A 57,671-nucleotide genomic window follows, 5' to 3' on the forward strand; every position below is an offset into this window, starting at 1 on the left:
TGCCTATATGGTGATGCTTTGCCTTGGCGAACTCGCTGTACATATGCCTGTTTCAGGCTCTTTTGGTGCCTATGCCAATAAGTTTATTGGTCCGGGAACAGGATATACCATTACCTGGTTATATTGGCTAACCTGGTCAGTAACCCTTGGTACCGAATTTACTGCTGCTGCACTTCTTATGCAGGAATGGTTTCCAGATAGCTCCATGTGGATGTGGACACTGGTTTTTGGTTCCTTCGTATTTACCTTAAATATGATTTCCACACGCTGGTTTGCCGAATCTGAATTTTGGCTTGCACTGGTGAAAGTAATCACTGTTGTCGCGTTTATTCTGTTTGGTTTACTGGCAATTTTCGGTGTAATTGGCTACCAAGGTTATGAGTCTGCACCACTCTTTAGTAATCTGACCGCGCAAGGCTGGTTCCCTGAAGGCCTGTTTCCTATTTTCACTACCATGTTGATTGTGAACTTCGCTTTTTCTGGGACCGAATTGATTGGGGTAGCAGCAGGTGAAACCCAAGACCCCGCCAAAAATGTACCCAAAGCCATCAATGCAGCGATTTTCCGTTTATTGATTTTCTTTGTAGGAACAATCTTGGTGGTAACTGCACTTCTACCTCATCAGGAAGCAGGTTTAGCAGCCGAGGGTGTAAGCAGTAGCCCATTCGTTACGGTATTTCAGCACATTGGTATCCCTTATGCTGAAGATATTATCCGTTTTGTTATTATCACAGCATTGCTGTCAGCGGCCAACTCCGGTTTATTTGCTGCCTCACGTATGATGTGGTCATTGTCTTATAACAAGCAATTACCAGCAGTATTTTCAAAAGTAAATACACGCGGCATTCCTTATATTGCAGTAATCGTTACTATGATCGGCGGTATGCCGGGTCTGTTGTCTGAGCAGTTTGCCCCAGAAACTATTTTTACTAATCTGCTCGGAATCGCAGCCTTTACCATGGTAGTAGTCTGGATGAGTATCTGTCTCAGCATGTTTAACTTCCGCCGAGACTGGTATAAGCAGGGAAAAACTGCTAAAGATCTTGCGTTTGCTGCGCCGCTGTTTCCTATTGTTCCGATTCTAGGTTTTGTTTTCTGTCTGATTACCTGTATCAGTATGGTTTTTGATCCATCCATGCGAATCAGTTTCTTCGGATGCCTGTTGTTTATTGCAGCATGCTATACAAGTTATTATGTGTTTTACCATCCTAAGTCTTGATGCCGACCTAAAGCACTAAAGAGCGGCAAATACCGCTCTTTTTTATACAAAAGCATGAATCAGAATATCTTGCAGCAATTTCAAACAAATTATGGCATTTTGCTTTGTTTTTATACGAACGGTATATTTTTAAGGGAAAGATGCCAGAAAAGTGTTTGACACATCCGGGGATTCACCCTAATATACGCCCACCTCTGAAACGTCCCTATCGTCTAGAGGCCTAGGACATCGCCCTTTCACGGCGGTAACCGGGGTTCGAATCCCCGTAGGGACGCCAATTTCAGAACTATGCCTCACTTAAAGTCCCTATCGTCTAGAGGCCTAGGACATCGCCCTTTCACGGCGGTAACCGGGGTTCGAATCCCCGTAGGGACGCCATATTCAAGATGGCAGCATCTTATAAAAAAGCCCAAGCATTATGACTTGGGCTTTTTTTATTCTTATTTTTAAATCTTGTTTTATTCTGATGCAGTGATGAGAGCTGCAATCAGAGCAAGTTTTTAACAGACAGAAGAAGTTCGATATTTTTACTTATTTCCTGCATCTATACTGAATCAATCAACCTGTTTATTTCATTACATACTGAGAATATAAAACAGGCCTGCCCTCAGGTTTGGAAGACCCTAAAGACAGGACTATTTACCACTAGATGCAATACATTCATCTATATATACAAACTAGGCCGATTTACGGGAATTAATCTGCCCTTTGACCACAGCAGTCAGATTTCCTTTAAGATATTTAAAAAATACTTTTAAGGGAGAAAGTTTTGGATTAGGTTTTTTACCCTCAGCAATTGCTTTAAACTGTGCCGCATACCAGATAATTTCCATAATTGCCATTTTATCAATCATCGGAATGCCAGTTTTAATTTTCTCTACACCATAACGAACGTCTTTCCCGGCAATCAAATGGTTAGACAAGTCAGTTTCTACCGCAAATGGCCGTGCAATACCAATAAAATCACATGCTCCACTCTCCAGGGCATCATTCATACCTTTTACGGTTCTAAAACCGCCTGTTACCATGAGATGACATTTGACTTCCTGACGGATCTTTTCAGAAAAATCAAGGAAATAGGCTTCACGAGCAATTGTACTGGCTTTACGTTTACCTTCCTTGACACCAGCCATAGCTGGTGCTTCATAACTTCCTCCTGAAATTTCAATCAGGTCAATACCAGCCGCATCAATTGCTTTGAATACATAGATAACATCTTCTTCGGTAATACCACCACGCTGAAAGTCTGCCGAGTTTAGTTTTACAGAAATAATAAAGTTCTCTGAAGTCCCTGCTCTTACGGCCTTGTAGATTTCCAGCAGGAAACGCATACGGTTTTCAATTGAACCGCCCCATTGGTCCTGACGTTTGTTGGTCAGTGGCGACAGGAATTGACTAATCAGATAACCATGCGCACCGTGTAGCTGTATACCCTCAAAGCCTGCTTTTTCACAGATTTTGGCAGCATGGGCAAAACGCTGGATAATATCTAGAATTTCTTCTTCACGCAGTTCACGCGGTGTACCAAAAGTAGTTGCCAGAACCGGACTAAATGGCACAGCTGAAGGTGCAACTGTTTCTTTGTTCAGGCCCTTAGGACACTGACGTCCCGGATGAGACAGCTGGACCAGTTGAACCATACCATATTCTTTGCCAATTTCTGCCCAGTGCTTGAGCTGTTCCAGATCACGTTCAGTCTCGATTGCTACTACACCTGGCTCATTTTTAGCGCCGATATCAACCATTACATTACCGGTAATGGCACAGCCCAGACCACCTTTAGCCCATGCCTCATATAAGCCATAATGCAGATGATTAGGTTGCCCTGCTGCGTTAGCCAGTGCTTCACTCATTGCGCCCTTAATAATTCTGTTTTTAAAGGTTGTATTACGAATTGTGATCGGTTCAGCAATCAAGCTCATGATATTTTTTCCAATTTACTGAATTAGAGTCCTTACTCTAGTTTAAACGCCTGTCTAGTCAAGGTTTACTCTATTACAATGCATGCCGCAGGAGTCACAGAAAAAGTTCCTGATGACGGTTTTTAATATTGACTTGCAGCTATCAATTGCCGGGTATACTCGGACTGAGGATTTGAAAATAGCTGTTCAGTATCCTGAAATTCGACCAGTTGCGCATGCCGTAGCACCATCACCTGCTGACATAAGGCACGGACTACCTGTAAATCATGACTGATAAACAGATAGCTTAACTGATATTCCTGTTGCAGATTTCGTAATAACTGTACAATTGCCCGCTGGGTGGTACGGTCCAATGCAGAAGTAGGCTCATCTAAAATAATAAGCTTGGGCTTAAGAATCAAAGCCCGTGCCAGTGCTACACGTTGCCGCTGTCCGCCAGAAAGTTCATGTGGATAGCGCTGTTTAAAATGTACAGGCAACTCTACCGTCTGTAGAATCTGGTCAATCTGCTCAGTTACAGCTAACGGCATATGATGTTTTAAATTCAGCCCTTCACCAATAATTTGCTCGACCGTCATACGAGGATTCAGGCTACTGAACGGATCCTGAAATACAATTTGGAAATCAGTGCGTAATAACCTTATTTTTTTCTCGGAAAGCAGGTTAAGGTCCTGCTCCATTAAAAAGATTTGGCCTTTACTCTCTATCAACCGGGCAATCGCTAAAGCCAGAGAAGTTTTACCAGAGCCACTTTCCCCAACAATTCCAATGGAGTCACCTTGTCTTAAGACCAGATTTAAAGGCTCAACTGCCACAAAATAATCTTTTACACGGTTAAGCAACCCTTGGCGAATAGGAAAACATACACTGACCTGTTCCAGTCTCAACAGTTCGGAGCCTGCGGAGGATGGCAATGCCTGACCAAAATTATGTGCCAATAAATGCCGGGTATATTCAGCCTTAGGCTGTTTAAAAATTTGTTCGGCACTCCCCTGTTCTTCAACTCTGCCTTGATTCATCACAACCACCTGCTGGGCACAGCGCTTAACTATATTAAGATCGTGACTAATTAGAATCATGGCCATATTTCGGCGATGTTGCAGGCTCTGTAGCAGTTTAAGAATTTGCGCCTGTAAAGTTACATCCAGAGCGGTAGTAGGTTCATCAGCGATAAGGATATCGGGATCTAAGGCTAACGCCATCGCAATCATTACCCGTTGTCGCTGGCCGCCGGAAAGCTCATGTGGATAACGGCGCAGTTTGTCTTCCGGATGAGTTATTCCGACATCATGGAGTAATTCTACTACTCTCTGCCGAACCTGATCTTTAGACCAGCCTTGTAAATACAGACTTTCTCCAATAATTTTTTCTACCCGATGCAGCGGGTTAAGTGCAGTCATGGGTTCTTGAAAAATCATGGCAATTTTATGGCCACGAATCTGGCGTTTTGCTGTTTCAGACAGATTTAAAAGATTCTGACTATCTAAAATAGCATTCCCCTGAACTTTAAGATTAGCAGGTAACAGTCCAAGCAAAGCCAAGCTGCTGATGGATTTTCCTGAACCACTCTCTCCGACAATAGCTAAGGTCTGTCCGGCATATAGATGGAAATTTAAATTTTCTACCAGAACTTCGCCCTGCTCATTTTGAATATGCAGCTGTTCAACCTGTAGCTTTAGCGCAGCTGACTGGTCACTGGCGTCTTGGGTCAAATGCATCGCGGGTTGCCTCCCCAATATAGATCAATAATGAAAGAACCAGTGCTAGACTAAAAAAACCAGATAAAGCCAGCCAGGGCGCATTAAGATTATTTTTCCCTTGCAGCAGAATTTCCCCTAATGATGCAGCATCAGGTGGTAAACCATAGCCCAAGAAATCCAGTGCAGTCAGGGAAGTAATATTGGCGGTAAGCATAAAAGGGAGCTGGGACAGACTGGAACTCATGGCATTGGGAAGAATATGCCGGAAGATAATGGCATGATCTTTTACTCCCAGCGCACGTGCAGCGCGCACATAATCGAAATTTCTTGCACGCAAAAACTCTGCCCGAACCAGACCAACCAGGGCTGGCCAGCCAAACAGTAACATAATCAGAAATAGCCAATAAACATTTGGAGTAAACATACTGACCAGAATCATGACCATAAACAGCATGGGCAGGCCACCCCATACCTCAAGTACACGCTGCCCGAGCAGATCAATCCACCCACCGTAATAGCCTTGTACTGCACCTATCACGATACCAATTAAGGCAGCAAAAAATGTCAGGGCAAAGCCGAACAGTAAAGAAATACGCAAACCATATAAAACACGTGCCAGTACATCTCTTCCCTGATCATCAGTACCTAACCAGTTTTGTGCTGTTGGTGGCGATGGCACAGGAACAGCCAGTTCAAGATTTGGCGTCTGATAAGAAAATTCAATTAAGGGCCAGATTGCCCAGCCTTTGGCGTTGATAAGCTGCTGTACCACCGGATCTTTATAGTCAGCTTCCGTTTCAAAAACTCCGCCAAAAGCTGTTTCCGGATATTCCTTCAGTACAGGCACATAATAAGAATTTTCATATTTCACCAGTAGCGGTTTATCATTGGCGATAAACTCTGCCGCAAGAGAACAAATAAAAATCAGAATAAAAATAATCAGGCAGCCCATACCAAGACGGTTATGGGTAAAACGTTGAAGGCGTGCCCGCATTAATGGAGACATTATTTTGCCCCCCGTGAATCAAAATTGATGCGTGGATCGATAATCTGATATAGCACATCACTGATGAGACGCAAAATCAAACCCAGCAGGGTAAATAAAAACAATGTGCCAAAAATAACTGGATAATCACGCTGTACTATGGCTTCAAAACCCATCAATCCCAGTCCATCCAGATTAAAAATTATCTCGATAAACAGGTTGCCTACAAAGAAAATCCCTATCAGAGCTTCAGGTAAACCGGCAATCACTATCAGCATTGCATTACGAAATACATGGCCGTATAGAACCCGGTTTTCACTTAATCCCTTGGCACGTGCAGCTAACACATACTGCTTGCTCAACTCTTCCATAAAAGAGTACTTTGTCAAGTAGGTTAGTCCAGCAAACCCGCCCAGAATCATGGTGAATAAAGGCAAGGCCATGTGCCAGAAATAATCTTTGATTTTTCCAAGCAGGCTGAGCTCCTGAAAATTTTCCGAGACTAGCCCCTGCAGCGGAAACCACTGAAAATAACTGCCGCCAGCGAAAAATACAATCAGTAAAACACCAAATACAAAGGTCGGTACAGCATAACCAACCGCCAGAAGTAATGAAGTAGACTTATCAAATAGCGTGCCGTGCTGTCTGGCCTTTTTAATCCCCAATGGAATAGACACCAGATAAATCAGTAAAGTACTCCATAACCCCAGAGAAACTGTAACCGGCATTTTCTCCCAGAGCAGCTGGGTAACGGGCTTATCTTTAAAAAAACTGATGCCGAAGTCCAGAGTGAGATATCCCTTGAGCATAATCCAGAAACGTTCAGGTGCCGATTTGTCAAAACCGTATTGTGCTTTGATTTTTTCCACCATTTCATCACTAAGGCCCCGTGCACCCTGATATTCAGATGAATGGCCAGCTGTTTCAGCATGGCTAGTGTTTCCCACTCCCTGGAAATTCTGGGCTTGCTGGATAGCCTGCTCTACCGGCCCTCCTGGTGCTAGCTGGATCATCATAAAGTTAATCAGCAGAATCAAGAATAGAGTTGGAATAATTAACAGAAGTCTTTTTAATATATATGTGCCCATAAAGACGCCATTCCCTGTGACTTCAATTGTTATAAGGTTATTGCCTGCGCAAATAACTGCTCACCTGCTGAGCCTGCTTGCTATCAATCCACCAGTAGTCTAAACCTACAGAAAGTTTTGGTTTCTGTTTTGGCTGATGATACATATTCCAGTATGCCAACCAATTTTCCCCCTTGCCATAAGTTGGAATCTGATAGTAGCCCGCACGCAGCAGACGGTCTAATACGCGGGTACGAATAACCAGCTGTTGACGGTCTGGTGCCCGGATGACACTATTAATTACTTGATCAATAACCGGGTTCTTGATACCGGCATAATTATAATTTCCTGCCTGATCAGCTGCAGCACTTCCCCATAACTGTGCCTGTTCATTACCAGGCGTCAGTGACTGCGGCATTACGCTGGTCGTCATGTCAAAATCATAACGGCGCATCCTTTCAAGATACTGAGGTACATCTACCTGACGTAGCGTCACTACAATACCGAGTTTTTTCAGATTACGTACAAAAGGCATTAAGGTACGCTGTAAACCGTCCTGATGAATGAGGAATTCGATTTCAACCGGCTGTCCTTTGGAATCATATAGTTTGCCATCATGAATTCGATAATCGGCCTTAATTAAAATCTGACGTGCAATCAACAGATTGTTACGATTAAATCCGCTGGCATCTGAAACCGGATACTTCCAGTTCTTGAGTACACCTTGACGCATTACAGTATGCAATTTGGGTAATAGCGGCTGAAGGATCTGCATTTCCTTAGGGCCGGGTGGTCCTTTTGCTTCAAGTTCACTATTGGCAAAATAACTTTGCAACCGCTGATACTGACCATAAAACAGGGCCTTATTCAGCCATTCATAGTCATACGCATAAGTTAAAGCGCGGCGGAACTGAATATCATTAAAGGGGCTACGACGTGTGTTAAACACAAAACTCTGGGTTGCCACCGGATTCTGATGCCGAAAGCGATAGGTCTTGACCATCCCAGCTTTTACTGCCGGAAAATTATACTCTGTCACCCATTTACGCGCTGTCATCTCTTCATGCAAAGTATATTGCCCTGACTTAAAACCTTCAAAAGCAATATCCAGATTTCGGTAATAAACATATTTTAACCGGTCAAAATTATAACGTCCCTTATTTACAGGTAAATTCTGCCCCCAGTAATGCGGATTTCGTTTATAGGTAACGCTACGCCCTGCATCAATCCGGTCAATCAGATAGGGGCCTGAACCAACAATAGGTTGCATAGTAATTCGAGTAAAATCCCGGTTTTTCCAGTCCTGCCTGGAATAGATGGGTAATGTTCCCAAAATTAGTGGCATCTCTGCATTATTATCTGACCTGAAAGTAAATTTGACCTGATACCTAGATAGAACTTCAGTTTTTTCCAGATCCGCCAGATACATCTGCAACCCCGGATTGGATTTGGTCTGATAAGCGTCAAAGCTGAACTTCACATCTTCAGCTGTGACAGGGAGACCATTACTAAAACGTGCTTTAGGATTCAGATAGAAAATAACAAATTTAGTATGTTCTGGATCATAGCTGGCTTTTTCTGCCAATAGCGGATAAAGCACTCCCGGCTCATCCAGAGAACTGCTCATCAGGGAATCAAACAGAAAATTAATCCCATCTACCGAGCTGCCTTTACCATTCATGCTATTTAAGTTATCAAAAGTACCATTACTGGCTGTACTTAATAATCCACCTTTAGGAGCTGCCGGATTAGCATATGGCATGGCATTCAGGCCGCTATACTTGGGCTGGGTGTGAAGCGCGATATAAGGCGTGGTTTGCAATGCAGCAAACCCGCCTTGAGCACATACACTTAATCCAGCCGCAAACCCCAGCTGCTTAGCTTTTGCAAAACTCCAGTGCATACCAGATCCTGTTCAGGTTTTTTTATTATAGATTTGGTACTTTAATCACTTCACCGATACGAAGCTGCGTACTTGGCTGAATATTATTCATTTCTGCCAGTTCGCTCGTATTCATACCATATTTGTTGGCCAGACCAATTAATGTATCCCCACGTTTTACCGTATATGAAGTTACTGTTTTTGGAATCAGCAAGTTCTGACCACGTAAAAGACCAGCACGTGACTCCAGATTATTTAACTCTGCCAGCTCTTTAACCGAAATACCGACACGGCTGGCAATGGTATTCAGAGACTCTCCATTTTTTACGGTATAACGCTCAGTATCACGATGACTGCCAGAAGAATTATTTTTACTGTTCTTTGCAGTTACTGTTTCTTTCTCTACAGGTGCAGGTGATACTGGCAGTTCTCCATCAAGCTTGATTTTCTGGCCGACACGCAAGCCTGAATTACGGTTAATTCCATTTAGGCCTGCCAGAAAATTAACCTGTAAATGATATTTTCCGGCAACTGATGTAAGAGTATCGCCCGGCTGAACAATATATTCATCCGGCATGCTTGCCCCAGCCGGAACTTTTAAAGTCTGGCCAATACGGACTCCACTACCGGTATTGATATTATTAAGCTGTGCCAGGTCGCTTACAGACACTTTAGATTGTGCTGCAATACTGGTGAGAGTATCGCCACGCTGTACCTTATAACTTTCAGTCTTATAATTCGTACTGACTTTGATATTGTCATTCAAAGTTGTTTTCTTATCTTCTTTAGTTTCGACTTTAGCAGAAACACTGGTCTCCTCTACAGGAACATTGATTCTCTGACCTACCAGCAGGCTGCTGGTTGAAGTCAGGCCAGGTGTTAAATCTGCCAATTCTTGATTAGATAATGCATAACGTTCAGCAATCATTTTCAGATATTCGCCACGTTTAACAGTGTAACTCTTGGTCTTGATCCGCTGTTCTGCGGTTACTCTGGTGTCAGCCACCTTAACAGGTTTTGCCACAGCTGCATTCGGATTATCTTTCAACTGAAGTTTCTGTCCTACAAACAGACCACTAGTTACAGAGAGATTATTCCAGTCGGCCAGTTGTTTCAATGAGAGACCAAACTGGTCAGCAACGCTGGTCAGACTATCATTGGCTTTGACCAGGTAAGTTTCCGGTTTGCTGGCTTTTACAGTTTTTTCTTCAACTTTTTGTGGAATGGCATCGTACAGGTATAAAGAAGTTCCTACATATAAGGTAGCACTTGGGTCAATCTGGTTCCATTTCGCCACATCACGCCAGCTTACCCCATTTTTCATGGCAATTACTGCAAGGGTATCACCTGGCTGAACCGTATAGGTACTGCGCTTGCCCTTTGGTGGTATAACTACAATTTCGCTGTCAGTCTTAATATAGTCTTTGCCCTTGTTGCGCTCTAACTCTTCCGAATTTGCCAGGGTATTTTCCGCCACGGCTTTTGGATAAGAGAATCCACGCTTAACCTCTTTACCCTGCTGTTCGGCTACTGAGAGACTAGTCTGGATAGCTGTCAGTTTAATCTTGCCATCATATGGATCTACAATTTCTGTACCTTGCGGAGCCAAGGCTTTTAGCTCAGCAACTACTTCATCTTTTTCAGCCTGGCTGGCTTGAGGCTGGAGTACCTCTTCAACTGACTTTTTCTCACCTTCAGCCTTAACCAGAGCCAGAATCTGGTCACGTTCAGTTTGTGAAATTGGTGGCTCTACACGTACCGGTGTAATATTTGCCGCTGGTGTCACTGCAACAGGTATACGCGGAGCACTTGGTATGTCTGCTTTTGCTGCAAATGAAGCCAGAGCATCCGAACCTTTAGGTGTTGAGACTTTAGCTGTAGTTGTTTTACTGCTATTACTTGCCAACACAGGTGCAGAGCTTAATGAAGATGAAGGAACTGTTGCAGAAGCAGCTGGAGTTACCCTGGTCTGGACTCTTACCGATGATGCGGGCTTAGAAGCTACTGGCGGCTGGTTGCTTGCCCATAGCCCTCCTGAACCTGAATTCAGGCTGCGCAGCTTTGTATCAATTGCCGGACTAAGATCAGCTGGAATCAGAATACGCATCGGGCTGGCCGGATCTACATATTCACCGCGATGGCCGGGATTCAAGGCATAAAGTTCGGCACGGCTTAGGCCAGTAATAGAAGAAACCTGATTTAACCCGACTCCGCCATTTAAATTAACTTCGCGGAAGTGTGGACGGTTAGCAATTGGCGGTAAAGATACCCCATATGCTGACGGGTTTTTAATAATCTGTGCTACTGCCAAGAAACGTGGAACATAATTCATGGTTTCCTGTGGCAGTTTAAGCGACCAGTAATCAGTAGGTAAGCCTGCAGCACGGTTACGGTTAATGGCCTGCTGGATGCGACCCGGCCCGGCATTATAGGCAGCCAGTGCCAATTCCCAGGAACCGAACTGATTATACAGGCTGCCTAAGAACTCATAGGCTGCACGAGTCGATTCAACCACATCTCGACGGCCATCATATAGTGAAGTCTGCTTCAGACCATAAATTTTACCGGTGCTTGGAATAAACTGCCATAAACCTGCTGCTGCTGCACTACTGGTCGCTGCCGGGTCATAGGAGCTTTCAATGACTGGTAATAGGGCCAATTCAGTTGGCAGACCACGACGCTCGGCTTCTTTTACGGTATGGTACAAATAGCGGCTGGCACGTGCACTTAGACGGTCAAGATAAGGCTGACGTGAAATAAACCAGCTACGCTGTGCCTCAATACGTGAGTCCCAGTGATTTAAATCCATCTTGAAGCCTACAGTCATCCGCTTCCACACATCACCGTGCTTGAGAATCAGCAGACGATCGCCTTCGACAGCGCGCATATCAGTCGCAGAAAGCAGATCTTCAAGTGAATCCAGACTGCTGGCATCTAAAAGACCGGACCCAACCTGGTTTGATTTTATTGTTTTTGAATTCGCGGGAGTTGATGAACAGCCTGTCGTCATCCCGAGTGCTGCAATAGCAGAGCCAAGTAGAGTAATTTTAAACAAGATTGACGCAGAAGGCTGCCACACTGCTGTGGTTGGTTTATACATAAAAAATTCCAAACAACTCGCACAAAGTTTATTTTTTAAATAAGCCATTGTAGTGATGACTGCCAATGACACAAGGCAATAATTTAGCGCGATTCCACCTGAAATGTTACAAGAAATTAAAATTTCCCTTTAACAGCAGGTCGTCTTCCAGTTTTTGTGTATACAATAGAAGTCTCAGGTATGTATTTTCCCCTTGTATTTTTTTGACAGGTTTCTGATTTATGTCTCAAACAATCACACTCTATGTAGATGGTGCTTGCCGCGGTAATCCCGGCTTAGGTGGATGGGGTGCATATATCATTACCGAGCAGGAAGAACATAAAATCTGTGGCGGTGAACCCCTTACTACCAATAACCGTATGGAATTGACTGCTGCAATTGAAGGCATTTCATTCTGCCCAAAAGATGCCAAGCTTGTCATTTGGACAGACTCTAACTATGTCAAAAAGGGTATTACCGAATGGATTCAAGGCTGGAAAAAGAAAAACTGGAAAGACGTCAAAAATCCTGACTTATGGCAAAAACTGGATGCAACCTGCCAAGGACGCGAAATCGAATGGAATTGGATTAAGGGACATGCTGGCCATGCAGGCAATGAAATGGCAGACCAGCTGGCAAATTTAGGTGCAGATCAAATCATGCAAGGCATCAGTACCCCGGTTCAGGCACAGCTCAATAGTGAGCATACATCAGAAAAAAAGTCTGAAAGCGACTGGTTACTGGATGATCCGTTAGGCTTCGATTTACTTGAATCAGAACCGGAGCATATAGAAGAGTCGACTCTGTTATTGCCAGATCAGGTTGAATTAATGGATGATGAATTAGCTACTGAAATAGAGACGGCTGAGTCAAGCCATCCATATGTAGTCACTACTGAAGCGACCTTGGAGCTACATGGTCCGCGCCAGCTGATTCTTGATACGGAGACTACTGGTTTTTATTTCCAGGATGGAGACCGGATTATTGAAGTCGGTGCCATTGAAATGGTAAATCGTAAACTTACCGGCAGCTCAATCCATATTTATATCAATCCGGAAAAACCGGTGGGTGACTCAGTAGACATTCACGGTATTACTGATGAATTCTTGCAGGATAAGCCACGTTATGCGGAAATTGCAGAGGTTCTTTTTAATTATTTAAAAGGTGCCGAGATTATTGCCCATAATGCCAGCTTCGATATGAACTTCCTTGATATGGAGTTCAAACGCGCAGGATTCCCTGCATTATCTGAAGTGTGTGAAGTAACTGATACCCTGGCACTAGCTAAAAGCAAGCATCCCGGACAGAAGAACTCGCTGGATGCTCTGGTTCGCCGTTATGAAATTCCAGCACGAGACCGTACTTTTCACGGTGCTTTGCTCGATGCCGAGATCTTGTCCGATGTATATCTGGCCATGACAGGTGGACAAGTATCCTTTGATATGGATGCCCTGTCTCAAAGCGAAATAAGTCAGTCACAGGCTTCACGACAAGTAATCAATGTTGATTTGCCCGTAATTATGCCTTCACCCGAAGAGCTTGCGGCTCATGAAGAGTGGGTTCAACACTATCAGGAAAAGAATGGCGAACCCTGTTTATTTGCCCGATAAAAAAAACCACATAAAGTGTTATTTTTTGTATATAAACCTTTTCTAGTTAAGTTATATTAATCTCTAGAAGTAAGGCGGTTATTTATACCAGTCCTTACATGAACAGATATAACACTAGGAAAGGTGCAGATCACATGTCTTACCAAACCTCGATTCATTTTGATCCAACTGCATTACTGATAATAAAAAATGAAATCGACAACTCTATAAAACTGGTTGAATCCGCTGTAAGCACCTTGGCAGAGGATCAGAGTTTACCTTTTGGTATTGAGGATACCCTAGCGCAGTTTCAGCAATGCGCACATGTACTTGCACTGATTGATATACCACATCTGGCCCAGATTGCAGCTTACTCTGCAGAACTGATGCGCAAGATTATGAGCGATCCACAACATATTGATCATGACCAGGTGGTGGCGCTCAGTGAGGGTACAACCATGCTCAAACGCTATGTTGAGTTTATTTGCCTGCGTGAAGTCAAAGTTCCCCAATTTCTACTGGATACATTGAATCAACTTGAAAAAGCACTGGATAAGCCTCTAACCCGTGAAGGTCAGCCACTGGTTCCACTGCTCGACTTTATGTCACCTGAGTTTAAACTGCCTGCTGCGCCACATCTGGAACAATCCAGCTATGTACACCAGCTTTATAAAATGTGTTTGAACAGAATATTAAAACAGCAGGAAACCGAGCTCGATTTACAAGGCATTAAACTGGTAGGAGCATATCTGGCATTTCTAGCCAATAACCAGCCTAGTCAACAGTACTGGAATCTGGTGTATATGGCCTTTAACCAGATAGAAAAACTGATTTTAAATGAACCGCGCCTGCGCACCTTAATCCGTATTGAAACCAGTATTGATAAGTTTTTAACACAACCAGACAGCTTTAGCCCATCAATTGAAGATCTGGCTGACATAGTGGTACTGTGTATTAGTCAAGAAGATACACTGTCGCAACATGTCCGTGAACAGCTCAATATTGGTGATGAAATCTTGACTGATACTCAGCTTCAGGTACTGAGCCGTCATCTGTTCGGACCGGACTATGAAACCATTCATGCAATTACTGATCTGATCACCACCCAGATGGCCCAGATTCGTCATGATATTGAATACAATTATCAGAATATGTCGCCAGAAAAAAGTCAGGATATTCAGCAGAACCTGCTGATGCTGGCCAATATTTTCAAACTGCTGAACCTGAATGAAGCTTATATAGAGTTAACGCAGCAGGCTCGGGCTTTAAGTCAGCCGAACGTTCTGACAGATGAAAACTATGCCCAACAGCTCATGAACAGTATTTTATCGGCAATGAACTCTATTGGAATACTGGAACGCCACCACACCTCCAGCCGCCTGCAAATTCGTGTAAATAACATGAGTATCTCTCTGGACAGGCTTGATGAAGCTCATGAAATGCTTTTAACCGAGACCAAATCACTCATCGATTTGGCCAGCCAGAGCCTTACCCTTTATCTGCAAGACCCGAACACCTTAAACATTGAAGGGGTATGTAACCAGTTTAAGGAAATTTCTGGTGCCGTTTTATTCTTGGGAATGGAAAAATGTCAACAGGCTTTACTTGAAGGGGCGCGGTTTCTGGAACATTCAAACAAACATGCGCTGGTTATTGAAGCCCAGCATATTGAAGATCTGCTCAATATTCTGGCGAGCGCCGATATGCTGATTGAAAATTTAAAAAACAAACAGCCTGTTTTAGGCTCGATGTTTAATGTAGCATTAGCAAGTAGTCAAAAACTTGTTGCCGCTGCCTAAATGTCTGAACTATCACTTGCTTACATCTTTCATGAACAACAGTTGTTAGTTGATGAAAACTTCCAGCTTCCTGAGGTCGAGAAGCTGGAAGATGATCTTGATTTTATTCCGGGCGATCAGATCATTGCCCGTGATCTTCTTGATATAGATGCTATCCCTGAAGGCCTGCATCTGGTTCCGATCCGACAATTGATCAGTTTGTGGAGCCGTAGCCAGTTTGAACAGGCTAGCCGTGCTGTGCAGCTATTAGAATGGCGTCGTAATCATAAATTTTGTAGCCACTGTGGACATGAAACAGAGGTCCATCCTCTCGAATACGCCATGATCTGCTCTACTTGCCGTTATCGGCAATATCCACGTGTACAACCTTGCGTGATTACAATTATTACTCGCGGCGAAGATGAAATTCTGCTGGCGCAGTCTGTACGCAATAAAGGCAAAATGTACGGATTGATTGCTGGTTTTGTCGAGGTGGGTGAAACGTTAGAAGATGCAGTACGTCGTGAAACATTAGAAGAGGTAGGACTGCACCTGAAAAACATCCGGTATCTAGCCAGCCAGCCTTGGCCATTTCCCAGCAATCTGATGCTGGCTTTTCATGCTGAATATGAGTCGGGTGACATCAAGCTTCAGGAAGAAGAAATCAGTGATGCCCGTTTTTTCAGATTTGATAAGTTACCAGAAATTCCGTTCAAAGGCAGTATTGCCCATTCCATGATTATGCACGTACTTCATGGAACGCCAATTATTGAATATTAAGAAAGGCCAGTTAACTGGCCTTGAGTGCTTCATCAAGAAATTTAAGTATGCTTTGCTTGGTTTGAAAGTGCCAACTGAACAGACTCGATAAGCTCCCTAAAACTGTAATATGTCCAGTTTTAGGGATCATCACGATCTGGCTATAATTGCCACACTGTCGTAATTGCTGGTCCAAGTCATCACTATTACTTTTTTTAACAACTTGATCATTTTCAGCTACAACCAGACAGTGCCGGATCGGGTTATGGTCAACAAAGTAATAAGGCATGACCTCATGATAAGGAATGTTTTGGTCAAACGCATCCTGAGCAATTGGATCACCCTTATAATCAAAATGATAAGGGCCGGCGATTCCAATTACTACCTTGATTTTTGAACGGCATTCCAAGGTATAGGGTGTAGGATGATAGATTGCCGACATTACATTAAATGCGCCTGCAGAGTGTCCCATCAGAATCAGCTGTTCAGTTGAAATATGCAATTCCTGCTGATGCTGGTCCAGATAATTTAATGCCAGGGTCAGATCATCAATATAGCTCGGAAAAATATGCTGGGGGGCCAGATGATAATTTAAAACTACTACATCATAGCCTTCGCGTGTAAATGCTTCGCCGATAAACACATAATCCTTTTTATCTCCATGCTGCCAAGCTCCTCCATGTACAAAGACAATCACCGGACGTTGAGGCAGGGGATGTTTAGTACGATAAATATCAAGAAGCTGTCTAGCTTTTGTGCCATATGCTATATCTTGATTCAATTCAAAAGACTGTCTAGGCGTCAGATGATTGAGCATATAACTAGCCGCGTCATACAGGCGAAACTCCTGATAACGAAGCTTCGCCTGTGTAGTTAAACGCTGTAAATTTTGAAGAATCTGCATAAGATTTACTGAATAGAGACCGGTTCAGGCTGATCAGGATCAATAGCAACAGGAGTTTCGACTTCCGGTGCTGCATAATTGTTTGCTACTGGACTTGCGAGAGAAGAACTGGCAACTGGACCTGAACCCTGCTCGACATTATCAATCAGGGTAACGATTTTGGTAATATTGCCTACCTGCTGTAAAACCTGATTAAGATCATTTATTTCAGCATTATTCAGACGACCCATTACATAAAGTACGCCATCTTCTGTATGCACCAGTACTTTGCTGTCAGAGACCATTTTGGCCTTCATAATCAGTCCGCGCGTATTTGCGGTAACGGCTGCGTCCTGCATGATAGTGTTATAACCGACTTTATCACCCACTGTAATATAATTATGCACGGTTTTGACATCAGACATGGCCCGTACATTGTCTTCTGCAAGCTGTTTCAGATAAACATCAGGTACTTGCCCTGTAAGCAGGACATTGCCATGAAAGCTTTCGACATTAATACGTGACTGTTTAAAGCGGGGATCAAGTTTATAAAGATTAATATTGGCAGTACGTTCAATTGAAGAATCAATAAAAACTTGTCCTAATGAACGCACACCACTATCAGTACCAACAGGAGTAGCACCAGTACCATTTGAAATAAAGCTTGCGCATCCAGATAAGCTTGCCACACATAGCAAAGCCAAAGTGAAACGATTAAACACTCAGCAAGACTCCCTAATTTTTAGATCTGATCTTTATTGACAGGTTCATTTTCCCAGACTGTATGACAGAGTAAAGAACTCTCAATCTAAAGTAAATGCATTTTCAATCCACTCAAGATCATACGGTAGCTTATAAAAGTCTTGCTGTACCTTTTTTGCAATTTGTGTAGAGAAGTTAAAGCAAATCACGTCAAAACGGCAGTAATAATTTTCATAAACAGGATGTTGGCTTATAAAAGACATTGCCGTCTGAATAATCTTTTTTTGTTTACTTCTGGAAATGACTTCTTGGGCACGTCCATAACCTGTCATACTACGGGCTTTGACTTCAACAAATATTAGTTCCTGGTTCCGGCATACAATCAGATCTATTTCTCCGTACCGGGAATGATAATTCTGATTCAAAAATACAAAGCCCTGCTGCTCTAGAAATATCTTGGCCTGCTGCTCAGCCCACTGCCCTAACTGTTTAGTAAAAGTAACCATTTTTATAATAATCAAAGGTTTTATAATATTATTCGCTGCAACTTACCCTGCACCTGCTGATAACATTGTGGAGTGCGCTTTATCTGCCGGGTCTCTACACGGATCTGTCCTGTTCGTCCTTCAAAACTGAAGTCACCTATGGGAATATTTTTGGGCTGCTGTAAGTAATGCTCTGCCAAAGTCCATGCATCTCCACCAAAAGCCAGTAGACGCTGATAAGCCATGTTAACCGGCTGCTGCTGATAAGCTATGATCATTTCTGGCCATTTTGCTTCATAAAGTGCCGGAGCATCACAGAATTTCAAGCCCTCCGGAATTTTTGCTCCCTCTTCAATCGCGATCGCATGAGCATAAATACCTGTTTTTGGTAATTTAACTATGCTATTGAGCCAGTCAGTCTTACCCAGCAGTAAAAGTGCCTGCTGTTTCGGCAGTTTTTTAGGCAAAACTTCAATGATCTGAACCGGATAATCCAGTTGTGACATCAGTGCAATTAAAAAAATTTCACTATCTGCTTCTATGCCCGGTTCTCTTAAAACTGACACCTGACGGATATTGTCATGAAGCATAAGCGCGCCCATAGTAGCTGCATCTGCATTTTTCGACAGGCTAAACTGTAATACCTTATTGTGATGCTGCCCAATTTCATTTAAAGCCAGTACCTGTACTTTTGGATTAAGCCTGACGGCCTCTTCTACTTTTTCACGGCTCAATGGCCCTACAACTAGCCGAGTCTTGGGTTTTATATGTTTGGCGAACAGGCTTTTCATGTTTTGTCCGTATGAGTTTACGAATTTAAGCTGTTCTTGACTGCCAGATGCTTCATAAGCACTCATAAACCCCTGCTTTACACTAGAGGCAGCTCGCGCGAGCGGGCCGGTTTCAGGTAGAATAACCAGAACTTCTGCCTGCACTGTCTGCATGAAGCTGAACAAACTGATCAACAGCAAAACTTTTTTATTATTAATCATGGAACCACCCTTATGAGTGCTCAATTATTTGTAGTGGCAACGCCGATTGGGCACCTGGATGATATGACCTATCGAGCAATTGATGTTCTTAAATCCGTAGCTCTGATCGCAGCAGAAGATACACGACAGTCTGCCCAATTATTAAAACATTATAATATAACCACGCCCCTTACTGCATGTCATGATCATAATGAAAATAATAAAATTGATTATTTAATTGAAAAATTACAATCAGGTGAAAATATGGCGCTGATCAGTGATGCAGGTACTCCCCTGATCAGTGACCCTGGCTTTAAACTGGTACGTGCTGCTCAAGAAAAAGGTATTCGAGTAATACCGGTGCCTGGCGCCTGTGCTGCAATTGCAGCCTTAAGTGCAGTTGGCCTGCCTAGTGACCGTTTCAGTTTTGAAGGTTTCTTGCCCTCCAAGTCTTCACAGCGTCTGGTGCAGCTGGAAAAACTGAAAGATGAAACGCAAACTTTAATTTTTTATGAAGCACCTCACCGTATTTTGGACAGCATCCAGGATATGGCAAAGGTATTTGGATCAGAGCGTCCGGTCGGTTTTGCACGGGAAATTACCAAAACTTTTGAAACCATCAAAAAAATGACCCTAGGTGAACTGGTCACTTTTATTGAAGCAGACCATCATCAGCAAAAGGGTGAAATTGTCGTTGTGATAGGAGGCTCTATCCAGCAAAAAGATATTGATCAAGAGAAACTCGACCAGCTTCTGAGCCGCCTGCTTCAGGATTTATCAGTTAAAGCTGCTTCTCAACTTGCTGCGGACTTGACTGGTATTAAAAAGAAAGTGGCTTACCAGCGCGCCTTGGAATTGCAGTCTCAAACCGGATAGGTTATTGAAATTAATGTCCTAACTAAAAAAGCATCACGAATGATGCTTTTTTAGATTAACTCTGTTCAATGCGATTAGCTGCGTACACCTTCATCAGGCGGGACTTCAATAATTTTCCCACCACTTGCCAAAAAGCGTGCTATTTCATCTTCCAAAGCTTGACGTTTCTTCTGCTTTGCAGTGACGGTCAGAGTTTCAGCTTCCGCCAGATCTGTGTCGTTAAGAACCGCTTCTTCGTCAACTGCACCTTTCTCAGCTGCTTTTGCTTCATCTTCATCGACTGCTACATCTTCTACATCATCATAATCATTCATATCTGTTTTCTCACTCCCCATAAATGCCTATATTCCATGGTGAACCGTGGTAATTTAGATTGGAATTTAGCAATCTCTAACGAATTCGCAAAGAGCTAAAAGCAGAAAAAACGTATCTTTTTTAATCAAATTCGTAATCAATTATAAAAGAAATGCACGAAAGTGTTTTTATTCGCCAGTTTTACAATAACGTGTATCTTTTAAGTGAATCAGGCCACTGGCTTGCGACATAAAAAGATCTTTAAGTAATGGCTGCTGATTAACCTGCTTTTTCCCCAGATTTCGTGCCCAGATCACTGGAAACAGCTCTCGGGTTTCAAGCCAGCCCAATACTGACATACCATGCATCATAGCTGCATTCTGTCCTTTACGGCGATGCTCATAACGTAGCAATGTCTGCTCATGTGCCCATACTCCCCGTTTAGCATCATGTAATAATGCATCACAAAGTATGGCAGCATCCAGACAACCAATATTTACTCCCTGACCGGCCAACGGATGGATTACGTGAGCAGCATCTCCTATCAATGCCAGTCCTTTTTTTACATAGCGCTGAGCGGAGCGCGCTTTTAAAGGAAAGCTGGCCCTTGAACGCACTACTTGAACTTCTCCCAGCATATGCTGACTTTCTTTAGTTAAAAGCCGGGCAAATTCTTCATCACTTAGAGCCGAATATTCATCGGCATAATCTTCTGGCAAAGTCCATACAATTGATTGCCAGTAGCCATATTCTTCGGGCTGTATACTGGCCATAGGCAGATAAGCCAGCGGGCCAGTGGGCAAAAAGATCTGGCGTGCTACGTGCTGATGTGGCTGGGCGGTTTTAATGGCACAGCTAACCGCTGATTGTTTGTAGTCCAGCACGTCCAGATCGATCATAGCCTGTTCACGTACAAATGACTGGGCACCGTCTGCCCCGATCAGTAACCGGGTATATATTGCTGAACCATCAGCAAGCTGTAGATGCCAGCAATTTATACCCTGTTCAATGTGAGTGACTTTAATTTGGGTACGATAATCCTGTACATTTTCCAGCAATTTTTTCTGAATCGCAAGATTGAGTATACTTGGCTCGACCATTGAGCCAAGCCACTGATCTTCTGGCGGAAAGGACTGTGATTCATGACCAAAAGCTATTTCGCCATAGCCATTTTTATTCCAGACCTGCATACCGGTATAGGGCATATGTCTGGCGATTTCTTTCCACACGCCTACTGTTTTTAAAAGATGAACGGTCGCTTGGCTCAGTGCCAATACCCTGGGATTTACTACAGGCAATATCTGCGCTTCTGCCAAGACCGGTGCCGCATCCAGTACAGTAGGCTGAACTCCACCTTGCGCCAATAATAATGCTGTTAGACCACCAACCAGACCACCACCGACAATAACCACATCTAGAATTTCACTCATGCTTTTAGCCCCATTGCATAATTGGCTACTAGAGGTTTTATTCCCGGGACTATATCAAAAGCAATCAGACCGGTATTGCGTAGCAGTTTCAGAACCGGATTCTGATTACTAAAACCTCGTACTACCGAATCACAAAACTTGATGACCCGTTGCTGGTCGGTCAGGCGGGCCTGTTCATAAGCTTTTAGAACTTCTGGCTCACCCAGATCATCAGATACTGTCAGATGACTGCCGAGAAAACGCAACAAGACATCCGCATCACGCAGGCACAGATTAAAGCCTTGACCGGCCACAGGATGGAGTGTATGTGCAGCATTGCCCATCAAAACTACCCGGCCAACTGCCTGTTTATGGGCCAGAACCTGTGACAATGGATAACTGAAGCGTTTTCCGGTCTTTTCAAATTTCCCTGCCCGGTCACCATAAGTCTGTTGTAAGGCATTTAAAAAATGCTGATCATTTTCTTCACCCAGCCACTCATGTTCAGTCCCCTTTTTGACTGGCCAGACCACAGAACGTCGATACTCACCCGGAAGTGGCAAGAGCGCCAACGGTCCTAAAGGACTAAAACGCTCAAAACCAACCTGACGGTGCGGTTTGGATGTCTGTACCGCGGTGACAATTGCCACCTGGTCATAATCATGCACATCTACACCAACACCCAAGGCCTGTCGGCAAAAAGAATCGCGGCCATCAGCAGCAATCACCAGTTTTGAAGTAAGTTGCAGTTCTTGACCTTCTCGTTCTGCCTCAATGTAGACCTGTTCTGTATCTTGAGTTAATGCCTTAACCTGTACTCCATCAATTAATTCTATCCAAGGTTGCTGGCGCACTTGAGTTAGAAGTACTCGTCCAAGCCAGGCATTCTCAATCACCTGTCCAAAGCTCTCAACATTTTCCTGCTCAGCTTTCAGACGAGCCTTACCAAAACTTCCCTGTTCTGTAATATGAACTTCCAGAATAGGTGTAGCATGCTGTTGAAGAGCCTCCCACAGCCCTAACTTCTGGTAAATCTGTACACTCCGGCGTGAAAGTGCCGTATTACGTGCATCAAAACTTGAGTGATAGGGAACACTTTCTGTATCGGTGTAGTCAGGGTAGCGAATAGCTTCGAGCAACTTGACTCCGATTTTGGCTTTAGCCAACATTAAAGCAAGACTTAAGCCGACCATCCCCCCACCAACAATAATCACTTGTTGCTGCATAACAGTTTCCTTATTTCTGGCAGATCAATGCTGGGCCTGAGCCATTAAATGTTCAATGTCTGTAACTGTTTTTACGACTTCAGCTGTTAAAATCAGTGGACCATGTTCTGTAGCCACTACATCGTCCTCAATGCGGATTCCAATACCCCGCCATTTTTTGTCTACGGCTTCATCGTCTGGAGCAATATACAATCCGGGCTCAACAGTAACCACCATACCAGCTTCATAACTGCGCCACTCCCCATCTTTCTTATAAGACCCGACATCATGCACATCCATCCCCAACCAGTGGCCGGTACCATGCATATAGAACTGGCGGTAAGCTTCAGTTTCGATCAGTTCATCTACATTACCTTTTAAAAGTCCAAGTGCTGCCAGACCTTCTGTAAGGATACGAACTGCACGCTCATGCGGTTCACGGTAAGAATTCCCGATGCGTACTGCGTCAATAGCAGCCAGCTGAGCTTTTAATACAATTTCATACAAGACTTTCTGTTCAGGGCTAAATTTACCATTTACCGGAAATGTACGGGTAATATCAGAGGCATAATGCTCATATTCACAAGCCGCATCGATCAATACCAGATCACCATCTTTAAGTGGCTGGTTATTTTCCACATAATGTAAAATACAGCCATTACCTCCACCACCGACAATGCTGTTATAGGAAGGTACGCAACCATGCTGGCCAAATACATAATTTAGCTCTGCTTCCAGAGCATACTCCATCATTCCCGGCCGTACCTGATGCATGGCACGAGTATGGGCCTGTGCACTAATTACAGATGCGGCTTGCATGATCTCAATTTCTTTGGCAGATTTGATCAGGCGCATTTCATCTAAAATACGGTCCAGCTGTAAAAGCTGTGATGGAGAACCATCGCCACGACGCTGCTGGGTATCAGCCTGCTTAATCCATTGACTGACTCGGGCATCAAATTCGGCATTGTGTCCAATACGATAGTACAGACGTGCTTTATTCAGCAACTTTTCAATAATCTCTTCATCAAGCAGATCAATCGCATAAGCTTCATCAGCTTCATAATCTTCAATTGCGCCATCAATACCAGCACGGTATCCATTCCAGATTTCCATTTCCCGGTTACGTTCACGGCAAAACAGGCTGTAGGTGTAGTCATCTGCTGTCTCAAAGGTTTCAATGACTGCCACTGCTTCTGGTTCTGCAAACCCGGTGAGATAGTAAAAGCTGCTGTCGGCACGGAATTTATAGTCAGCATCCCGGTTACGGTAGGCAACCGGACTGGTGGCAATAATGGCAATACTGTTTGGCCCCATATGTACAGCCAGACAGTCGCGACGCTGTTGAAAGTCTTCTTGAGTTAGTTTTATCATGCTGGTAATCTTTAATTGTAAAGTATGGGATATAACACGGCTGGTATTAACCAAAAACCAAGTCCGAGTTAACTCGGACGGTGCGGCGTAAACATTTCAACTACATTTTGGCTATCAGATAAGGCGGTCTTTTTAGCCTGAGCCTGAACATGTTGCAATAATGAGCTTTCTGACACTGTAATTTTTTTACGTCCAATCGAAAGGCTAACCGGTATCAGACGTACAAACTCATATAACTCCTGATAGCTTTCCTCACCTTCTTCATCATCATCTGACTCTTCAAATTCAACTGCGGCTACATCCTGTAAGTGCTCAATCAGTTCTTTTTCGTCAGATCGAATATGTCCTGATGCAAGACCAAACCCCAGCACTACACCTGCACACCAGTCTGCCAGTGCCTGTACCCGATCAGCCAGCATATGCTCATCATCAGGTAGTAAAGGTAAATAGTCGAGTTCATCTTCTGACAGCGCATGAAATACATCTTCTGCTTCCTCTGCCAGCATGGCCAGTGCTTCATCATTTAAAGCAGGTACATGAAGAGTTGCGAGAATATTCATCCACTCATCTCGAGTAGGCGCCTCTGTAACACAAACTATACCTGTGAGTAAGCCATGTAACTCACTTGGGCTCGAAATTTCTTCAATTCCATTAAATTGTTGCTGCCAGTCTGTCCAACCTGAAATATCGTCTTGCATTCGCTTTTCCAATCTTTATACTGCTTATATATTACCTTTGATTGCAATTCTGTGCGACCTCGTTATGTTAGAAGAATTACAGCGTCTACAGGCGCATATTGGTGTTTTAAAAACACGACTTCATCATCTTGAGAGTGAAAATAGTTCGCTCGTTCAAGCCAAAGAAAAGAGTGATCAGCATCATCACGCTCAAGTTGTGCAAAAAAATGGCATCATTACCCAAAAACAAGAAGAAATTGACCAGTTGACAGAGAAACTGGGCAGTGTAGAAAGTCAGTTCAAACAGCTCAATACAGATGCCACTGCTCTGGCAGATCGGTATAGCCGTTTAGAAAAAAGCTGTACTGACCTTAAAAATCGTTTTCAGGAAATTTTAAGCGAACGGAATGAGCTCCGTGCGACTAAAGAGCAGTTACAGGCCCAGCAACGTCAGTCCCAGCAGGAAATACATGATCTTAAGCAGGAGCGTGAGCGACTGCTTCAGAAAAACGAACTGGCTAAACATAAGGTAGAAGCTATTATTCAGCGTCTGGCCATTTTAGGAACCAGTCAGGATCAGCATGCGCAGGAAATCCAGCAGCTTGCCCACCCAAACACGGATATGAGTGAGGAGTCTTCGATATGAGTGAACCGGTAATGGTTGAACTGCGTCTGATTGAACAGACTTTCCGGCTGGCAACTACTGCGGACAAAAAGGAAGAACTGGAGCGTGCCGGGCAATTGTTAAATGAAAAATTTCATGAAATACGCCGTAATGCTCCACGGACTGAACATAACAAACTGGTTATTATGGTAGCGCTTTCCCTAATGCAGGAAGTACTCACTTTAAATAAATCACTTCAGGAATATGCACACTGTGAACGTTTGCTGAGTACGATTATGCAAGATGTCGAGAAAATTGTCTGACATATACATGATTACGTATAAATACTCGTCAATTGAAAATTAACTTTACACTCCTAAAAGTTTATTCAATTGCCATCAGCTTCAGATCAGTTATACTTAACTTGTCTCTGAGATGTTCGCCAGCGAGTCTATTCCCCTGAGCCGATATCATCACTTTAGGATTGCGTTCTGCATATTTAGAGTGTATGCCTGCCCTGAGCAGGAAACCCAGCAAGTATGCGTCGCGTCCACCTTGAACTTTAGGGTTCAAGGGTAACGACATGCAGCGGCATCACCGGAGACACCAGTTTTCACTAAAATAATTTAAGCTTTAAAAATTTATAAAAACTATCTTTGACTTCTGACTGGAAAAGACAGAAAAGGTTTTATTTCTTTTAATACAAACATACTTTGCATTTCTTTTATACCCGGTAAACGCCTGATCACTGACATTGAAAATTCAGCGTAAGTATCCAGATCGGGAGAAACGACCTGTAATAAAAAATCTGCATCCCCACCAATACTATAACAAGCTACTACATGCTCTAAAGCGATTACTTCTTCTTCAAATTTCCTTGCCTCCTTTTCACTATGGCTATCAATAGAAACCCTTATAAAAACCATCACACCCAGACCTATTTTCTTTCGGTCAATAAGCACGCCATAACCTTTAATAACTTGTGCTTCTTCTAGCTGCTTCACTCTTCTCCAACACGGCGATGTTGACATACCAATATATTCCGATAGTTCAGAATTGGTAATTCGTGAATCTGCCTGTAAACGCTCCAGAATTCTGGCATCTGTCTTATCGAGTTGCATATGGGTATAATATTTCCAATAAATATAATAAAACTTAAATTTATACCTTAATTTTTAATTTTAATAGAATAAATAGATCATTTTTTTCTGTGATTTTATAGAAAAATAAAACTAGGTTCTTATTTGATTCTTTATAGTATGGATGTTCTAACCCAGATTTTCACCTACAGTTTAACGCTAGCATTGGCAGCTTTCCTACCTGGACCAGGCATGACGGGGTTAATGTTTAAGACACTTAGCCAAGGCTATTGGAGTGGCATATTGATGCTTCTAGGTCTAATTACAGGAGATATTATTTTTTTATCTATTTCTATTTTTTTTATTTCTTATCTTACTCAATTGAGTTCCAATTTTTCAGCCTATATTGTCATTATCTCATGCTTTTACTTATTATTTATCGCCTATAAATTCTGGATGTTCAATGAAAATCTTGTTCAAGAACAGGCTGTCCTGGATGTAAATAAAACTTTCTCAACCTATAGAGACGGTTTACTGATTACTCTTAGTAATCCTAAAACCATTTCATTTTATCTTGCCTTGGTCCCTGCTATTTTTGGGTTAAACTCGCTTCAACAGTATAGTTTATTACTTATTATTATCACGGTTATTACTCTCTCTATTATTGGCAGTCTCTATATATTTTTCTCATGGAAGATAAAGAAAATTCTTAAAAATATCAAAATACAAAGAATACTGTTGAAAAGCCTTTCTTTAATGATGAGCTTCTTAGCTGTAGTCATGCTTTATAAAGAGGTTATCCTGCTAAATTAACGAATTGATTTATAAATAACTTCTAGATCTTCAGGTTAGCTTTCTATAGACATTGTTTTAAGTCGCTATACAAAGCTAACAAAGCGCCTAGGTATATTTGTTGGCCAGATATAGGTACATGAGGAACAGATTCCAGCTAGCCGACTGATTTAAGCAGTGATTAATCATAGCGCTATCGCCTGATCCATTTCTGCTATAAAAGGTCTTCCCATATGAAATACCCTAAACTAAAGCCGATCAGTGCATAAAGCGTAATAATAAAAAATACAAAGCTTGCCTTATTTTTCTTTTTAAAAAAATTCATACTAATACCCCAGCCTTTAACCCGATTTGCACCATCTTAACGCATTTTTACAGATTAGCGCGACCATAAAAAGTCTTGTTCAGTATTTAAATTCTCTGGTCACTTTAGATGAAGCTTAATTTTTTATCTTTAACAGTAGCCACAGACTCAAACTAATCCGTTTTAATTTCAGATTATTTTTTAGGCTATTTAAAAAGCTCAAGGCCCATTCGCCCAATCAAAAATATAAGAAGAACAAGAAAAAATATACGGATAAAACCACTACCATATCGCAATGCCAAGATAGTCCCGACCAGGGAGCCTAAGACATTGCAGACGCCTACAAAGGCACCAATTTTCCATAATACATGGCCTGCAGGAATAAAAAACAATAATGAGGCAGTAAATGTTCCCAGATTTACAAGCTTTGCAGATGCTGAAGCATTAAGGAAATCGAATGAAAAAATTCTAACAAACAGGAAAATTAAAAAACTACCACTGCCTGGACCAAAAATTCCATCATAAAAGCCAATCAATCCACCAAAAAGTATGCCCATACCAATTTCTTTTTTACCATACTGTAGCTCAGTATGAGTTTTTCCTAGATCTTTTTTAATAAAAGTATATATTGCAATCAGAGTCAATAAACAAAAAACAATATATCTCATTAATTCTTTAGGAATAAGCGAAATAGATATTACTCCTAGAAAAGCAAAGGTAAAAGCTGAAATCATAGTTGGAAATATCAGCTTCCAAACTATTTTCACTCTTTTTATATAAGTAAAAATAGATGAGAAAGTGCCCGCCAGGACAGCAATCTTGTTAGTTCCAAATACGGTAGCCAAGCTATATTGGGGTAAAGCATGTATTAGTGCCGGTAACTGAACGAGGCCACCGCCGCCCACTGCCGCATCAATTAATCCTCCACAAAAGACAAACAAGCCTAAAAGAATAAGAGTAATATCCAATACAGCCCTCCTCAAATATTAGTTTTTAACTTTTTATGACCAGCCTTTGGCTTTAGTTATTTATAAATATCTTTCTACTTCCCTATATCAATATCGCCCTAGAAATAAAATTTAATTAAAGTAGGGCATTAAAATATAATAAAAAATCTAAATTTTTATAATCAATATATCTGATTATATTTTTACTTGGTTTATCTCAGAAATCAAAGTATATTAAATATTGCTTTCAAACCACAAAAATTTTCATAACCACATGAATTTAAAAGAAATATTTTACACTATTTTCTCTCTATGGTTCGGGCTTTTTATTGCCTATATTTTCTGGAAAATAATTTTAAAAGATTTATTCTATAAAATAGTTCTCTATAGAAGAGGAGTAGTTACAATTGCTGAGCTCAGCTATGTACTAGATTCTGCTATTTATGTACAGTATCGCCCTCTATTTTACATGAGATTCAAATTTAAAATATCATCCGGTGTAGTAGAAAGTCCAAATATCAAAGTCATTATAAATAAAGAGGACATCCCACTTTATCATGTCGGAAATAAAGTTAAGATTAAATATGATCCTAAAAATTTAAGTAATATTAAAATAGTAGACAATATTCTATAGTTTTATTAAAACAATACTTCTATTTTTCTTAATAAAGATCTTAATTATTTTTAATCACCAGATATTACCTCATAAAAACTATTATTTTTATAAAGCTAAGTCAGTAGCCACTCTTTTATTGTCTTAAAATGAATGATAAATGTCCGCTAATGAATTTTGCTTACAACCTTTTAAAGTCATACTTGAGTTTATCAATAAATAAAATAATTCATGGAATAGATGATGAATGCAATTACTCAAGTAGACAAGATCACAGAGCCCGTTAAATTCACAGATAAAAAACGTAAACTCTGGCTGTTAGGTCTGGTTGTACCCAATATTGCCAATGCTACCTTTTTGGGTTATGAGTTTGGCCCTAAAATTACTAAGAAATTATTTACTTATATGGGTCCTCTGGCATTACATATTATCATTCCAGCCATTGATAAGTATATGGGAGAAGACCCGGAAAATCCGCCTGAAGAAGCTGTAACTGATCTGGAGGATGATCCGTATTATGCACGGGTTGTTAAATTATTTATTCCTTTACAAATAATTGCCAATCTGTATGGTAATTATCTTGTCAGTCAAAAAGCAGTTTCACTGGAAGAGCGTATTCTTTTTGGCCATATTCTTGGTCTAGTCAATGGTGTAGCAATTAATACTGCACACGAGCTGAGCCATAAGTCAGGCAAGCTGGAACATTACCTTTCGCATCTTTGTCTTGCCCCTACAGGGTATAACCATTTCCGTATTGAACATCCTTATGGGCATCACCGTCGTGTAGCTACCCCTGAAGATCCGGCTTCTTCGCAGTTAGGTGAAAGTTTCTGGCAGTTCTGGCCAAGAACTGTAACTGGAAGCTTTAAGTCAGCCATAGAAATTGAAACACGACGCTTGGGCCGCAAAGGGAAAACATTTTGGTCTCTAGAGAATGAGCTGTTTCATGGATGGACAATAACTGCTGCCTATCACATGTTCATGCTAAAGCTGTTTGGAGCAGGAATTATTCCAACTCAGCTTATCCAGTCATGTTGTGGTATCACGTTGTTTGAAGTCGTTAATTACATGGAACATTATGGCTTGAAACGTGAGGATTTAGGTAATGGCCGGTATGCCCTTACCCGGCCAGAACACAGCTGGAACAATAACAGCAGGTTCAGTAACGTACTGCTCTATCAGCTACAGCGCCATTCGGATCATCATGCCTATCCGACCCGTAGTTTTCAGTCCCTACGCCATTACGATAATGTTCCACAGTTACCCGCGGGTTATGCCAGTATGGTTCTCCCCGCTCTAATTCCAAAATGGTGGTTTAAGTTAATGGATGAGCGTGTGATTAAACACTATGATGGTCATATAGATAAGATTAATTTTTATCCTAAAGCCCGAGAAAAGATTTTAGGTAAGTATGTGCATTTGTTTAAAACCAGAACTGAACGATCTTAAACTGATTAAATAATATAGAAAACAAAGCTACTGCCAGTTCTCTTTATAGTTTTAGAAAATAATAGAGAGAATTGCTTAAGTTTTTATCGGTATGGAGACCAGAGCTGTTTTAAAATGATTAATAAGAATGTTCCACTTATACCTGTACGTTACTATTTGAAACTGGTCGAACTGCTCATAGCCAGAAATATTCCTATACAGGTATTTCTGGACGAACTGCATATCGATATAGAACAGTATCTGGCTCAACCGGACTTGAAAGTATCTATTTCTCAAGTAGAAAAAATAATTCAGTACTGTTTAAGGTTCCCGGTAAATACTGATCTGGCCTTTGAACTTGGCCGCTCGTTACACTTAAGTTCACATAGCTTGGTAGGTTATGCAATTTTAACCTCCAAGACAGTTGAACATGCTCTTAAGCTGGTGACCAGATACTTCAGTCTGATTATGCCAAGTTTTAAAGCATCAATTTATTTCAATAAAAATCAGCAGGCCGAATGGCTGATTGAGCCTGAACTGGACATGGATCAATCTGTGTTGAATTTTCACATTGAAGCGATTGCTATCGCCCTGCATAATAATCTTAATGACTTGATCGATTCACCTTTCTTATCCTTTTCTATTTTTTTATCTCTGCCTGAACCGCCTCATCTTAAACAAATTAACCAGTTAAAGCAGGTCAGGTTTCATTTTAATGCCCTTAACCGCCCTAGTTTAAAAATTACTCTTGGTCAGGAGCTATTAGCTTATAAACTGCCATTAGCAGATGAAATGACCTTAAAAGCGGTAGAGTTTAAATGTCAGGAGCAAATGAGGGAGATTACCCAAAGTCAGGACTTCCCTGAATGGATCAAAATGATTCTCTTAAATACTTATCAAATGCCAACTCTTACCGAATGTGCAGAATTACTGCATGTTTCAACCAAAACCTTACAACGACAGTTACATAAAAAAAATGCTGATTTCAATGGAATAAAAAAACAAGTCATTATATTAAAAGCACAAGAGAGACTGAGTCATTCATCTGCCAGCATTACCCAGATTGCCTATGAACTCGGCTATTCATCTTCTTCTAATTTTTCCCGTGCCTTTAAGGCTTTAGTGGGTCTTACGCCAGAAGCTTATCGACAGCAATTTCAATAAAGAATCTCTATCATCCAAAAAAGTAGCCAAAAATAGGGATCAGTATCTCTATTTTCTGATTTCTATATGAATTTCTATCATTTTTTCGCTCTCCAGGCAGCCTGAACCTGACCGGCAATTTTTGGATAATCCATCACAAAACGTATATGTGAAACTATTCCTGTTTTTAAGGTTTTATCATCTACCATAAAGTAGGGACTATGGTTAGGGGCTGCCTTGTGCATGTCCTGATCGGTTGGGGTAGCCCTTAGAAATACAAATAAAGCTGGCATGATCTGTCCATAATACGCGAAGTCCTCACTGGCACTTTCATTTTATTCCAGCACATGAACTTTATTCTCCCCTACAACTGACTTTAAACTGGAAGCCATAAGGTGAGTTAAAGTTTTATCATTAAGTGTCACAGGAGCATAAGCAGAAATTTCTATCTTGGTCTGAACATCATTGGCTTTTGCAGTACGATCAATCATTTCAGGCAAGCTCTTTAAATATTCTGGCGAATGTCTTCACGATTGGAGCGGATAGTTCCGGTCATTGATACCTGTTCCGATGTAATATTGCCACTGGTTCCTCCCTGAATCTGACCTATACTTATAACGCCCATGCCCTTGCTAAGATCAGTACCACGCGATACCAGTGTTTGCATGTTCTGAATAATGTCTGCTGCAGCAACAATCGAGTCTCTTCCTTTCCATGGCATGGAACCATGAACCTGTTGGCCGTTTAAAGTAATCCGGACACCATCAGCACTATTTAAGACAGCTCCATCTTTATAATATAAGTGGCCACTTGGCATACCTGCCATAACATGCAATCCAAAAATCACTTCTGGCTTTGAATTACTCAATGCACCATCTGCGATCATTTTTCTTGAACCCACCTGTTCGTCCTGACTAAAATTATCAATATCTGCTCTCCCTTCTTCGGTAGGCTGGAAAACAAATACAACTGTACCTGCAACTTTTTCCCTATGTTCAGCCAAAACTTGCGCAGCACCCAATAACATAGCAGTATGAGCATCATGGCCACATGCGTGGGCAACTGGCGTTATTTTACCCTGATATAACCCTGTGGCCTGACTGGCAAAAGAAACCGGAGCTTTTTTGCATAGGTAAAACGTCCATGTCGGCACGTAGTGCAATGAACGGTCCGGGTCTTCCTCCTTTCAGTACACCTATAATACCTGTTTTTGCGAAGCCTTTTTTAACCTCAACACCATAGGTATTAAGTTCTTTTTGTACCAGTTCAGAGGTTTTAAATTTTAAATTTCCCAACTCGGGATTTGCATGAATATAGTGTCTTAACTGGATAGTATGAGGTTCAACTTTCATAGCGGCTTGGTTAATCCAGTCTACATAGGCTAAATGTTGTATACTTAATATAAGATTTATAATTATAAAACTCTTTTTTAAATACATGAAATATTCCTATTTTAATCGTTAAAATTATTCATTTTTCAATGTTTAAGATTAAAGTAAATTAATAAAAAATATCTTACAGTTTTTTATAATGAATTATATTTTATTCTTAACTACTCTTAATACCTTTTATATATAAAAATATAATCATAAGGTTCCAAGATGCATAAGATTAACCAAAAAAAATACAAGGTATTTTTTAAAAAAAATTATTATAAATACAATTAAACTATTAATTAAAAATTTTTATAGGAAGATAAAATAGTATTTCTCACATGTATATTGCAGTATAAATCAATATATTCCAGATTAATAATAATTATTATTTTATATATTTCTCAAGACTTTATAAAAATAATACACATATTTATAATCCTTCAGAGCCATAATTATTAGCTAGTTTTACTTTTCTAATTTTTAGTTTAATATTATAATGAATATTATAACCTTTTCGATATATAATCATTTTATTTTCAACTCCAAGTTTTATAATATTTAGAATATAACATTATATTATTTATATAAGATTTACTCCAAAATAGATATACATATGACTGATAAAAATATAATGATTCAACTTTAATAATAAAATCAGACAATATATTGTTACAGTCTATCACTTTTTAATCATTGCCGTAGTAGCAGAATTTTTTAGTTGCTCTGTTATAGCTGCGAGCTGATACTAAAATAAGATTGTGATAGTATAAAGTCTGGTTAAGGGTACAGAGCCAAATTATCTTATTGGGACAATATAACATGTTAATAATAAGATAGCTGTCTGATCAGTTTATAGATCATCAGTCTTTAAATCGATTTAACTTGGAAAGTAATTGAAATTATTATGTCCACTTCTCTTCACTCTTTACGGCGATCTCTGCGTTCTCAACGCCGCCAAGTCAGTATTTTTGAGCATCGGCAATCTGAACAAAGAGTGCTGACACATCTTATAAAAATGCCAAGGTTTCAACATGCTAATAAAATCGGTATTTACCTGAATGCTTTTGGTGAAATCCCTACACGTAAAATTATTGAGTACTGTTTTAAAAAAGGTAAGAAAGTTTACTTACCTATGATCTGCAACATGAATCAAAAACTAGTTTGGGTTTCTATAAGTCGTGATCAGTATCGTAATCAGTGCTTTGCCTATCATCCATTAGGCATGAAGGAGCCCATGGCAGGCCGTGGCTGTAATGTTACTGTATTAGATTTAATTTTAATGCCGTTGCTTGCTTGTGACTCTAGCGGGACACGCATTGGTATGGGCGGAGGCTATTATGATCGTACCTTGGCTCAGGCCGCACAGTATCCGTACCGGTTAGGAGTAGCACATGATTTCCAGTTTATTCCCTCAAGATTAAAGCGAGAAAAATGGGATCAACCTTTAAATGCATTAGTTACACCTACGAAAATACATTATTTTTAATCTTAACTATACGTTTAACTTGTTTAAAACTATGAACTTTTCATATCTCACCTAAAAATAAAACAATTTATCTGCATGGGCCCTTGTATTTTTTAAATTACCCATCACTATAAAAGTCATGGCAACACCGTTGTCACTCATTAGGAGTGCCCATGTCCGAATATCTTATGAATGAACAAACCTTAGAGCCTCAGGTTCCAAGTGTATTACCACTATTAGCGCTACGTGATGTGGTGGTGTATCCACACATGCAAATTGCGTTATTTGTGGGTCGTGAAAAATCGATCAATGCAGTTGATGTGGCTCGTAACAGTGACAATTTAGTATTTGTAGTTGCACAAAGAGATTCGCTTACAGAAGAAATTGATCACGACAACCTTTATCAATACGGTACTGTCGCGAAGATTGTGCAAGTTGTGAATCATGAAAATGATGAAAACTGTATTAAAGTCCTGATTGAAGGCCTGCATCGCTCTAAACTTACCCGTATTATTGACTCAGAAGAATATCTGAGCGCTGAGCATACTCTTAGTCCAATGACTGTAGAGTCTAGCGAGGAAGAGCAAGATGCCCGCCTGCAAGATTTGCGTACCTTGTTTGCCCAGTATGCTGAAGCAAAATTGCGTAATGCGCGTGAGCTGATTGCGGCGGCCAATAAAATTGAAGATCTGCTGCAACTGTTATTCTTTGTTGCGACTCGAGTTCCACTTAATATTGAAGTGAAACAGAAGTTCCTTGAACATGATGAGTTCGAAGTTCATCTGCAAGAACTGATGACTTATCTGCTTCAGCAATCTGAAGAACAACAGCTAGAACAGACCTTGCATGATTCAGTTAAACGCCAGATGGAAAAGAATCAGCGTGAATATTTCCTGAATGAAAAAATGAAAGTTATTCAGCGCGAACTCTCTGACATGAATGGTGGCGCTGAAGATGATGTGGCCGAGATTGAAAAACGTCTCGCAGAAGCTGATCTGCCAGAACATGTACGCAAAAAAGCTGAAGCTGAATTCCGTAAGCTAAAAGCGATGCAACCGGCTTCAAGTGAAGCGGCTGTGGTACGTAACTATCTGGAAGTTATTTTAGATACACCGTGGAACAAGGCTAGCAAAGTTAGTATTAACCTGAATAAAGCTCAGGAAATCCTGGATGCTGACCACTATGGCCTAGATGAAGTAAAACAGCGTATCGTTGAGTATCTTGCAGTACAGTCGCGTGTGAAAAAGCTGCGTGGACCAATCCTCTGTCTGGTTGGCCCCCCAGGTGTAGGTAAAACCTCTCTTGGTGAATCTATTGCTAAAGCTACAGGTCGTGAATTTGTGCGTATGGCTTTAGGTGGCGTGCGTGATGAAGCTGAAATACGTGGACACCGTCGTACTTATATTGGTGCGATGCCAGGTAAAATTGTGCAGTCCCTGACAAAAGTCGGCGTTAAGAATCCGCTGTTTTTGCTTGATGAAATTGACAAGATGGCACAGGATTATCGAGGTGACCCTGCTTCTGCATTACTTGAAGTGCTTGACCCGTCGCAGAACCACAAGTTCAATGACCATTACCTTGATTTGGATCTTGACCTGTCTGAAGTCATGTTTATCTGTACTGCAAACAGTATGGATATTCCGGGTCCATTACTTGACCGTATGGAAGTCATCCGTTTGCCGGGCTATACCGAAGACGAAAAAGTAAATATTGCTGATCGTTATTTGGTACCCAAAGCGATTAAAGATAACGGGTTACGTGCTAAAGAGTTAACAGTACATGAAGAAGCGATTCGTGACATCGTACGTCGTTATACTCGTGAAGCAGGTGTACGTAGTCTTGAGCGTGAAGTTTCCAAAATTGCGCGAAAAGTCGTGAAAGAAGCCGTGAGCAAGAAAGCCAAAAATCTGCATGTCGATGTTACTGCAGAAAACTTGCCAGATTATCTGGGTGTACACAAGTTTGACTTTGGCATGGCGGAAGAAGAAGCCCAAGTTGGCCGTGTAAATGGTCTGGCATGGACTTCGGTCGGTGGTGAATTACTGACTATTGAAGTTGCAGCAGTTAAAGGTAAAGGTAAATTCATTACTACCGGTTCTTTGGGTGATGTTATGAAAGAATCGATTACTGCGGCTATGACAGTAGTGCGTACCCGTGCAGATGAACTTGGAATTGAGGCATCGCGTTTTGAAGAAACGGATGTACACGTTCACTTGCCTGAAGGTGCAACACCAAAAGATGGCCCATCTGCCGGTCTTGCTTTAACTACTGCACTTGTTTCAGCATTTACTGGTATTGCAATTCGAGCAGATATTGCAATGACAGGTGAAACCAGTCTGGGTGGTCGTGCAATGCGTATTGGTGGGTTGAAAGAAAAATTGCTTGCTGCCCACCGTGGAGGTATCAAGCTGGTTTTCATTCCACAAGAGAACGTACGTGATCTTGCAGAAATTCCAGAAAATGTGAAGGAAGGGCTAGAAATCAAGGCAGTGAAAAGTATCGATGAGATATTGCCACTTGCTTTAACCTCTATGCCAAAACCTCTTCCAAAGCAACCTCTGGTAAAACCAGTTGAAGAGTCAAATACAGCCCGCCACTAAGGGTAAATAAGAAAAAGAGAGCTTCGGCTCTCTTTTTTGTGTTAAAAAATGTATATATAGTATGTGTAGCCTTTATTTTAGCTTGAAAAAGCTGAGCAGTTTCCCCATCTTATTCAGTATAGACATACGGTTCTGTGGGTTTTAATTTTTCTCACAACGTACACTAAATGGCCATCTGTATCTCCAGACGGATGGCCTATTTCGCAGTCCTTTTAGCCCCTTTTAAGGACTGCGTTTTTTTGTCTTAAATACTTTAATTTTAGAAGTTAGATTCAAGAATGGTAGAGGCTAAGCCGTTAATTACCTGAGCCATCTTTACAGTATCAAGCTTATCAATACGGTCCTCTTGTGTATGGTAAAACTTGTTGCGGTATTTTCCGGTATCTGTAATCAGAATTGCCGGAATATCAAATTGCCAATAGTTAAAATGGTCAGAAAAGTCTGCCCCTGCCAGAAATGAAGGTGTTACCATACGCTGGCAATCCAGCTGGTTTAACTTCTGCATTGATGCACAGTAAGCATTCCCGATTTCACTTGACTGTATATTACTTAAGGTTGCAATAAAATTAGCATGACTTGGATATATCCATTTCATGCCTGCCGGATACTGCTGTACATTCTTAATATCATAGTAGCCTATCATATCAAGTATGAAAGCTGCCTTAATCTGCTCTTTTTGCTGCTGTACCGATTTGGCATGAATATAACTTCCCATTTGTGCAGTTTTAAAAAATGGCTGCTCTTTTAAGGTATAAAAGACAAATTCGATATTATGCTTTAAGGAAGAGCGCTCTGCTGCCAGAATGCGTGCTATTTCAAGTACACCGGCGACTCCGGAGGCGTTGGCATCTGCTCCAGAAGTTTTTTCAAAAGCATCATAATGCGCACCGATAATTATTTTATCTGAGCGGCCAACATTGATATAGCACAAGACATTTCGATAATTTTTTCCGTATACTTCATAAGTCTGATAGTTACAGGGTATACCGAACAGACGCATCTGCTCTTTTAATCCTGCTGATATCCGATTAAGTTCCTCTACATTTTTATAATTTCGTGCAACTCCCGGCCGAATAATCTGGTTCATGTAAACTGTTAGATTAGAAGGATCTGCCTGCTTAAAAGATGTGCTTAGATCAGCTGCTGCTACACATGAAAAAAAACCACTTATAATTAAAATTAAGTATCTGTATATCAACCGATTCCACATTCGCTTATTTTTCCATTTGTTATCATGACAGGCTTGTTGTTCGTATGGGCAACCTGCCCTTCTGGTTATTTTCCAGCTTCATTATGTCTTTTTGTATCAGTACAGATAGCATTTCAACGTTATAATAATGTTATTTTGATACCAAACAGCAGTTATGAAAATCCGTATTTTAACCATAGGTCAAAAAATGCCAGCTTGGGTTTTGACTGGCTTTGAAGATTACTTCAAACGTATTCAACCGTTTGTACAAACTCAGGTCATTGAGTTACCCATGGCTAAACGCGGCAAGAATGACTCAGACGCAGATATATTAAAATATTGCCAGATTGAGGGTGAAAGTATTCTCGCTACGCTTAAACCCAGCGAAATTCTGATTGCTCTAGAAGTGGGTGGAAAAGAGCTCAGCACCGAGAAGCTGGCTGAAACAATGAAAGGCTGGATGCTTGAAGGACACGATATAGCTCTGGCAATCGGTGGACCGGATGGGCTTTCAGATCAAGTCCGTAAAACAGCAGCTTGGCACTGGTCACTCTCCAAGCTGACTTTACCTCACCCTTTAGTCCGAGTGATGTTGATCGAACAGCTTTATCGGGCAATGAGTATTAATCATAATCATCCTTATCATCGCGCTTGAATATTCTTAATCCCATAATTGCATTTTTGAAACATACCGTTGAAATAAAGCTTCTTTAATAAGCGGCTTTTTTTCTGCATCATGAAGTTTAATTTAAATTGCTCAGGTCAGGCGCTCATGAATTTACAGACTCTCCCCGGTTTATTTATTTCGCATGGTTCTCCCATGCTCGCTCTTGATCCGGAACAGGTGGGACCTGCCTTAGAACGTTTGAGCATTAACCTGCCTAAACCGGAAGCTATTATTGTAATGTCGGCTCACTGGGAAAGTCAGGCCCTGGAAGTGAGTATAGCAACGCGTCCCGAAACCTGGCATGATTTTCGTGGCTTTCCAGCCGAGCTTTATGAAATTCACTATCGTGCTCCGGGTAACCCGGAACTGGCCGAAGAAATTTTGCATCTGTTTGCTGAAGCACAGATACAGGCACATGCAAACAATATCCGCCCGCGTGACCATGGTGTCTGGATGCCTTTATTGCACATGTATCCCGAAGCAGAAATTCCGGTAATCGAGATTTCGCTGCCTATGGGCATGAGTGCTGATGAGATTTATCAAATTGGGCAGGTGCTGGCGCCTCTACGTGAACGACAAATTTTATTGATTGGTTCAGGTAACATTACTCATAATCTGGCCGAGTTAAACTGGCACGGTAATACGTCTGAAGTACCTGAATGGGCTTCGACTTTTCGCAACCATGTGGTGAGTAAACTTAGCCATAGCAGTTATGATGAAGTACTTGAATGGCAACATTTGCCTTATATTGCACGGAATCATCCCACTCTTGAGCATTTAGCTCCCCTTTTCTTTGCTATGGGTACTGGCTCAAGATTCAGTTTGGTTCATAGCAGTTTTTCTATGGGGGCTCTAGGAATGGATATTTACAGGTTTGATTAGTACAAATATTCACTATGATTAGAAAAACTTCATTTGAAACCCTCATTTGAAGTTACAAAACAATACGTTTTAAAACTAAAAACCTAACCAGTCCGGTTTTTATGAGCTGAACGATGCCTTAAGCTATGCTCTAATTTAGTTGTAACAAAAGATTTAAAATGAAATTGAAATATTTGTTTCTTGCCCTGCTTCCTTTTTCTTTAATGGCTTGCCAATCTATTCAGCCGCATCAAAAGCAGCCACATGTCTCACAACAAGCCGATACTGAGCAGCAGCTCTCTGCCTATAGCTGGACTTACCAGAATTCTCAAGCTTCTAAACCTCTAGTCATCAATTTTATAGATAATCATCAGTTATCTATACAGACTGGCTGTAACGGACAAGGCGGCAGCTGGAAAATTGAAGAAGGTAAATTGGTAACTTCTCATCTGATTTCAACCATGATGGCCTGCCAGTCAGACTTAATGAAACAGGAACAGCTCTCTAGCAGTATCTTCAATGAAGCACGTTCAAATTTTGATATTAGCTTAGCGAATGGTCAGGCCATTTTAACCATTACAGATACAAAGGGACAAAAGCACGTGTTTAAAGGTAGTAAAATGCTTGAACATAGTGCTTTAACTTCTTATAACTGGACCTATCAACCGGAAGGTTCCAAAGAACCTATCCTGTTGAATTTTTCCAATGACCGGATTGGAATTGATACCGGATGTAACCGTCAGGGTACAAGCTGGAAAATTGAAAATGGTCAGCTATTGACTGGTGACTTAGTTTCAACACAGATGGCATGTGATCCGGTATTAATGAAACAGGAGCAGTTCTCCAGTTCCCTATTTCAAAAACGCAGTATTCCTTTTGAACTCAATCTGGCGAACCCTGAACAGCCCACCCTGATCTTGAAAGATACCCAAGGTCAAAGTTATACATTTAAGGGTAACATGACCCCTGAAGCTCAATATCAGTCTCAAGGTGAAACTATTTTTCTAGAAATAGCACCTGAAACCAAGTCATGTACAGGAGTTGCACCACAAACCTGCCTGCAAGTGCGTGAAATCAAATATGATGATAAAGGTATAAAAACACAGGTCGATAAAGATTGGACACTATTTTATGATCATATTGAAGGTTTTAAGCATGAACCTAATCAGCGAGTCATCGTACGGGTAAAGCGCTATGAACGTAAAAATGTTGCTGCCGATCAATCAAAATATGCGTATGTGCATGATATGACTGTAGAACAGGAAACTATTAAAAAGCCTTAAGTTTATATCTAAATAATAAAAAACCGATGCCAATGCATCGGTTTTTTATAAGTAATTTTAGAAAAACTTAGTATACGCCCTGTGCCAGCATGGCATCAGCAACTTTTACGAAACCAGCAATGTTAGCACCATCTACATAATTGACAGTACCATCTTCCTGGGTACCATATTTTACACAGTTGCGGTGAATCTCTTTCATGATCGCATGCAGACGCTCATCCACCTCTTCAAAGCTCCAGCCTAAACGCAGTGCATTCTGAGACATCTCTAAACCTGAGGTAGCCACGCCGCCTGCATTTGATGCCTTGCCTGGTGCATAAAGAATTTTTGCTTTAACAAACTCTTCTACTGCTTCAAGGGTAGAAGGCATGTTGGCACCTTCGGCCACACACATCACTCCATTGGCTAACAGTTGACGTGCATCATCACCATCGAGTTCATTTTGTGTAGCACATGGTAGTGCGATGTCGCATTTAATTCCCCAAGGACGTTTACCTTCAAGATATTCAAATCCATGCTTGGAAGCGAATTCTGACATACGGCCACGCTTCACATTTTTAAGTTCCATGACCTCTGCAAGTAATTCATCAGTAAAGCCATCTTTTACGTAGACAGTACCGTTTGAATCAGACAGGGATACTACTTTAGCACCCAAGAACATAGCCTTGTCTGCAGCATATTGGGCAACATTACCAGAACCCGAGATTGCAACCACTTTACCCTGAAAAACCTCGTTACGGGTTTTAAGCATTTCTTCTGCAAAATATACAGTACCGTAACCGGTAGCCTCGGGACGGGCCAGACTGCCACCAAATGACAGACCTTTACCCGTGAATACAGATGAAGTGTCATTGCTGAGTTTTTTCATCATGCCGGCCATGTAGCCAACTTCGCGACCGCCTACTCCAATATCCCCCGCAGGAATATCGGTATTTGAGCCTAAATGACGATAAAGCTCGATCATTAATGCTTGGCAAAAACGCATGATTTCACCTTCTGACTTACCTTTAGGGTCAAAATCAGAACCGCCCTTACCACCACCCATTGGTAATGTGGTCAATGCATTTTTAAAAGTTTGCTCGAAACCAAGAAACTTAAGAATAGAAAGGTTTACAGAAGGATGGAAGCGCATTCCACCTTTGAATGGCCCAATTGCCGAATTATATTGTACTCGAAATGCACGGTTAACCTGAGTTTGACCTTGGTCATCTACCCAGGAAACACGAAACTGGATTGCACGTTCTGGTTCGACTAAACGCTCAAGCAGGCCATGTTCTGCATAACTTGGGTTCTTTTCAATAAAAGGCCATAAACTGGTCATCACCTCTTCTACAGCTTGTAAAAACTCTGGTTGATGTGGATCACGTGCTTTGACGTAGTCTAAGAAGTCGTTAAGGCTGTTATATTTCAACGCTTAGTCCTCTGCAGAAAGGTGATTCAAAATTGTGCAAAAATTTACTCAAAGTGATATATTTTGGCGCAAATTATTAAATATCGTTTACACTGCTAGCACAAGACTTTTTTAAAAAAAGTTTAATTAAAATGATAATTAAATTACTTTTTTTTATGAATTATATCACTTTTAATCATAATTCTGATCAGTTAATCACTTGTCAATATTACCCATTTACTGAAACATTACAGTGAAACTCGGCAAATTATAGCGCTGAGATATGTTAAAATACTATTTCTGATCAGGCATTTTTCTGCTTTTCCTGTTTTTTGCTGTGCACTTATGATTTGACCATGAATTCAACCATTTCCATGATTCGCCAAATTGATGCCCTTCTACCACAAACCCAATGCGGACTATGTGGGCATCGTGATGGATGCCTGCCTTATGCGCAGGCTATTGCTGAAGGTGAAGCCGCCAATAAATGCATTCCTGGGGGGCAGCCGGTAGCAGATGCTTTGGCAAAACTGCTCGATCGTGGAGCACTAAAAGCTGAAGAAAGTGTCTGGCCAATTCAGGCGGATGGACGTCCGCAACGCATGAAAGCAGTAATTCGTGAAGATGAATGTATTGGTTGTACCAAATGTATTAGTGCTTGCCCAGTGGATGCCATTATAGGCAGTGGTAAGCTCATGCATACTGTATTGACTGACCTGTGTACTGGCTGTGAATTGTGTATTCCCCCCTGCCCGGTTGACTGTATCGACCTGATTGAAGATGTTCAGCCCTTGCCTACAGAAGATTTACGGATTCAGGAGCAGAACGATTTACGCCGCCGTTATTATGCGCATATCCAACGTGAGGAAACTCGACGGATGTATCGGAAAGGTCCTGTTGTACGTGCGGAGATCGACAGCGAACTGTTTGCACGCTTCTCCCAGCAGACTGATGCAGTTCCAGCGATTGAAGTAAAACAGAAAGATATATCTGTTCAGAACACGGTAAGTGCACAGACAACAATTGAACTCGCCAAAATACGTACACAGATTAAAAAACTGGAAAAACAGCTCTCTGTACGTGAAGATGCACAAAAACAGACACAGCTAATAGAATTAAACCGGCAGTTACAGGCTCTACAGGAATCGTCAAAATGAGTACAGTAACCAGCAAACCTGTAAAAAAAATGAATAAAAAACAGGTTTATACTTTTTTTGAGCGTTTACGCCAGCAGCGCCCTCACCCTACCACCGAACTCAGGTTTTCTAGCCCTTTTGAGCTACTGGTTGCAGTTACACTTTCGGCTCAGGCTACGGATGTAAGTGTAAATAAAGCAACCGACAAACTTTTTCCTGTGGCTAATACTCCGGAGGCCATCTATGCCTTAGGTGTCGAGGGTTTAAAAGCCTATATCAAGACAATTGGCCTTTATAATGCCAAAGCAGAAAATGTGATTAAAGCCTGTAAAATTCTGATTGAACAGCATAATGGCCAAGTTCCAGAAACTCGTGCAGAGCTTGAAGCTTTGCCTGGTGTAGGCCGTAAGACAGCCAATGTAGTACTCAATACCGCATTTGGGCAGCCGACTATGGCTGTAGATACTCATATTTTTCGAGTAGGTAACCGGACTGGCCTCGCACCAGGTAAGAACGTACTAGAAGTCGAGCAGCAGCTATTAAAAGTAATACCGAAAGAATTTATAGTTGATGCACATCACTGGCTGATTTTACACGGTCGTTACACCTGCATAGCACGTAAGCCAAAATGTTTTGAATGTGTGGTGGCCGATGTATGTAACTGGCCGGACCGTTATGCCTTGGGCGCAGAACAGGCCATCACCACATTAATTCCACAACTTTCAGATAAGTAAGATATTTTTATTTCTTCTGCTTTTGCTGTGCCTGAAGTTTAGGATGCAGTCGACGTTTAGGCGCTGGTCTGTTGGCTTTTTCCTGAGCTTCCTGCTTTTCTACAGCACGTAACATTTTTTGACTTTGATAAAGTAAGGCCAGCAAGATAATAAAAAAAACAATGACCAAGATAATCAAGCCAATTTTCAGCATTGATCCATCCTCTGCTCTGCATAAAATAAAAGAGCCCTAATATGGCTTAGGACCCTTTTAAAGTCAAAAGAATCTCGAGCTTACCCGAGTTTTATTTGGTCTGGTCTAAAATAGCAAACAGTTCAGTCTGAACTTCATCAATAGCACGCAAGCCATTTAATTTATTATAAGTTGGCGCATTTTCACCAGAGGCGGCACGGCCTTGATAAAAACCTACCAGCTGCTCAGTTTCAGTATGATATGAACCTAAACGCTTACGAATAGTTTCTTCAAGATCATCCGGACGCTGTACCAGATCTTCACCAGTTTCATCATCCTTACCTTCTACCTTAGGCGGGTTATAGACGATGTGGTATACACGGCCAGAGGCAGGATGCTGACGACGACCAGAAAGACGTTTTACAATTTCTTCGTCCGGCACATCGATTTCAATGACATGATCGATGGCTATGCCTTCTTTTTCCAGCGCTTCAGCTTGCGGAATGGTACGAGGAAAGCCGTCAAAGATACAACCATTTTCACAATCTGGCTGAGCAATGCGTTCTTTAACTAGTCCGATGATCAGCTCATCAGACACCAGACCACCAGCATCCATCACACTTTTAGCTTTAAGACCTAATTCAGTACCTTCACGAATTGCAGCACGGAGCATATCACCGGTTGAAATTTGTGGGATATTGTAGCGCTTACAGATCAACTGAGCCTGAGTGCCTTTGCCTGCTCCAGGTGGTCCGAGTAAGATAATGCGCATAAAAAAACATCCTCATTTTAACAATGTATTCGACATTTACATAATAACTAGCGTTGTAATTGTCATTTCTTGTGGCGACTCTTTATAAGAAGGAAGCCATCAACAATTATAAAAAGGCGACAAACAAATGTATTAAACCAGCGAAAAATCCGGTTACACCGCCCAATACAATCAGAATCCACTCATCTTCCTGAAACGCAGGGCGTAACAGGTTCTGGAATTCTTTAGGCGTCAATTCGCGAATACGGTCTCTAAACATTTGATAGATCTTCTGTGCACGGCTCGCATTGAATGCCGGGTCACACACAGGCACCATCGTAATTTCAATTGAGCGATCGATCAAGTCTGTCTTGAGTCTTGCGTATTCTTTTGGCCCTAAAGACAGCTGTAACGATGTCCGAACCAGCGGAGTTTCCATAATTTCATTAATATGACGTTTTACAATACGACGGGTTTTCTCTCTACGGGTACCGTACATCATTTCGGTCATAATCGATTTTAAAGTAATGAGGTCTTCAGTCACTACTCTTGCAAATACATCAGAGACCTCATCCTGACGCTTCATAAAAGCGCCTTGCATATTATAACGGCCTATACGCAAGACAGGTACAATCCACGGGAATTTACGGTCTTTAGTTAAACGGAATAACTGTGGATAGCGAATGTAATGTGGCTCTACCGGGTTAAACACCATCCAGATTGCAATCCAGTTGGTCAGGAACCCCCAGATGGATGCCCAGAAAGGAACTGTCCAGTGCCAAGGCACTACAAACCAGACAATCATCTGGAAGATACCAAAAAACATACCAATCAGGGCACTAATATGCCAGATAAAGTTAATCTCTTTCTGGCCAACTTTCAGAAACATGCGAACCATGAGCAAACGGTCACCTTCCATCTGGCGAACCACCATCTCACGCATATTGACTAGAGATTCTACATTGAGGGTAAGCTCAGTGACCAGGTCATGCAGAACAACCGGAAGCTGCTTATGGGCCTGTGCGTAAATACGGCGTTTAATTGAATAAGGCAGATTTTCCCAGAGCACAGCATTACGGTCCAGCATAACCTCATCAATCAGGTGTTCCAGTTCAAAACCAACCTGCTCACCAATAATACGTGCCATATCGGCTGGGTCCATTGCCTCGAGAAACTCTTGAAGCGACCCAAGTTTAGATAAGGTATTGTCAGTGATAATGCCCGAAATACGGCCAGCTTTACGCGGCACAATTCCTTGCCAGCCAATTGGAATAGGACCTAAGTAAAAGCCCCAGAAATTGATTGGATAAAACACCATTTTCAGTGCCATCCAGACATGGGCCCAAGTAACAAAAGCTGTGACAGGAATAATGCTGAGCACGGCCCAAAAATCAGGTCGATTTGAAAAGGTTTGCCACAGTTCACTGACGTACTCTAACATGCATGACTCTCGTATTTATTTCTATTCGCTAAATTATTCACGTTATCAAGTTCGCTATTTTTACTTCAGGCCAAAACTCAGGGTGTAAGAAAATTGTAGTTGAGGTTCAGTATCGGCAGTTACTTCACCCGCCTGGTTCTTAAACTTTTCTGCCGCTCCCAGTCCGACACTTAAAGTACTGATCCGTTCAGGACTGAGCCAGACATATGCTAAATCTATACCAGCACCTAAACGAGACTTGTACTCGTTATTGTTAAATTGACTGTCGAGATGTCCCAGATAGGCACCGATATAGTAACCGTTTTTAGCTTCTCCGGTGAAATAATATGGATAACGGAAGCCAACTTGGGCACCAAACGGATTATCATCGTCCAGAAAAACACCAGCTTTAGTGTAAGCAATACCATATTGATTAACCCATTCAGCATTTAGATGAAGAAGCTCCTGGGTTATCCCTGCGCCTACATTCCAGCTAGCAGCGTCCCCTGCTCCCAGCTTGGCCTGAAGTAAATTTTGGGCATGGGCAGCATTCACCAGCACAAAGAGTGCCAGTAAGGGATAGATTTTTCTCATTATTTTCTCCATTTTCCCTGTAAAAACAACAGCAGTCCAGCTGGCCTAACTCCTGACTTTAACAGAATTAATATGCTTGTTATATACAGCACTTTAGAATTTTGCTGTCTATAAAGTCAAAGAATGGGCAGCTTATTTATTTTTTACTTTATTTAAAAATAACTGATCATTCCAAATGATGATAGGCTAAAATAGCCGGTCATTTGTTCTCCCTGTACGTTTGGTCAAAGTACGCCGTATGAAGCAGCATTTCCCCCTTAAAAATGAACAGCAGGAAAAGCGGATTTATCGTAGCCGCATTTTCATCACAATGGGTATTGTGGCGTTCTTTTTACTTTTACTCGCAGGACATTACGCATATTTGCAGATTGCGCATTATGACGAGTTCAGTACAGCTTCAGATAAAAACCGTATTCGCCTGCAACCGATTGCACCTGCCCGCGGCTATATATATGACCGAAACGGTATTCTTCTGGCTGATAATTATCCGGTATTTTCAGCGACCATGAGCCGTGCAGATATCGAAGATATTGAGGCTACGCTGGCGCGTCTTACTCCAGTTTTAAGTCTGACTCCTGAAGATATTGCCCGTTTTGAAAGCCGAATCAAAGCTTCCAGAAAAACTGAACGTGTGGCAATCAAAATGAATCTGACCGAGACAGATATTGCCAAGTTTAGCGAATTAAAATATCAGTTTCCGGGAGTCAATATTGAAACCCAGATGACTCGTTATTATCCACATGGTGACCTATTTGCCCATGTTATTGGTTATGTGGGCCGGATTAATGATAAAGAACTTAAGAAAATTGATAAAGATCTGTATGCCGGCACCAACCTGATTGGAAAAATTGGTGTTGAAAAGTCCTATGAAGAACTGCTGCATGGTATTCCTGGGAACGAGTCAGTTGAGGCAGATGCACATGGTAATGTGTTACGCAATTTGGGACGTAAAGACCCGGTTCGTGGTAATGACCTTTACCTCTCTATTGATTATGGCCTGCAAGTGGTTGCCACAGAACAGCTGGCTGGCCGTCGTGGCGCCATTGTTGCCCTTGATCCTCGTACTGGTGAAATTCTGGCGCTGGTTTCCAGTCCCAGCTTTAATCCGAATTTATTTGTAACTGGTATCAGCCATACAGACTATAGCGGTCTCCGTGATAATCTGGACCAGCCTTTATATAATCGTGCCGTACAGGGAGCTTATCCTCCAGGTTCAACCATCAAACCCATGTTTGGATTAGGTGGTATTCATTATGGTTATGTCGACTGGAATACTGCTATTTCTGATCCAGGTTACTTTACTTTGCCCGGTGACAGCCACCGTTTCCGTGACCATAAAAAAACTGGTCATGGCATGGTAAATTTGCATAAAGCTCAAAATGTATCATGCGATACTTACTTTTATGTGCTTTCTTACCGTATGGGTATTGAGAAAATGAATGCCTGGATGCGTCAGTTTGGTTTTGGTGAAAAAACTGGCGTAGATCTGCCTAGCGAAAGCGAAGGTCTGTATCCTAATCCTGAATGGAAAATGCGTACCCGTAAAGCAAAATGGCTTAAAGGTGAAACAATTTCAGTCAGTATTGGCCAAGGTGCATTTACTGCCTCTCCCCTACAACTGGCTCTTGCCACAGCTATTACGGCCAATCAGGGCTCCCGGGTAACGCCTCATGTTTTACGTGAGACCCGCGGGACCAAAACTTACCATGTGCATAACGGCACCAATGGAAAAATCCAGTTTAATGGAACACCTGAAGACTGGATCAAGATGCGTGAGGCCATGGTGGATGTAATTCAAACCGGTACAGGTAAAGGAATCCGTAGTGGCCTGTCTTATCACATTGCCGGAAAAACAGGGACAGCACAGGTTAAAAGTATTGCACAAGGCAAGCGTTATAATGAATCCTTGCTTACTGAACGCCAGCTTGATCATGGCTTATTTGTAGGATTTGCACCTGCTGAAAATCCTGAAATTGCCATTGCGGTAGTTTGGGAAAATGGCCGTCATGGTGGTTCCGCTGCACAGCTCGCCCGCCCCATTTTCGATTACTGGCTGGTCAAAAAAGAGAAAAATCCGATCCGCCCAAGTGCACACCAGATCAGCGGTGGCTTGATGACTGCCGGTATTAAACCGGCAGAGCTACCTAGTGGTACTACAGGCCTCCCTTCACCTGAAACAGCATCCGGTACAAACCAGCCTGTTGTTCAATCCAATACGGTCAGCCGCGTACAAAATGTAGAGAGTGATTAAAGATGAAAAACCAGCTCCGCATTATTGGTGGTGAATGGAAACGGCGTCAACTGCCATTTGCCAGTATTGAAGGCTTACGGCCTACCCCAGACCGGGTACGTGAAACGCTGTTTAACTGGCTCATGTGGGAAATCCAGAATGTCCATGTTCTAGATATCTGTGCAGGTTCCGGTGCACTTGCTTTTGAGGCTTTATCACGCGGTGCTGCTTCAGTTGTTATGATTGAACCCAACACTATACAGGCCAGCTTCCTTCAGCAAAACCGTCAGCTGTTAAAAGCTGAAAACAGCCAGCTCAAGATTGCGACTGCACAACAGGTTTTACCTACACTTCAACAAAGCTTTGATGTAGTGTTTTTAGACCCTCCCTATAGCTTGGACTTGTGGCAGGAACTTGCTGAGCTAGCTGATCCACTCATTAAAGATCAGGCTTATATTTATGTAGAAGCAGATCGGGAGTTACAGCGGCTCCAGTTGCCTGTGAACTGGCAACTGCTTAAGCAAACTAGGGCTGGCACAGTAAGAGCCGGTCTTTACCAGAAACAGAGTAAATAACGTAGACCTAGTTCTATTGTTATGGCCGTAGGTTACGGTTTCCCTGTAAACGGCTCCCCCGACCAGACTGGATAAGATTAGGTCGTGGCCGGCCATTTTTAACATCTTCAGTCATCCGGCTGTTTCCAGCCTGTAAATTAAAATGGTACACCGGTGAAGAAGATTTTACAGACTGTTCCGGATAATCATTCATATGCGCCGCAACAGCTCCACTGAATACCGCCATGGTTAACCATAGTAAGAACAGCTGCTTCATCTTACCTCCTGAATTACTTATTAATAAAAAATGAGTATGAAAGGGTTTTATGAAGAATTAGCCAATACAATGTTGCCGAATCTTTCAGTCTCTTTAAGCTCTGCAAACTTTCTTCACTTTTTGTTCATTATTTATTTTTATATTAAATTACAGATATTTAAAATATTATTTCCAACTTCTAATTTAAAAGAAGAATTACAATGGCGTATATCAGCCCATTACAGGCCGAATGCGATTTCAACAGGGTTTAAAATAGCTTTCATTTTTATCTTTTACCCATAAATTGCTATTTTAACTAAAAAGTTACAGGACAAAGTTATATGAATATTCAAGAACAGGTAGTACTGGTGACGGGAGGAGCCCGTGGTTTAGGCATAGCGATCACTCAAGCATTAGTGAGTCAGGGAGCCCGTGTAGTAGTTAACTATATGAGCAGTCATGAAACAGCACGACAGTTACAACAAGATTTTCCAGAACAGATTTTTATTTATCAGGCTGATGTGACCAATTCTTCTCAGGTACAGGCCATGTTTAAAGCTGCTAAACAGCATTTCGGGCAGGCAGTTAACTCGGTCATCAATAATGCCTTGGTTCAATTCCAGTTTAATGGGGATGCGCGTCCCAAAATAGAAGAGCTAAGCTGGCAGACAATACAAAACCAGTTTGAAGGTGCAGTGAAGGCCGCAATAAATACTACGCAAGCTGCATTTACTGATATGAAAGCCGAACATTTTGGTCGTATTATCAATATTGGTACTAATCTGGTTCAGAATCCGATAGTCCCCTATCATGACTATACTACTGCAAAAGCTGCATTATTAGCCTTTACTCGCACTGCTTCACATGATTTAGGGCCATATGGTATTAATGTAAATATGCTTTCTGGCGGCCTGTTACAAGCTACAGACGCCAGCCGAGCCACACCAGATGAAGTCTTTCAACTTATTGCAGCCTCTACACCACTACGAAGGGTGGTTACACCTCAAGAATTTGCAGATGCCATTTTAATGTTTTTGTCCCCATTTGCACGTGCAGTGACGGGCCAGAATCTGATTGTAGATGGTGGATTAGTTAAAGGATAAGACGACTCTGTTTAATAAATTTAGGAATACTGCTGATTTATTCAACAAGCAGACATAAAATCCAGAAAATTTTACTGCTCTCAACAGCAGTATAAACAGGAAGTCGTTACAATACCGCCCTTTTTATGCTGCATGAAAAAGTAATGAAAATTTTAGCATTATTTTCCAGCCTAATCCTTTTGACTGGCTGTTCATTTGGCTCATCCGCTGAGCTTAAACGAGCAGAGAAGCTGTTCAGCCAGTTTGAATGCAATAATATTGAAAGTACTCAGATTACTCACAGCGATATTAATACTTATCACCAGCAGTCTCTTGGAGCCACTAAAGCCAAAGTAAGAAGCTATATAGAAAATTATAAGGATGGAGAAGCAGAGCTCGATATGCCTCTTGATGAAGTTGTAGCACAACAATATCAACTTTATAAGGCGGCTTGCGAATCGTTAGGGGGAATTAGTCCAGATGAATAAAGTGGGAGAATTTATAATTAAGGTTTTAAGACTTAATATCACGCGCCTATTAAAAAATAACGGATTCTATTATTGTTAAGTTCTCTGCTGCTTATACTTGGCGCTGAAACAACATAATCACTCTTCAACCTAGTAAACTCGTTTTATTATGCTAGAACAAGCCATTAGGACTACCATTAAGATATATTTTATAGAAAACAGACTTGAGTCTGTTTTCTATATTCAGGAAAAAGTAAGCAAAATCAATTTAGATAACGTACATCAACACTGAACTTTTCTGGAAATTTAGGCTCGATATTGGCATAAAACTGCATAATTTCCTGCATATCCTGCTCATAATTTCCAGTCGGGTAAATGATTTTACCGACTCCTGCCCGTTTCTTTTGATAGTCCATATAAGCAAGCGCAATTGGAACACCGGCAGTCATTGCAATATGATAAAAACCAGTTTTCCAGTTTTCTTGCTTGGCTCGTGTGCCTTCTGGTGTTACCAGCATTACCAGATGAGGATGTTCTTTAAACAGGTCAGCCATCAGCTGCACCATACTTGCCCGGGCTTGTCCTTCTTTTTTTGGACTGCGGTCAATTCCAATACCGCCCATAGCACGAACAAACGGTCCTAGAGGAAACTTCATATAACTGTCTTTAATAGTAATACGTACATTAACCCCTAAAACTTTTAAGGCCAGCCGGGCATAAACAGCATCCCAATTACTGGTATGCGGCGCAGCAATCATTACACACTGTTCAAGACCTTGTGGCCATTGATTATCTGTTTCCCACCCCATCAGGCCCAAGCTATATTCTGCAATTTTTCTTAACACTCAAGCTTACCCACTTTCTAAAAGGAGGCAGATTCTAACAATTTATTCTGTATAAAAGAGGGAGATTCAATCTAAATTTGATCAAAATACATGCAATTAATATATATATGTATAAATTTAATTTTTATCTGATCCAAGACTAATATAAGAATAATTTGCGAAATAAAATAGCGTTATTTTAGACCTAACATTGTTTAACACTTAAATACAGATCTCTACTCGTGACACAGACTTAATACTTCTATATTGAATCTATAAAATAGCCATGTTAGAGGTAATTCTTATGACTACACCAAATGCTGCGAATGATAATCCCCATGTTCAGCATACGGACAATACTCATGAAAAATTCTCTGAAAAAGAAGAACAACAGAAAGAACAACAGCAGAAAGAAATTGATAAAGGAATTCCTCAAAAGCAGAAATAACTTTGTACCAAGCTTCTAACTTCTAGTTGACCAGATCATTCCAACATAACCAAATTAGTTAAAGACAGGCCAGTTTTGGCCTGTAACTATTTTAGTAGCATTTTATTTACAGTGTTGTAGTAATTTCTAATGATGACCTATAAGTCGAAATACTTACTCTATTAAACTACTTATATCAATTTATCTATATAAATTATTTATTCACGAACTGCCAAGAGGGAATAATGAAAAAGACTATCTGTATTTTTGCGATCTCATCTATTTTCTTTACGGCCTGTAGTACAAATGAGCAGGCTACTCAACATTCTGAAAAGGATAATGACCGACATGCTACTACTGTAATGACGCCTACTCCATCGACTTCTCGTAAAGCTCAAATGGCGGATAGCGCCCATAATGTTGAAAACTCACTCGACTGGGAAGGTGAATATGAAGGTATATTACCTTGTGCTGACTGCGAAGGCATTAAAACAGAGCTGGAATTGCATGCCGATAAAACCTATGAATTAACAGAAGAATATTTAGGTAAAGGGCCAAATAATAAATTTAAGGTACGTGGGCTGTTCCATTTTGATGCTGCTAACCCTTCTCTAGTTGTACTGGATCAGGCTGGTGATCAGCGTAAATATTTTATTGGTGAAAGCTTTGCTGAATTGCGCGATCGCATTACTGGTGAAAAAATAGATAGCAAGCTGAATTACACCTTGAAGAAAGAATTTTAAAAAAATTTATTTTAGTTCTTTAACGTCGACCAAATAAAAACCCCGCAGAAGCGGGGTTTTTTTGAATCAGCTTAAACCTTAGTGGTTAGCAAACTGGTTCATTGTGTTTTTCGCATCGTCGCCCGCTTTAAGCGCGTTATCACCAGCGAAAATTTCTTTATGATCATCACCGATATCAGAACCCGCCATTGCTTGGTGTTTCACACAAGCGATGCCACCACGGATTTCTTTGCGCTGTACACCAGCAACATAAGCCAACATGCCTTCAGAACCGAAGTAACCTTGAGCCAGCTCATGAGTAGAGAGCGCAGCTGTATGATAAGTCGGCAATGTGATCAAGTGATGGAATACACCTGCTTCACGAGAAGCATCTGCCTGGAAGGTACGGATTTTCGCATCAGCTTCGGCAGCCAGTTCAGAATCGTCATACTCAGCGCTCATCAATTTAGCGCGATCATATGCAGAAACGTCCTTACCTTCAGCAACCCAACGGTCGTAAGCTTGTTGACGGAAGTTTAAAGTCCAGTTGAACGATGGAGAGTTGTTATAAACAAGCTTCGCATTTGGAACAACTTCTTTCACACGGTTAACCATGTGTGCAATTTCTTCAACGTTTGGTGTTGCAGTCTCGATCCACAGCAAGTCAGCACCGTTTTGCAGGCTGGTTACACAGTCAAGTACAACGCGGTCGATTTGAGTACCTTCACGGAACTGGTACAGACCAGATGCCAAACGTTTAGGACGGTGTAATTTACCATCACGTTTAATCAGGATTTCATCTTCTTGAGCTTCAGAGATATCAATTTCAGTTGTATCCAGGTAGCTGATGTATTGAGAAGCGATGTCGCCTGGCTCTTTAACCACTGGGATTTTTTGAGTCAGGTCAGCGCCTTCAGAGTCAGTACGTGCAACGATGATACCGTCTTCAAGACCCATTTCCAGGAATGCATAACGAAGCGCGTGAATTTTCGCAATAAAGTCTTCATGTGGAACTGTTACTTTACCAGCCTGGTGACCACATTGTTTCGCGTCAGAAACCTGGTTTTCGATTTGAAGTGCGCAAGCACCCGCTTCGATCATTTTCTTGGCAAGCAGGTAAGTTGCTTCTTCATTACCAAAACCAGCATCGATGTCAGCAATAATTGGTACAACATGAGTTTCGAAGTTATCAATCTGGCTAGTAATTTCAGCAACTTTTGCAGAATCACCCGCTTCTTTAGCTTTATTTAAAGCACGGAACAGATCATTCAGTTCTTTCGCATCGGCTTGACGCAAGAACGTATAGATTTCTTCGATCAATGCAGGAACAGAAGTTTTTTCATGCATAGACTGGTCAGGAAGTGGACCGAACTCTGAACGAAGTGCAGCAACCATCCAACCAGAAAGGTAGATATAGCGACGTTCAGTTGTACCGAAGTATTTTTTGTTCGCAATCATTTTTTGTTGTGCGATGAAACCGTGCCAGCAACCCAAAGATTGAGTATATTTGCTAGAGTCAGCATCATAAGCAGCCATATCACGACGCATAATAGCAGCTGTATATTTAGCAATATCTAAACCGGTTTTGAAACGGTTTTGTAGTTGCATACGAGCAGCATCTTCTGGGCTGATATCACGCCAAGTGTCGCCAAATTTAGCTTTTAATTCACGTACTGCATCTATCGCTGTTTGATATGTAGTCATGATATTTTCCTGTATTCATTTTAGGAGTTCATCAATCGAGGCACTAAATCATACTCGGTATAATTTGTTTAGATTTAGAACACTTCGTTACGATGAACACAGCTTAGTGGTGATAAAAAAATTAATCCAATATTCTCCATTGATTTTCAATATTTTTTTAGAAAATACCTAGATCAAAGTCGTATTATAATTATGTTTCAATATATTACACCATTGTTTTTATTAAATTATTTTAAATAAGATTTGACTTTTAATGTTTAATATTTAGCCATTTTTTTGTTTGTTAGACTTAAGTTGAGTGCTTTTATAGTTCCAAGTAGGGCTTACAAATTAAGAGAAAAAATTATCATTCAAGGTTTTTTATAAAAATACATTTGTATATAGATTGAACTTTTAAATTTTTACTCCATTTAAAGTTAAATAATTATTCTAATCAATAAAATTGGATTTTTACTGATCAATACCTTTTAAACTTATTCAGATTATTTATCTGAATTTTTCAGTGCTTTTAGCACAAATATATTTAACTGTGGCATAATTCAATATGATTTAACATTTTTATTTTCGGTATTTATTTTATGAATCTTGAGCGGGTAGACCTGAATCTACTAATTTATCTTGATGTCCTTCTTCGCGAAAAAAATGTAACTCGTGCAGCAGAACAACTCGGGGTAACCCAGCCCGCCATGAGTAATATTTTACGTCGTTTACGTAACCTGTTCAATGATCCACTGCTGATCCGTTCATCTGAGGGTATGACCCCGACTGAACGTGCTTTAGAGTTACAGCCGCGTATTCGTGATGCGCTGGCTGATCTTTCCATGATTCTGGAGCCACGTACCGAATTTCGTCCTTATACGTCTAATCGCGTATTTCGCATTATGACTTCAGATTATGCTGAAGCAACCTTGGTACCACGTCTGGTCAAGGCCTTGCGCTCAGAAGCACCTAATGTTGTGCTGGACTTCTTAACACCAAGCGATGTGTCTTACCGTGATATGGAGCAAGGTAAAGTTGACTTGGCCATTAACCGTTTTAATGAGATTCCACAGAGTTTTCATCAGGTACTGGTGTGGCGTGACAGTTATTCTTGTCTGCTGAATAACAAGCATCCCGCCATGAACAATCTGAACCTGAAAAGTTATCTGGATGCCCAGCATATCTGGGTGTCTAAAACAGGTATGGGCGTTGGTTTTGGGGTGAATCCTGAGAAACAGGCCGGACTGGGCTGGATTGATCAAGCTTTAGAACGTATTGGCCAGAAACGCAAGATTTCAGTTTTTACCCGGCATTACCAGATGCCGGCGCTCTTGGCTGCAAATGTTGATCTGATTGCGACATTACCAACACGTATCGCACGTCTACAGGCGAAAAGCCAAAATCTGATTATTAAAGATCCGCCATTTTATATTCCTGAGTTTGAGCTGAAGATGGCATGGTGCCCGCTTTTGCATCATCACCCTGCCCATCGCTGGTTACGTCAGTTAATTTTATATGTAGCCCGTCAGATGATTGAAGATGAAAACCGAGAATTTCTGATGAATAATTCACAATTATCACCTCATTACTAGAGAGTAAATTTCTTTATTTTCTATTTTTCGGTTTATACTCTAAGGCTTAAGGAGAATTCTTATTCCTTAAGCCTTTTTTGTGTTAAAACAATTTCATAATAACGATGAATCACACAGGTGTCTTGTGAGCCTTTTTCAAAATATTGTCATCATTATTCTCCTGATCATTGGTGCAGGTTTTCTCTCATTAACTGAAATTGCACTGGCTGGCGCTCGTCGGGTCAAGCTCAAGATTCTGGCAGAATCCGGAGACGAGCGGGCAACTAAAGTTTTAATGTTACAAGAGCAGTCGGCAGACTTCTTCGCAGCTTCTCAAATTGGTCTAAATGCGGTAGCAATTTTAGGTGGTATTTTAGGTGAGGCTGCTTTCCGCCCTTATTTTGTAAATCTGATTGACCGTTTTTATGAAGGGCCCTGGACAGAAACGATA

52 protein-coding genes, 2 tRNA genes, 1 other RNA gene and 1 pseudogene (1 of these 56 running past the window's edge) are annotated in these 57,671 nt (G+C 41.3%); 28 read left to right on the forward strand and 28 right to left on the reverse strand.

Features of this window, described 5'->3' with window-relative positions; genetic code table 11:
• The 3 genes from B3X18_RS10105 to B3X18_RS10115 form a co-directional block, all read left to right on the forward strand.
• Nucleotides 1-1,219 (forward strand): amino acid permease (locus B3X18_RS10105; protein ID WP_286935518.1); only part of this gene is annotated, 1,219 nt, incomplete at its 5' end.
• A gap of 201 nt (nucleotides 1,220-1,420) precedes the next feature.
• Nucleotides 1,421-1,496 (forward strand) — tRNA-Glu (locus B3X18_RS10110).
• 25 nt (nucleotides 1,497-1,521) lie between these two features.
• A tRNA-Glu gene (locus B3X18_RS10115) sits at nucleotides 1,522-1,597 on the forward strand.
• A 299-nt stretch (nucleotides 1,598-1,896) separates the two neighbouring features.
• On the opposite strand, the gene B3X18_RS10120 is transcribed toward B3X18_RS10115, so the two are convergent.
• The 6 genes from B3X18_RS10120 to B3X18_RS10145 form a co-directional block, all read right to left on the reverse strand.
• Entirely contained in the window at nucleotides 1,897-3,141 is a 1,245-nt protein-coding gene (locus B3X18_RS10120) for an NADH:flavin oxidoreductase/NADH oxidase family protein (RefSeq protein WP_034686180.1), read from the reverse strand.
• A 122-nt stretch (nucleotides 3,142-3,263) separates the two neighbouring features.
• Nucleotides 3,264-4,859 (reverse strand): ABC transporter ATP-binding protein, encoded by a 1,596-nt coding sequence (locus B3X18_RS10125; RefSeq protein WP_005027186.1) that lies wholly within the window; start codon nucleotides 4,857-4,859, stop codon nucleotides 3,264-3,266.
• Nucleotides 4,834-5,847 carry an ABC transporter permease gene (locus tag B3X18_RS10130; protein ID WP_005027188.1) on the reverse strand — a complete coding sequence of 338 codons (1,014 nt, stop codon included), beginning with the start codon at nucleotides 5,845-5,847 and terminating at the stop codon, nucleotides 4,834-4,836. The genes B3X18_RS10125 and B3X18_RS10130 overlap by 26 nt, the downstream gene beginning before the upstream one ends.
• The gene (locus tag B3X18_RS10135) at nucleotides 5,847-6,914 is read right to left on the reverse strand and encodes a microcin C ABC transporter permease YejB (protein ID WP_005027190.1); all 1,068 of its coding nucleotides are present in this window, start codon (nucleotides 6,912-6,914) and stop codon (nucleotides 5,847-5,849) included. Before B3X18_RS10135 ends, B3X18_RS10130 begins: the two co-directional genes overlap by 1 nt.
• A gap of 37 nt (nucleotides 6,915-6,951) precedes the next feature.
• Nucleotides 6,952-8,796 (reverse strand): extracellular solute-binding protein, encoded by a 1,845-nt coding sequence (locus B3X18_RS10140; protein WP_005027192.1) that lies wholly within the window; start codon nucleotides 8,794-8,796, stop codon nucleotides 6,952-6,954.
• A gap of 25 nt (nucleotides 8,797-8,821) precedes the next feature.
• A complete protein-coding gene (locus tag B3X18_RS10145) occupies nucleotides 8,822-11,875 on the reverse strand; it encodes a lytic transglycosylase (protein ID WP_005027193.1) in 3,054 nt (1,017 codons plus the stop codon).
• A gap of 221 nt (nucleotides 11,876-12,096) precedes the next feature.
• Between B3X18_RS10145 and dnaQ the strand changes: the two genes are divergently transcribed.
• From dnaQ to nudC, 3 genes are all read left to right on the forward strand, one after another.
• Nucleotides 12,097-13,464 carry a DNA polymerase III subunit epsilon gene (gene dnaQ / locus B3X18_RS10150; protein WP_005027195.1) on the forward strand — a complete coding sequence of 456 codons (1,368 nt, stop codon included), beginning with the start codon at nucleotides 12,097-12,099 and terminating at the stop codon, nucleotides 13,462-13,464.
• A 134-nt stretch (nucleotides 13,465-13,598) separates the two neighbouring features.
• Nucleotides 13,599-15,242, forward strand: coding sequence for a hypothetical protein (locus B3X18_RS10155; protein WP_034670534.1), 1,644 nt, complete (start codon nucleotides 13,599-13,601; stop codon nucleotides 15,240-15,242).
• The gene (nudC, locus tag B3X18_RS10160; protein ID WP_034670539.1) at nucleotides 15,243-16,001 is read left to right on the forward strand and encodes an NAD(+) diphosphatase; all 759 of its coding nucleotides are present in this window, start codon (nucleotides 15,243-15,245) and stop codon (nucleotides 15,999-16,001) included.
• 10 nt (nucleotides 16,002-16,011) lie between these two features.
• Here the strand turns inward: nudC and B3X18_RS10165 are convergent, their stop codons facing one another.
• The 4 genes from B3X18_RS10165 to B3X18_RS10180 all read right to left on the reverse strand — a co-directional run bounded on the left by B3X18_RS10165 (nucleotide 16,012) and on the right by B3X18_RS10180 (nucleotide 19,042).
• Nucleotides 16,012-16,884, reverse strand: a complete 873-nt coding sequence (locus B3X18_RS10165; protein WP_005405296.1) for an alpha/beta hydrolase — start codon at nucleotides 16,882-16,884, stop codon at nucleotides 16,012-16,014.
• A 5-nt stretch (nucleotides 16,885-16,889) separates the two neighbouring features.
• Entirely contained in the window at nucleotides 16,890-17,585 is a 696-nt protein-coding gene (locus B3X18_RS10170; RefSeq protein ID WP_005027202.1) for a BON domain-containing protein, read from the reverse strand.
• Nucleotides 17,586-17,666: 81 nt separating this feature from the next.
• A complete protein-coding gene (locus B3X18_RS10175; RefSeq protein ID WP_005027205.1) occupies nucleotides 17,667-18,071 on the reverse strand; it encodes a YraN family protein in 405 nt (134 codons plus the stop codon).
• Between the two features lie 20 nt (nucleotides 18,072-18,091).
• Nucleotides 18,092-19,042 (reverse strand): penicillin-binding protein activator, encoded by a 951-nt coding sequence (locus B3X18_RS10180; protein WP_005406558.1) that lies wholly within the window; start codon nucleotides 19,040-19,042, stop codon nucleotides 18,092-18,094.
• A 12-nt stretch (nucleotides 19,043-19,054) separates the two neighbouring features.
• On the opposite strand from B3X18_RS10180, the gene rsmI reads away from it, so the two are divergent.
• Nucleotides 19,055-19,897 carry a 16S rRNA (cytidine(1402)-2'-O)-methyltransferase gene (gene rsmI / locus B3X18_RS10185; protein WP_005027211.1) on the forward strand — a complete coding sequence of 281 codons (843 nt, stop codon included), beginning with the start codon at nucleotides 19,055-19,057 and terminating at the stop codon, nucleotides 19,895-19,897.
• Between the two features lie 74 nt (nucleotides 19,898-19,971).
• Here the strand turns inward: rsmI and B3X18_RS10190 are convergent, their stop codons facing one another.
• The 5 genes from B3X18_RS10190 to B3X18_RS10210 all read right to left on the reverse strand — a co-directional run bounded on the left by B3X18_RS10190 (nucleotide 19,972) and on the right by B3X18_RS10210 (nucleotide 24,877).
• A complete protein-coding gene (locus B3X18_RS10190) occupies nucleotides 19,972-20,232 on the reverse strand; it encodes a hypothetical protein (protein WP_005027214.1) in 261 nt (86 codons plus the stop codon).
• 147 nt (nucleotides 20,233-20,379) lie between these two features.
• Nucleotides 20,380-21,621, reverse strand: a complete 1,242-nt coding sequence (locus tag B3X18_RS10195) for an FAD-dependent monooxygenase (RefSeq protein ID WP_034675843.1) — start codon at nucleotides 21,619-21,621, stop codon at nucleotides 20,380-20,382.
• Nucleotides 21,618-22,826 carry a 2-octaprenyl-6-methoxyphenyl hydroxylase gene (ubiH, locus tag B3X18_RS10200; protein WP_005027217.1) on the reverse strand — a complete coding sequence of 403 codons (1,209 nt, stop codon included), beginning with the start codon at nucleotides 22,824-22,826 and terminating at the stop codon, nucleotides 21,618-21,620. Before ubiH ends, B3X18_RS10195 begins: the two co-directional genes overlap by 4 nt.
• A 24-nt stretch (nucleotides 22,827-22,850) precedes the next feature.
• Nucleotides 22,851-24,176: a Xaa-Pro aminopeptidase gene (gene pepP / locus B3X18_RS10205; protein WP_026055443.1), complete on the reverse strand. Its 1,326-nt coding sequence runs from the start codon at nucleotides 24,174-24,176 to the stop codon at nucleotides 22,851-22,853.
• Nucleotides 24,177-24,247: 71 nt separating this feature from the next.
• Nucleotides 24,248-24,877, reverse strand: coding sequence for a UPF0149 family protein (locus tag B3X18_RS10210; protein WP_005027221.1), 630 nt, complete (start codon nucleotides 24,875-24,877; stop codon nucleotides 24,248-24,250).
• Between the two features lie 64 nt (nucleotides 24,878-24,941).
• On the opposite strand from B3X18_RS10210, the gene B3X18_RS10215 reads away from it, so the two are divergent.
• The 3 genes from B3X18_RS10215 (at nucleotide 24,942) to ssrS (ending at nucleotide 26,068) form a co-directional block, all read left to right on the forward strand.
• On the forward strand, nucleotides 24,942-25,502 hold the full coding sequence (locus tag B3X18_RS10215) for a hypothetical protein (protein ID WP_034670543.1): 561 nt from the start codon (nucleotides 24,942-24,944) through the stop codon (nucleotides 25,500-25,502).
• The gene (locus tag B3X18_RS10220; RefSeq protein ID WP_005019143.1) at nucleotides 25,499-25,783 is read left to right on the forward strand and encodes a cell division protein ZapA; all 285 of its coding nucleotides are present in this window, start codon (nucleotides 25,499-25,501) and stop codon (nucleotides 25,781-25,783) included. Before B3X18_RS10215 ends, B3X18_RS10220 begins: the two co-directional genes overlap by 4 nt.
• A gap of 101 nt (nucleotides 25,784-25,884) precedes the next feature.
• A non-coding RNA gene (gene ssrS, locus B3X18_RS10225) (6S RNA) lies at nucleotides 25,885-26,068 on the forward strand.
• Between the two features lie 42 nt (nucleotides 26,069-26,110).
• Here ssrS and B3X18_RS10230 read toward each other — a convergent pair.
• Nucleotides 26,111-26,581 (reverse strand): Lrp/AsnC family transcriptional regulator, encoded by a 471-nt coding sequence (locus B3X18_RS10230; protein WP_034670545.1) that lies wholly within the window; start codon nucleotides 26,579-26,581, stop codon nucleotides 26,111-26,113.
• A 138-nt stretch (nucleotides 26,582-26,719) separates the two neighbouring features.
• Here B3X18_RS10230 and B3X18_RS10235 point away from each other — a divergent pair, with 138 nt between their 5' ends.
• Nucleotides 26,720-27,352: a LysE family translocator gene (locus tag B3X18_RS10235; RefSeq protein WP_034670546.1), complete on the forward strand. Its 633-nt coding sequence runs from the start codon at nucleotides 26,720-26,722 to the stop codon at nucleotides 27,350-27,352.
• Nucleotides 27,353-27,545: 193 nt separating this feature from the next.
• Here B3X18_RS10235 and B3X18_RS10240 read toward each other — a convergent pair whose 3' ends face one another.
• Both B3X18_RS10240 and B3X18_RS10245 read right to left on the reverse strand, forming a co-directional pair.
• Entirely contained in the window at nucleotides 27,546-27,656 is a 111-nt protein-coding gene (locus B3X18_RS10240) for a hypothetical protein (RefSeq protein ID WP_016801167.1), read from the reverse strand.
• Nucleotides 27,657-27,841: 185 nt separating this feature from the next.
• Nucleotides 27,842-28,603, reverse strand: a complete 762-nt coding sequence (locus tag B3X18_RS10245; RefSeq protein ID WP_034670548.1) for a sulfite exporter TauE/SafE family protein — start codon at nucleotides 28,601-28,603, stop codon at nucleotides 27,842-27,844.
• 835 nt (nucleotides 28,604-29,438) lie between these two features.
• Here B3X18_RS10245 and B3X18_RS10250 point away from each other — a divergent pair.
• Together B3X18_RS10250 and B3X18_RS10255 are read left to right on the forward strand one after the other, a co-directional pair.
• Nucleotides 29,439-30,644 (forward strand): alkane 1-monooxygenase, encoded by a 1,206-nt coding sequence (locus tag B3X18_RS10250; RefSeq protein ID WP_034689077.1) that lies wholly within the window; start codon nucleotides 29,439-29,441, stop codon nucleotides 30,642-30,644.
• Nucleotides 30,645-30,758: 114 nt separating this feature from the next.
• Nucleotides 30,759-31,787 (forward strand): helix-turn-helix transcriptional regulator, encoded by a 1,029-nt coding sequence (locus B3X18_RS10255; protein ID WP_005027238.1) that lies wholly within the window; start codon nucleotides 30,759-30,761, stop codon nucleotides 31,785-31,787.
• 77 nt (nucleotides 31,788-31,864) lie between these two features.
• On the opposite strand, the pseudogene B3X18_RS10260 reads toward B3X18_RS10255, so the two are convergent.
• Nucleotides 31,865-33,205 (reverse strand): annotated as a pseudogene (locus B3X18_RS10260) (amidohydrolase).
• An 841-nt stretch (nucleotides 33,206-34,046) separates the two neighbouring features.
• Between B3X18_RS10260 and B3X18_RS10265 the strand changes: the two are divergent.
• Together B3X18_RS10265 and lon are read left to right on the forward strand one after the other, a co-directional pair.
• Nucleotides 34,047-34,628, forward strand: coding sequence for a 5-formyltetrahydrofolate cyclo-ligase (locus tag B3X18_RS10265; protein WP_286935531.1), 582 nt, complete (start codon nucleotides 34,047-34,049; stop codon nucleotides 34,626-34,628).
• A 152-nt stretch (nucleotides 34,629-34,780) separates the two neighbouring features.
• The gene (gene lon / locus B3X18_RS10270) at nucleotides 34,781-37,207 is read left to right on the forward strand and encodes an endopeptidase La (protein ID WP_005027253.1); all 2,427 of its coding nucleotides are present in this window, start codon (nucleotides 34,781-34,783) and stop codon (nucleotides 37,205-37,207) included.
• 259 nt (nucleotides 37,208-37,466) lie between these two features.
• On the opposite strand, the gene B3X18_RS10275 is transcribed toward lon, so the two are convergent.
• Entirely contained in the window at nucleotides 37,467-38,417 is a 951-nt protein-coding gene (locus B3X18_RS10275) for a M28 family peptidase (protein ID WP_005027255.1), read from the reverse strand.
• Nucleotides 38,418-38,571: 154 nt separating this feature from the next.
• Between B3X18_RS10275 and rlmH the strand changes: the two genes are divergently transcribed.
• The 3 genes from rlmH to B3X18_RS10290 all read left to right on the forward strand — a co-directional run bounded on the left by rlmH (nucleotide 38,572) and on the right by B3X18_RS10290 (nucleotide 41,207).
• A complete protein-coding gene (gene rlmH / locus B3X18_RS10280) occupies nucleotides 38,572-39,051 on the forward strand; it encodes a 23S rRNA (pseudouridine(1915)-N(3))-methyltransferase RlmH (RefSeq protein WP_005019124.1) in 480 nt (159 codons plus the stop codon).
• A 117-nt stretch (nucleotides 39,052-39,168) separates the two neighbouring features.
• Nucleotides 39,169-39,945: a dioxygenase gene (locus B3X18_RS10285; RefSeq protein WP_005027257.1), complete on the forward strand. Its 777-nt coding sequence runs from the start codon at nucleotides 39,169-39,171 to the stop codon at nucleotides 39,943-39,945.
• A gap of 158 nt (nucleotides 39,946-40,103) precedes the next feature.
• Nucleotides 40,104-41,207: an META and DUF4377 domain-containing protein gene (locus B3X18_RS10290; RefSeq protein ID WP_005027260.1), complete on the forward strand. Its 1,104-nt coding sequence runs from the start codon at nucleotides 40,104-40,106 to the stop codon at nucleotides 41,205-41,207.
• Nucleotides 41,208-41,274: 67 nt separating this feature from the next.
• On the opposite strand, the gene gdhA is transcribed toward B3X18_RS10290, so the two are convergent.
• Nucleotides 41,275-42,618 (reverse strand): NADP-specific glutamate dehydrogenase, encoded by a 1,344-nt coding sequence (gene gdhA / locus B3X18_RS10295; protein ID WP_005019118.1) that lies wholly within the window; start codon nucleotides 42,616-42,618, stop codon nucleotides 41,275-41,277.
• A 335-nt stretch (nucleotides 42,619-42,953) separates the two neighbouring features.
• Here gdhA and B3X18_RS10300 point away from each other — a divergent pair, with 335 nt between their 5' ends.
• Together B3X18_RS10300 and nth are read left to right on the forward strand one after the other, a co-directional pair.
• Nucleotides 42,954-43,754: an RnfABCDGE type electron transport complex subunit B gene (locus B3X18_RS10300; RefSeq protein ID WP_005019117.1), complete on the forward strand. Its 801-nt coding sequence runs from the start codon at nucleotides 42,954-42,956 to the stop codon at nucleotides 43,752-43,754.
• Entirely contained in the window at nucleotides 43,751-44,467 is a 717-nt protein-coding gene (gene nth / locus B3X18_RS10305; RefSeq protein ID WP_005019116.1) for an endonuclease III, read from the forward strand. Before B3X18_RS10300 ends, nth begins: the two co-directional genes overlap by 4 nt.
• A gap of 7 nt (nucleotides 44,468-44,474) precedes the next feature.
• On the opposite strand, the gene B3X18_RS10310 is transcribed toward nth, so the two are convergent.
• The 4 genes from B3X18_RS10310 to B3X18_RS10325 form a co-directional block, all read right to left on the reverse strand.
• Nucleotides 44,475-44,660 (reverse strand): hypothetical protein, encoded by a 186-nt coding sequence (locus B3X18_RS10310; protein ID WP_005019115.1) that lies wholly within the window; start codon nucleotides 44,658-44,660, stop codon nucleotides 44,475-44,477.
• A 91-nt stretch (nucleotides 44,661-44,751) separates the two neighbouring features.
• Nucleotides 44,752-45,411 (reverse strand): adenylate kinase, encoded by a 660-nt coding sequence (adk, locus tag B3X18_RS10315; protein ID WP_005019114.1) that lies wholly within the window; start codon nucleotides 45,409-45,411, stop codon nucleotides 44,752-44,754.
• 106 nt (nucleotides 45,412-45,517) lie between these two features.
• Nucleotides 45,518-46,831 (reverse strand): hypothetical protein, encoded by a 1,314-nt coding sequence (locus B3X18_RS10320; RefSeq protein ID WP_005019113.1) that lies wholly within the window; start codon nucleotides 46,829-46,831, stop codon nucleotides 45,518-45,520.
• Between the two features lie 60 nt (nucleotides 46,832-46,891).
• Nucleotides 46,892-47,404 (reverse strand): hypothetical protein, encoded by a 513-nt coding sequence (locus B3X18_RS10325; protein WP_005019112.1) that lies wholly within the window; start codon nucleotides 47,402-47,404, stop codon nucleotides 46,892-46,894.
• Between the two features lie 238 nt (nucleotides 47,405-47,642).
• On the opposite strand from B3X18_RS10325, the gene mrdA reads away from it, so the two are divergent.
• Both mrdA and rsmD read left to right on the forward strand, forming a co-directional pair.
• Nucleotides 47,643-49,655, forward strand: a complete 2,013-nt coding sequence (gene mrdA / locus B3X18_RS10330; protein ID WP_017400822.1) for a penicillin-binding protein 2 — start codon at nucleotides 47,643-47,645, stop codon at nucleotides 49,653-49,655.
• Nucleotides 49,656-49,657: 2 nt separating this feature from the next.
• Nucleotides 49,658-50,209, forward strand: a complete 552-nt coding sequence (gene rsmD / locus B3X18_RS10335; RefSeq protein ID WP_005027266.1) for a 16S rRNA (guanine(966)-N(2))-methyltransferase RsmD — start codon at nucleotides 49,658-49,660, stop codon at nucleotides 50,207-50,209.
• 19 nt (nucleotides 50,210-50,228) lie between these two features.
• Here rsmD and B3X18_RS10340 read toward each other — a convergent pair whose 3' ends face one another.
• On the reverse strand, nucleotides 50,229-50,465 hold the full coding sequence (locus B3X18_RS10340; RefSeq protein WP_005027268.1) for a hypothetical protein: 237 nt from the start codon (nucleotides 50,463-50,465) through the stop codon (nucleotides 50,229-50,231).
• A gap of 320 nt (nucleotides 50,466-50,785) precedes the next feature.
• Between B3X18_RS10340 and B3X18_RS10345 the strand changes: the two genes are divergently transcribed.
• Nucleotides 50,786-51,547 carry a 3-oxoacyl-ACP reductase gene (locus tag B3X18_RS10345; protein ID WP_034688721.1) on the forward strand — a complete coding sequence of 254 codons (762 nt, stop codon included), beginning with the start codon at nucleotides 50,786-50,788 and terminating at the stop codon, nucleotides 51,545-51,547.
• Between the two features lie 143 nt (nucleotides 51,548-51,690).
• Nucleotides 51,691-52,014, forward strand: coding sequence for a hypothetical protein (locus B3X18_RS10350; protein ID WP_026055455.1), 324 nt, complete (start codon nucleotides 51,691-51,693; stop codon nucleotides 52,012-52,014).
• A 242-nt stretch (nucleotides 52,015-52,256) separates the two neighbouring features.
• Here the strand turns inward: B3X18_RS10350 and B3X18_RS10355 are convergent, their stop codons facing one another.
• On the reverse strand, nucleotides 52,257-52,838 hold the full coding sequence (locus B3X18_RS10355; RefSeq protein ID WP_010699851.1) for a 1-acyl-sn-glycerol-3-phosphate acyltransferase: 582 nt from the start codon (nucleotides 52,836-52,838) through the stop codon (nucleotides 52,257-52,259).
• 283 nt (nucleotides 52,839-53,121) lie between these two features.
• Here B3X18_RS10355 and B3X18_RS10360 point away from each other — a divergent pair, with 283 nt between their 5' ends.
• A complete protein-coding gene (locus B3X18_RS10360; RefSeq protein WP_005019096.1) occupies nucleotides 53,122-53,265 on the forward strand; it encodes a hypothetical protein in 144 nt (47 codons plus the stop codon).
• 224 nt (nucleotides 53,266-53,489) lie between these two features.
• Nucleotides 53,490-53,987 carry a copper resistance protein NlpE gene (locus B3X18_RS10365; protein WP_005027279.1) on the forward strand — a complete coding sequence of 166 codons (498 nt, stop codon included), beginning with the start codon at nucleotides 53,490-53,492 and terminating at the stop codon, nucleotides 53,985-53,987.
• A gap of 78 nt (nucleotides 53,988-54,065) precedes the next feature.
• On the opposite strand, the gene B3X18_RS10370 is transcribed toward B3X18_RS10365, so the two are convergent.
• A complete protein-coding gene (locus tag B3X18_RS10370; RefSeq protein ID WP_005027281.1) occupies nucleotides 54,066-55,670 on the reverse strand; it encodes an isocitrate lyase in 1,605 nt (534 codons plus the stop codon).
• Between the two features lie 578 nt (nucleotides 55,671-56,248).
• Here B3X18_RS10370 and B3X18_RS10375 point away from each other — a divergent pair.
• Both B3X18_RS10375 and B3X18_RS10380 read left to right on the forward strand, forming a co-directional pair.
• Nucleotides 56,249-57,241, forward strand: a complete 993-nt coding sequence (locus B3X18_RS10375; protein ID WP_005019090.1) for a LysR family transcriptional regulator — start codon at nucleotides 56,249-56,251, stop codon at nucleotides 57,239-57,241.
• A 124-nt stretch (nucleotides 57,242-57,365) separates the two neighbouring features.
• On the forward strand, nucleotides 57,366-57,671 hold the 5' end (the start) of the coding sequence (locus B3X18_RS10380) for a hemolysin family protein (protein ID WP_005027283.1). The gene runs 1,017 nt beyond the window's last position; the window shows 306 of its 1,323 coding nt (coding positions 1-306); it begins with the start codon at nucleotides 57,366-57,368; its stop codon lies beyond the right edge, outside the window.

The organism is Acinetobacter sp. UBA6571 (assembly GCF_002434085.1).
GTDB lineage: Bacteria > Pseudomonadota > Gammaproteobacteria > Pseudomonadales > Moraxellaceae > Acinetobacter > Acinetobacter radioresistens.

Bases quoted from the DNA above. Each gene is read 5' to 3' on its own strand.
- B3X18_RS10120 (WP_034686180.1), bottom strand. From the start codon at position 3,141: ATGAGCTTGATTGCTGAACCGATCACAATTCGTAATACAACCTTTAAA.
- B3X18_RS10125 (WP_005027186.1), bottom strand. From the start codon at position 4,859: ATGCATTTGACCCAAGACGCCAGTGACCAGTCAGCTGCGCTAAAGCTA.
- B3X18_RS10130 (WP_005027188.1), bottom strand. From the start codon at position 5,847: ATGTCTCCATTAATGCGGGCACGCCTTCAACGTTTTACCCATAACCGT.
- B3X18_RS10135 (WP_005027190.1), bottom strand. From the start codon at position 6,914: ATGGGCACATATATATTAAAAAGACTTCTGTTAATTATTCCAACTCTA.
- B3X18_RS10140 (WP_005027192.1), bottom strand. From the start codon at position 8,796: ATGCACTGGAGTTTTGCAAAAGCTAAGCAGCTGGGGTTTGCGGCTGGA.
- B3X18_RS10145 (WP_005027193.1), bottom strand. From the start codon at position 11,875: ATGTATAAACCAACCACAGCAGTGTGGCAGCCTTCTGCGTCAATCTTG.
- dnaQ (WP_005027195.1), top strand. From the start codon at position 12,097: ATGTCTCAAACAATCACACTCTATGTAGATGGTGCTTGCCGCGGTAAT.
- B3X18_RS10155 (WP_034670534.1), top strand. From the start codon at position 13,599: ATGTCTTACCAAACCTCGATTCATTTTGATCCAACTGCATTACTGATA.
- nudC (WP_034670539.1), top strand. From the start codon at position 15,243: ATGTCTGAACTATCACTTGCTTACATCTTTCATGAACAACAGTTGTTA.
- B3X18_RS10165 (WP_005405296.1), bottom strand. From the start codon at position 16,884: ATGCAGATTCTTCAAAATTTACAGCGTTTAACTACACAGGCGAAGCTT.
- B3X18_RS10175 (WP_005027205.1), bottom strand. From the start codon at position 18,071: ATGGTTACTTTTACTAAACAGTTAGGGCAGTGGGCTGAGCAGCAGGCC.
- B3X18_RS10180 (WP_005406558.1), bottom strand. From the start codon at position 19,042: ATGATTAATAATAAAAAAGTTTTGCTGTTGATCAGTTTGTTCAGCTTC.
- rsmI (WP_005027211.1), top strand. From the start codon at position 19,055: ATGAGTGCTCAATTATTTGTAGTGGCAACGCCGATTGGGCACCTGGAT.
- B3X18_RS10190 (WP_005027214.1), bottom strand. From the start codon at position 20,232: ATGGGGAGTGAGAAAACAGATATGAATGATTATGATGATGTAGAAGAT.
- B3X18_RS10195 (WP_034675843.1), bottom strand. From the start codon at position 21,621: ATGAGTGAAATTCTAGATGTGGTTATTGTCGGTGGTGGTCTGGTTGGT.
- ubiH (WP_005027217.1), bottom strand. From the start codon at position 22,826: ATGCAGCAACAAGTGATTATTGTTGGTGGGGGGATGGTCGGCTTAAGT.
- B3X18_RS10210 (WP_005027221.1), bottom strand. From the start codon at position 24,877: ATGCAAGACGATATTTCAGGTTGGACAGACTGGCAGCAACAATTTAAT.
- B3X18_RS10215 (WP_034670543.1), top strand. From the start codon at position 24,942: ATGTTAGAAGAATTACAGCGTCTACAGGCGCATATTGGTGTTTTAAAA.
- B3X18_RS10220 (WP_005019143.1), top strand. From the start codon at position 25,499: ATGAGTGAACCGGTAATGGTTGAACTGCGTCTGATTGAACAGACTTTC.
- B3X18_RS10230 (WP_034670545.1), bottom strand. From the start codon at position 26,581: ATGCAACTCGATAAGACAGATGCCAGAATTCTGGAGCGTTTACAGGCA.
- B3X18_RS10235 (WP_034670546.1), top strand. From the start codon at position 26,720: ATGGATGTTCTAACCCAGATTTTCACCTACAGTTTAACGCTAGCATTG.
- B3X18_RS10240 (WP_016801167.1), bottom strand. From the start codon at position 27,656: ATGAATTTTTTTAAAAAGAAAAATAAGGCAAGCTTTGTATTTTTTATT.
- B3X18_RS10250 (WP_034689077.1), top strand. From the start codon at position 29,439: ATGAATGCAATTACTCAAGTAGACAAGATCACAGAGCCCGTTAAATTC.
- B3X18_RS10255 (WP_005027238.1), top strand. From the start codon at position 30,759: ATGATTAATAAGAATGTTCCACTTATACCTGTACGTTACTATTTGAAA.
- B3X18_RS10265 (WP_286935531.1), top strand. From the start codon at position 34,047: ATGTCCACTTCTCTTCACTCTTTACGGCGATCTCTGCGTTCTCAACGC.
- lon (WP_005027253.1), top strand. From the start codon at position 34,781: ATGTCCGAATATCTTATGAATGAACAAACCTTAGAGCCTCAGGTTCCA.
- B3X18_RS10275 (WP_005027255.1), bottom strand. From the start codon at position 38,417: ATGTGGAATCGGTTGATATACAGATACTTAATTTTAATTATAAGTGGT.
- rlmH (WP_005019124.1), top strand. From the start codon at position 38,572: ATGAAAATCCGTATTTTAACCATAGGTCAAAAAATGCCAGCTTGGGTT.
- B3X18_RS10285 (WP_005027257.1), top strand. From the start codon at position 39,169: ATGAATTTACAGACTCTCCCCGGTTTATTTATTTCGCATGGTTCTCCC.
- B3X18_RS10290 (WP_005027260.1), top strand. From the start codon at position 40,104: ATGAAATTGAAATATTTGTTTCTTGCCCTGCTTCCTTTTTCTTTAATG.
- B3X18_RS10300 (WP_005019117.1), top strand. From the start codon at position 42,954: ATGAATTCAACCATTTCCATGATTCGCCAAATTGATGCCCTTCTACCA.
- nth (WP_005019116.1), top strand. From the start codon at position 43,751: ATGAGTACAGTAACCAGCAAACCTGTAAAAAAAATGAATAAAAAACAG.
- B3X18_RS10310 (WP_005019115.1), bottom strand. From the start codon at position 44,660: ATGCTGAAAATTGGCTTGATTATCTTGGTCATTGTTTTTTTTATTATC.
- adk (WP_005019114.1), bottom strand. From the start codon at position 45,411: ATGCGCATTATCTTACTCGGACCACCTGGAGCAGGCAAAGGCACTCAG.
- B3X18_RS10320 (WP_005019113.1), bottom strand. From the start codon at position 46,831: ATGTTAGAGTACGTCAGTGAACTGTGGCAAACCTTTTCAAATCGACCT.
- B3X18_RS10325 (WP_005019112.1), bottom strand. From the start codon at position 47,404: ATGAGAAAAATCTATCCCTTACTGGCACTCTTTGTGCTGGTGAATGCT.
- mrdA (WP_017400822.1), top strand. From the start codon at position 47,643: ATGAAGCAGCATTTCCCCCTTAAAAATGAACAGCAGGAAAAGCGGATT.
- rsmD (WP_005027266.1), top strand. From the start codon at position 49,658: ATGAAAAACCAGCTCCGCATTATTGGTGGTGAATGGAAACGGCGTCAA.
- B3X18_RS10340 (WP_005027268.1), bottom strand. From the start codon at position 50,465: ATGAAGCAGCTGTTCTTACTATGGTTAACCATGGCGGTATTCAGTGGA.
- B3X18_RS10345 (WP_034688721.1), top strand. From the start codon at position 50,786: ATGAATATTCAAGAACAGGTAGTACTGGTGACGGGAGGAGCCCGTGGT.
- B3X18_RS10350 (WP_026055455.1), top strand. From the start codon at position 51,691: ATGAAAATTTTAGCATTATTTTCCAGCCTAATCCTTTTGACTGGCTGT.
- B3X18_RS10360 (WP_005019096.1), top strand. From the start codon at position 53,122: ATGACTACACCAAATGCTGCGAATGATAATCCCCATGTTCAGCATACG.
- B3X18_RS10365 (WP_005027279.1), top strand. From the start codon at position 53,490: ATGAAAAAGACTATCTGTATTTTTGCGATCTCATCTATTTTCTTTACG.
- B3X18_RS10370 (WP_005027281.1), bottom strand. From the start codon at position 55,670: ATGACTACATATCAAACAGCGATAGATGCAGTACGTGAATTAAAAGCT.
- B3X18_RS10375 (WP_005019090.1), top strand. From the start codon at position 56,249: ATGAATCTTGAGCGGGTAGACCTGAATCTACTAATTTATCTTGATGTC.